The organism is Morganella psychrotolerans (genome assembly GCF_965118875.1).
Classification (GTDB): domain Bacteria; phylum Pseudomonadota; class Gammaproteobacteria; order Enterobacterales; family Enterobacteriaceae; genus Morganella; species Morganella psychrotolerans_C.
Genome location: NZ_CBCPJD010000011.1, coordinates 1 through 57671, shown reverse-complemented (window position 1 = coordinate 57671; position 57671 = coordinate 1). Strand labels below are relative to the sequence as shown.

At 49.8% G+C, this 57671-nt stretch carries 51 protein-coding genes and 3 tRNA genes (1 of these 54 running past the window's edge); 33 read left to right on the top strand and 21 right to left on the bottom strand.

What is annotated here, in order from left to right:
- The 3 genes in view from ptrA to recD are tightly spaced (at most 4 nt apart) and all read left to right on the top strand, a layout consistent with a single transcriptional unit that may run on beyond the window.
- On the top strand, positions 1 to 965 hold the 3' portion of the coding sequence (gene ptrA / locus ACMHKJ_RS12395; protein WP_413494305.1) for a pitrilysin. 1918 nt of this gene lie to the left of the window's left edge; 965 of the gene's 2883 nt are visible here — the last part of the coding sequence; its start codon lies beyond the left edge, outside the window; the stop codon is at positions 963 to 965.
- Between the two features lie 4 nt (positions 966 to 969).
- Positions 970 to 4584 carry an exodeoxyribonuclease V subunit beta gene (recB, locus tag ACMHKJ_RS12390; protein ID WP_413494303.1) on the top strand — a complete coding sequence of 1205 codons (3615 nt, stop codon included), beginning with the start codon at positions 970 to 972 and terminating at the stop codon, positions 4582 to 4584.
- Positions 4581 to 6416 (top strand): exodeoxyribonuclease V subunit alpha, encoded by a 1836-nt coding sequence (gene recD / locus ACMHKJ_RS12385; RefSeq protein ID WP_413494301.1) that lies wholly within the window; start codon positions 4581 to 4583, stop codon positions 6414 to 6416. The genes recB and recD overlap by 4 nt, the downstream gene beginning before the upstream one ends.
- 21 nt (positions 6417 to 6437) lie before the next feature.
- On the opposite strand, the gene argA is transcribed toward recD, so the two are convergent.
- Positions 6438 to 7766, bottom strand: coding sequence for an amino-acid N-acetyltransferase (gene argA, locus ACMHKJ_RS12380; RefSeq protein WP_413494300.1), 1329 nt, complete (start codon positions 7764 to 7766; stop codon positions 6438 to 6440).
- A gap of 280 nt (positions 7767 to 8046) precedes the next feature.
- Between argA and amiC the strand changes: the two genes are divergently transcribed.
- Positions 8047 to 9297: an N-acetylmuramoyl-L-alanine amidase AmiC gene (amiC, locus tag ACMHKJ_RS12375; RefSeq protein WP_413494298.1), complete on the top strand. Its 1251-nt coding sequence runs from the start codon at positions 8047 to 8049 to the stop codon at positions 9295 to 9297.
- Positions 9298 to 9442: 145 nt separating this feature from the next.
- Here the strand turns inward: amiC and ACMHKJ_RS12370 are convergent.
- From ACMHKJ_RS12370 to ACMHKJ_RS12360, 3 genes are all read right to left on the bottom strand, one after another.
- Positions 9443 to 9519 (bottom strand) — tRNA-Met (locus ACMHKJ_RS12370).
- Between the two features lie 26 nt (positions 9520 to 9545).
- Positions 9546 to 9622 (bottom strand) — tRNA-Met (locus ACMHKJ_RS12365).
- Positions 9623 to 9668: 46 nt separating this feature from the next.
- A tRNA-Met gene (locus ACMHKJ_RS12360) sits at positions 9669 to 9745 on the bottom strand.
- 351 nt (positions 9746 to 10096) lie between these two features.
- Between ACMHKJ_RS12360 and mltA the strand changes: the two genes are divergently transcribed.
- Together mltA and tcdA are read left to right on the top strand one after the other, a co-directional pair.
- Positions 10097 to 11194, top strand: a complete 1098-nt coding sequence (gene mltA / locus ACMHKJ_RS12355; protein ID WP_413494296.1) for a murein transglycosylase A — start codon at positions 10097 to 10099, stop codon at positions 11192 to 11194.
- An 88-nt stretch (positions 11195 to 11282) separates the two neighbouring features.
- Positions 11283 to 12098 carry a tRNA cyclic N6-threonylcarbamoyladenosine(37) synthase TcdA gene (gene tcdA, locus ACMHKJ_RS12350; protein WP_413494294.1) on the top strand — a complete coding sequence of 272 codons (816 nt, stop codon included), beginning with the start codon at positions 11283 to 11285 and terminating at the stop codon, positions 12096 to 12098.
- An 8-nt stretch (positions 12099 to 12106) separates the two neighbouring features.
- Here the strand turns inward: tcdA and csdE are convergent, their stop codons facing one another.
- Together csdE and csdA are read right to left on the bottom strand one after the other, a co-directional pair.
- Complete coding sequence (gene csdE / locus ACMHKJ_RS12345; RefSeq protein ID WP_413494495.1) at positions 12107 to 12553, bottom strand: cysteine desulfurase sulfur acceptor subunit CsdE; 447 nt, start codon at positions 12551 to 12553, stop codon at positions 12107 to 12109.
- A 25-nt stretch (positions 12554 to 12578) separates the two neighbouring features.
- Positions 12579 to 13787 (bottom strand): cysteine desulfurase CsdA, encoded by a 1209-nt coding sequence (gene csdA / locus ACMHKJ_RS12340; RefSeq protein ID WP_413494292.1) that lies wholly within the window; start codon positions 13785 to 13787, stop codon positions 12579 to 12581.
- Positions 13788 to 14379: 592 nt separating this feature from the next.
- Here csdA and ACMHKJ_RS12335 point away from each other — a divergent pair.
- The 3 genes from ACMHKJ_RS12335 to rlmM are packed head-to-tail and all read left to right on the top strand — an operon-like array spanning position 14380 to position 16819.
- Positions 14380 to 15306, top strand: coding sequence for a transcriptional regulator GcvA (locus ACMHKJ_RS12335; protein WP_413494290.1), 927 nt, complete (start codon positions 14380 to 14382; stop codon positions 15304 to 15306).
- Positions 15307 to 15333: 27 nt separating this feature from the next.
- Entirely contained in the window at positions 15334 to 15729 is a 396-nt protein-coding gene (locus ACMHKJ_RS12330; RefSeq protein WP_067365583.1) for a DUF423 domain-containing protein, read from the top strand.
- The gene (rlmM, locus tag ACMHKJ_RS12325) at positions 15722 to 16819 is read left to right on the top strand and encodes a 23S rRNA (cytidine(2498)-2'-O)-methyltransferase RlmM (protein ID WP_413494289.1); all 1098 of its coding nucleotides are present in this window, start codon (positions 15722 to 15724) and stop codon (positions 16817 to 16819) included. Before ACMHKJ_RS12330 ends, rlmM begins: the two co-directional genes overlap by 8 nt.
- 62 nt (positions 16820 to 16881) lie before the next feature.
- On the opposite strand, the gene ACMHKJ_RS12320 is transcribed toward rlmM, so the two are convergent.
- From ACMHKJ_RS12320 to queF, 4 genes are all read right to left on the bottom strand, one after another.
- Positions 16882 to 17577 carry a DUF3592 domain-containing protein gene (locus ACMHKJ_RS12320; RefSeq protein WP_413494288.1) on the bottom strand — a complete coding sequence of 232 codons (696 nt, stop codon included), beginning with the start codon at positions 17575 to 17577 and terminating at the stop codon, positions 16882 to 16884.
- A 68-nt stretch (positions 17578 to 17645) separates the two neighbouring features.
- Positions 17646 to 18407 (bottom strand): flap endonuclease Xni, encoded by a 762-nt coding sequence (xni, locus tag ACMHKJ_RS12315; protein WP_413494494.1) that lies wholly within the window; start codon positions 18405 to 18407, stop codon positions 17646 to 17648.
- Between the two features lie 61 nt (positions 18408 to 18468).
- Positions 18469 to 19836, bottom strand: a complete 1368-nt coding sequence (ppnN, locus tag ACMHKJ_RS12310; protein WP_067365588.1) for a nucleotide 5'-monophosphate nucleosidase PpnN — start codon at positions 19834 to 19836, stop codon at positions 18469 to 18471.
- Positions 19837 to 19899: 63 nt separating this feature from the next.
- Positions 19900 to 20751 carry an NADPH-dependent 7-cyano-7-deazaguanine reductase QueF gene (gene queF / locus ACMHKJ_RS12305; RefSeq protein WP_413494287.1) on the bottom strand — a complete coding sequence of 284 codons (852 nt, stop codon included), beginning with the start codon at positions 20749 to 20751 and terminating at the stop codon, positions 19900 to 19902.
- Between the two features lie 108 nt (positions 20752 to 20859).
- Here queF and syd point away from each other — a divergent pair, with 108 nt between their 5' ends.
- The 4 genes from syd to ACMHKJ_RS12285 all read left to right on the top strand — a co-directional run bounded on the left by syd (position 20860) and on the right by ACMHKJ_RS12285 (position 23387).
- Positions 20860 to 21411, top strand: a complete 552-nt coding sequence (syd, locus tag ACMHKJ_RS12300; RefSeq protein WP_413494285.1) for a SecY-interacting protein — start codon at positions 20860 to 20862, stop codon at positions 21409 to 21411.
- Between the two features lie 428 nt (positions 21412 to 21839).
- Entirely contained in the window at positions 21840 to 22163 is a 324-nt protein-coding gene (locus tag ACMHKJ_RS12295) for a YqcC family protein (protein ID WP_413494283.1), read from the top strand.
- A complete protein-coding gene (gene truC, locus ACMHKJ_RS12290) occupies positions 22160 to 22885 on the top strand; it encodes a tRNA pseudouridine(65) synthase TruC (RefSeq protein WP_413494281.1) in 726 nt (241 codons plus the stop codon). Before ACMHKJ_RS12295 ends, truC begins: the two co-directional genes overlap by 4 nt.
- Before the next feature lie 52 nt (positions 22886 to 22937).
- On the top strand, positions 22938 to 23387 hold the full coding sequence (locus tag ACMHKJ_RS12285; protein WP_413494279.1) for a flavodoxin: 450 nt from the start codon (positions 22938 to 22940) through the stop codon (positions 23385 to 23387).
- A 117-nt stretch (positions 23388 to 23504) separates the two neighbouring features.
- Here the strand turns inward: ACMHKJ_RS12285 and ACMHKJ_RS12280 are convergent, their stop codons facing one another.
- From ACMHKJ_RS12280 to map, 4 genes are all read right to left on the bottom strand, one after another.
- Positions 23505 to 23891 (bottom strand): DUF3461 family protein, encoded by a 387-nt coding sequence (locus tag ACMHKJ_RS12280; RefSeq protein WP_067365604.1) that lies wholly within the window; start codon positions 23889 to 23891, stop codon positions 23505 to 23507.
- A 107-nt stretch (positions 23892 to 23998) separates the two neighbouring features.
- Complete coding sequence (gene dapD, locus ACMHKJ_RS12275; RefSeq protein WP_067365607.1) at positions 23999 to 24823, bottom strand: 2,3,4,5-tetrahydropyridine-2,6-dicarboxylate N-succinyltransferase; 825 nt, start codon at positions 24821 to 24823, stop codon at positions 23999 to 24001.
- A 37-nt stretch (positions 24824 to 24860) separates the two neighbouring features.
- Positions 24861 to 27515, bottom strand: coding sequence for a bifunctional uridylyltransferase/uridylyl-removing protein GlnD (gene glnD, locus ACMHKJ_RS12270; protein ID WP_413494277.1), 2655 nt, complete (start codon positions 27513 to 27515; stop codon positions 24861 to 24863).
- A 156-nt stretch (positions 27516 to 27671) separates the two neighbouring features.
- Positions 27672 to 28469: a type I methionyl aminopeptidase gene (map, locus tag ACMHKJ_RS12265; RefSeq protein ID WP_413494275.1), complete on the bottom strand. Its 798-nt coding sequence runs from the start codon at positions 28467 to 28469 to the stop codon at positions 27672 to 27674.
- A gap of 361 nt (positions 28470 to 28830) precedes the next feature.
- Between map and rpsB the strand changes: the two genes are divergently transcribed.
- From rpsB to tilS, 18 genes are all read left to right on the top strand, one after another.
- Positions 28831 to 29550, top strand: a complete 720-nt coding sequence (gene rpsB / locus ACMHKJ_RS12260) for a 30S ribosomal protein S2 (protein ID WP_413494273.1) — start codon at positions 28831 to 28833, stop codon at positions 29548 to 29550.
- Positions 29551 to 29694: 144 nt separating this feature from the next.
- Positions 29695 to 30549 carry a translation elongation factor Ts gene (gene tsf, locus ACMHKJ_RS12255; RefSeq protein ID WP_413494271.1) on the top strand — a complete coding sequence of 285 codons (855 nt, stop codon included), beginning with the start codon at positions 29695 to 29697 and terminating at the stop codon, positions 30547 to 30549.
- 125 nt (positions 30550 to 30674) lie between these two features.
- A complete protein-coding gene (pyrH, locus tag ACMHKJ_RS12250; protein ID WP_067365621.1) occupies positions 30675 to 31403 on the top strand; it encodes a UMP kinase in 729 nt (242 codons plus the stop codon).
- Between the two features lie 115 nt (positions 31404 to 31518).
- A complete protein-coding gene (gene frr / locus ACMHKJ_RS12245) occupies positions 31519 to 32076 on the top strand; it encodes a ribosome recycling factor (RefSeq protein ID WP_067401631.1) in 558 nt (185 codons plus the stop codon).
- A gap of 285 nt (positions 32077 to 32361) precedes the next feature.
- The gene (ispC, locus tag ACMHKJ_RS12240; RefSeq protein WP_413494270.1) at positions 32362 to 33558 is read left to right on the top strand and encodes a 1-deoxy-D-xylulose-5-phosphate reductoisomerase; all 1197 of its coding nucleotides are present in this window, start codon (positions 32362 to 32364) and stop codon (positions 33556 to 33558) included.
- Positions 33559 to 33824: 266 nt separating this feature from the next.
- Complete coding sequence (gene uppS, locus ACMHKJ_RS12235) at positions 33825 to 34538, top strand: polyprenyl diphosphate synthase (RefSeq protein ID WP_413494492.1); 714 nt, start codon at positions 33825 to 33827, stop codon at positions 34536 to 34538.
- Complete coding sequence (cdsA, locus tag ACMHKJ_RS12230; protein ID WP_413494268.1) at positions 34531 to 35388, top strand: phosphatidate cytidylyltransferase; 858 nt, start codon at positions 34531 to 34533, stop codon at positions 35386 to 35388. The genes uppS and cdsA overlap by 8 nt, the downstream gene beginning before the upstream one ends.
- A 27-nt stretch (positions 35389 to 35415) precedes the next feature.
- On the top strand, positions 35416 to 36771 hold the full coding sequence (rseP, locus tag ACMHKJ_RS12225) for a sigma E protease regulator RseP (RefSeq protein ID WP_413494266.1): 1356 nt from the start codon (positions 35416 to 35418) through the stop codon (positions 36769 to 36771).
- Between the two features lie 37 nt (positions 36772 to 36808).
- Positions 36809 to 39202 carry an outer membrane protein assembly factor BamA gene (gene bamA, locus ACMHKJ_RS12220; protein WP_413494265.1) on the top strand — a complete coding sequence of 798 codons (2394 nt, stop codon included), beginning with the start codon at positions 36809 to 36811 and terminating at the stop codon, positions 39200 to 39202.
- Positions 39203 to 39370: 168 nt separating this feature from the next.
- Complete coding sequence (locus ACMHKJ_RS12215; protein ID WP_067401644.1) at positions 39371 to 39871, top strand: OmpH family outer membrane protein; 501 nt, start codon at positions 39371 to 39373, stop codon at positions 39869 to 39871.
- A gap of 3 nt (positions 39872 to 39874) precedes the next feature.
- Positions 39875 to 40903 (top strand): UDP-3-O-(3-hydroxymyristoyl)glucosamine N-acyltransferase, encoded by a 1029-nt coding sequence (gene lpxD, locus ACMHKJ_RS12210; protein WP_413494263.1) that lies wholly within the window; start codon positions 39875 to 39877, stop codon positions 40901 to 40903.
- A 226-nt stretch (positions 40904 to 41129) separates the two neighbouring features.
- The gene (fabZ, locus tag ACMHKJ_RS12205) at positions 41130 to 41582 is read left to right on the top strand and encodes a 3-hydroxyacyl-ACP dehydratase FabZ (RefSeq protein WP_067401649.1); all 453 of its coding nucleotides are present in this window, start codon (positions 41130 to 41132) and stop codon (positions 41580 to 41582) included.
- A 3-nt stretch (positions 41583 to 41585) separates the two neighbouring features.
- Positions 41586 to 42377, top strand: coding sequence for an acyl-ACP--UDP-N-acetylglucosamine O-acyltransferase (gene lpxA, locus ACMHKJ_RS12200; RefSeq protein WP_413494261.1), 792 nt, complete (start codon positions 41586 to 41588; stop codon positions 42375 to 42377).
- A 14-nt stretch (positions 42378 to 42391) separates the two neighbouring features.
- Complete coding sequence (gene lpxB, locus ACMHKJ_RS12195; protein WP_413494259.1) at positions 42392 to 43546, top strand: lipid-A-disaccharide synthase; 1155 nt, start codon at positions 42392 to 42394, stop codon at positions 43544 to 43546.
- Positions 43546 to 44142 carry a ribonuclease HII gene (gene rnhB, locus ACMHKJ_RS12190; RefSeq protein ID WP_413494257.1) on the top strand — a complete coding sequence of 199 codons (597 nt, stop codon included), beginning with the start codon at positions 43546 to 43548 and terminating at the stop codon, positions 44140 to 44142. Before lpxB ends, rnhB begins: the two co-directional genes overlap by 1 nt.
- 10 nt (positions 44143 to 44152) lie before the next feature.
- On the top strand, positions 44153 to 47632 hold the full coding sequence (dnaE, locus tag ACMHKJ_RS12185; RefSeq protein ID WP_413494256.1) for a DNA polymerase III subunit alpha: 3480 nt from the start codon (positions 44153 to 44155) through the stop codon (positions 47630 to 47632).
- A gap of 12 nt (positions 47633 to 47644) precedes the next feature.
- The gene (gene accA / locus ACMHKJ_RS12180; RefSeq protein ID WP_067365653.1) at positions 47645 to 48604 is read left to right on the top strand and encodes an acetyl-CoA carboxylase carboxyl transferase subunit alpha; all 960 of its coding nucleotides are present in this window, start codon (positions 47645 to 47647) and stop codon (positions 48602 to 48604) included.
- 9 nt (positions 48605 to 48613) lie between these two features.
- Positions 48614 to 49996 carry a tRNA lysidine(34) synthetase TilS gene (tilS, locus tag ACMHKJ_RS12175; protein WP_413494253.1) on the top strand — a complete coding sequence of 461 codons (1383 nt, stop codon included), beginning with the start codon at positions 48614 to 48616 and terminating at the stop codon, positions 49994 to 49996.
- Here tilS and rof read toward each other — a convergent pair.
- Positions 49974 to 50240, bottom strand: coding sequence for a Rho-binding antiterminator (gene rof, locus ACMHKJ_RS12170; protein WP_413494252.1), 267 nt, complete (start codon positions 50238 to 50240; stop codon positions 49974 to 49976). The genes tilS and rof overlap by 23 nt on opposite strands.
- Positions 50241 to 50507: 267 nt before the next feature.
- Between rof and nlpE the strand changes: the two genes are divergently transcribed.
- Positions 50508 to 51167: an envelope stress response activation lipoprotein NlpE gene (gene nlpE, locus ACMHKJ_RS12165; RefSeq protein WP_413494250.1), complete on the top strand. Its 660-nt coding sequence runs from the start codon at positions 50508 to 50510 to the stop codon at positions 51165 to 51167.
- 73 nt (positions 51168 to 51240) lie between these two features.
- Here nlpE and proS read toward each other — a convergent pair whose 3' ends face one another.
- The 6 genes from proS to metN all read right to left on the bottom strand — a co-directional run bounded on the left by proS (position 51241) and on the right by metN (position 56920).
- Positions 51241 to 52962 carry a proline--tRNA ligase gene (gene proS, locus ACMHKJ_RS12160; RefSeq protein WP_413494248.1) on the bottom strand — a complete coding sequence of 574 codons (1722 nt, stop codon included), beginning with the start codon at positions 52960 to 52962 and terminating at the stop codon, positions 51241 to 51243.
- 121 nt (positions 52963 to 53083) lie between these two features.
- Positions 53084 to 53791 (bottom strand): tRNA (N6-threonylcarbamoyladenosine(37)-N6)-methyltransferase TrmO, encoded by a 708-nt coding sequence (gene tsaA, locus ACMHKJ_RS12155; RefSeq protein WP_413494246.1) that lies wholly within the window; start codon positions 53789 to 53791, stop codon positions 53084 to 53086.
- Positions 53784 to 54194 carry an Rcs stress response system protein RcsF gene (gene rcsF / locus ACMHKJ_RS12150; RefSeq protein ID WP_413494244.1) on the bottom strand — a complete coding sequence of 137 codons (411 nt, stop codon included), beginning with the start codon at positions 54192 to 54194 and terminating at the stop codon, positions 53784 to 53786. The genes tsaA and rcsF overlap by 8 nt, the downstream gene beginning before the upstream one ends.
- Before the next feature lie 171 nt (positions 54195 to 54365).
- Entirely contained in the window at positions 54366 to 55181 is an 816-nt protein-coding gene (locus ACMHKJ_RS12145) for a MetQ/NlpA family lipoprotein (RefSeq protein ID WP_067365668.1), read from the bottom strand.
- A gap of 58 nt (positions 55182 to 55239) precedes the next feature.
- Complete coding sequence (locus ACMHKJ_RS12140) at positions 55240 to 55893, bottom strand: methionine ABC transporter permease MetI (RefSeq protein ID WP_150385062.1); 654 nt, start codon at positions 55891 to 55893, stop codon at positions 55240 to 55242.
- The gene (metN, locus tag ACMHKJ_RS12135) at positions 55886 to 56920 is read right to left on the bottom strand and encodes a methionine ABC transporter ATP-binding protein MetN (RefSeq protein ID WP_413494242.1); all 1035 of its coding nucleotides are present in this window, start codon (positions 56918 to 56920) and stop codon (positions 55886 to 55888) included. Before metN ends, ACMHKJ_RS12140 begins: the two co-directional genes overlap by 8 nt.
- A gap of 169 nt (positions 56921 to 57089) precedes the next feature.
- Here metN and gmhB point away from each other — a divergent pair, with 169 nt between their 5' ends.
- Positions 57090 to 57644 (top strand): D-glycero-beta-D-manno-heptose 1,7-bisphosphate 7-phosphatase, encoded by a 555-nt coding sequence (gmhB, locus tag ACMHKJ_RS12130; protein WP_413494240.1) that lies wholly within the window; start codon positions 57090 to 57092, stop codon positions 57642 to 57644.
- Positions 57645 to 57671 lie beyond the last annotated feature (27 nt).

Sequence of the window (57671 nt, the reverse complement as noted above, 5' to 3'; positions counted from 1 at the left end):
ATCGTGAGCAGGTTGCCGTCTCAAATAACGGCAAAGCGTATGAAATGGCAATGCGCCCGTTCAGCCGCCTGAAATATGTGCCATATTTTGAGGAAAAAGATCGTCTCGCCGCACTTGAAACGATTACAGAAAAAGATGTGACTGAATTCCGTGATCGCCTGATCCGTGAAGGTGCGTTACAGATGTTTATTTTTGGTAACGTTACGGCACAGCAGGCAGAACAGATTGCTGCAAAAGCACAGGCACAGCTTGGCTCGCAGGGAACACAATGGTGGGTGGGTGATTACTACGTTATCGACAAAACCCTGAAACCGAATTTTGATGAGAAAGCGAACAGTACAGACAATGCACTGGCGAATATTTTTATCCCGACAGGATATTCACGCACTGAGGGCGCGGCATTCTCTTCTGTATTATCAAAAATTCTGCATCCGTGGTTCTACGATCAATTGCGGACACAGGAACAACTGGGTTATGCCCTGTTTGCCTTTAATCCGGGCTTTGGTCGTCAGTGGGGGATAGGTTTTCTGATACAGAGCAATGAAAAAAATCCGGCATATCTGTCACAGCGTTTTAATGATTTCTATGTGAAAACGGAAAAACGGTTACAGGCGCTGGATAATGCGGAGTTTGATAAATACCGCGGAGCACTGCTGACTGAACTGACTCAGCCGCCGGAAACCTTTGCAGAAGAAGCATCCCGTTATTCATTTGATTTCAAAAATAACTATTTTGATTTTAATACCCGTGCACAGACTATTGATGCGGTGAAAAAAATGACAAAACAGGATGTGGTGACATTCTATGAGAAAGCGGTTATGTCGAAAAACGGACTGGCACTTTATTCTCAGGTAACAGGAACCGGCGGTAAAGCGGATGATTATGCGAAGCCGGAAGGCTGGACAACCTATCCGTCAGTGACAGAGTTTCAGTCGCTGTTGCCTGTGAAAGAGGAAATCCGGTAAGTCTATGGCGGCTGAATCTTTAAACCCGGTCACAATACCGCTGCTGGGGCAGCGGTTAATTGAAGCGTCTGCGGGTACGGGAAAAACGTACACTATCGCCAGGCTCTATTTGCGTCTGTTACTGGGGCTGGGGGAAGGTGCGTTCAGCCGTCCGTTGTCAGCAGAAGAGATCCTGGTGGTGACGTTCACGGAAGCGGCAACCAATGAGCTGCGCGGGCGTATCCGTGAAAACATTCATTTACTGCGTATTGCCTGTCTGCGCGATGAGCAGGAGCCGAATCATGCATTTGCTCCTTTGCTTGCCCTTATCCCGGATAAGCAAATGGCGGCTCAGCGGCTGTTACTTGCTGAGCGCCAGATGGATGAAGCCGCCATTTTTACCATTCACGGATTCTGTCAGCGGATGCTGGCACATAATGCATTTGAGTCCGGCGTATTATTTGAGCAAACACTGATTCAGGATGAACATCCTATCCGCAGACAAGCGTGTGCGGACTTCTGGCGGCGTCATTGTTATCCGCTGCCGGTTGAGCTGGCAAGAGCCGTTACTCAGCTCTGGTCAGGTCCTGATGCATTGTTACGGGATATCTATCCCTGGTTGCAGGGAGAAGCGCCCCGGATCACTGATGCACCGGAGTCAGATGAAACATTACTTTCCCGCCATCAGAAAATCATTACCGCCATTGATGAAGTTAAGCTGCAATGGCGGGAAAGTGATGTTGATTTTGTCAGTCTGATTCAGGATTCAGATCTGAACAAAAGCAGTTACCGCGCCAATCTGGTGCCGGGATGGATTGCCGGTATCAATGACTGGGCAGAAGAGCGGGTAACCACTCACTATGCATTGCCGAAAAATCTTGAACGTTTCAGTCAGACTGTTTTGTGTGAGAAAACCAAAAAAGGTGGTACATCACCGTCTCACCCGGTTTTTTCTGCCATAGAAACCCTGGCGGAGCAGGCACTGACGCTTGAGGATGTGCTTTTCACCCGCGCGGTGTATGAAATCCGTCAGACAATTGCGCAGGAAAAACAGATACATGGTGAAATGGGGTTTGATGATCTGCTGACCCGGCTTGATGAGGCATTGCGCCGTGAGAATGGTGCATTATTGGCGCAAACGCTGAGAAAACGTTTTCCGGTCGCCATGATTGATGAATTCCAGGATACCGACCCGCAGCAGTACCGGATCTTCCGGACAATTTATCAGGATGATGCCGCACACCGTGATGAGGATATGCAGGCAGAACCCGGCGGACTGTTGTTTATCGGGGATCCGAAACAGGCCATTTATGCGTTCCGTGGCGCTGATATTTTTACCTATATCAAAGCCCGGCATGATGTCAGTGCGCATTACACGCTGGGAACAAATTACCGCTCTGCAAAAACGATGGTGGACGGGGTAAATAAACTGTTTTTACAGGCAGATGAACCCTTCTGTTTTAAACAGATCCCGTTTCAGCCGGTGATGCCTGCCCCCGGGAGTGATGAACTGGCTTTTGTTATTGGCGGAAAAACACAACCGGCGATGCAATTCTGGTGGCAGAGCGCAGAAGGTGTCAGCAGTGGTGACTATGAGCGGACAATGGCAGCTGTATGCGCCGGGCAGATCCGGGACTGGTTACAACAGGGGCAGAGCGGTACTGCATTACTCGGGCGTGGTGGTAAGCAGCGTCCGGTGAGTGCCGCAGATATCACTGTTCTTGTGCGCAGCCGCCGCGAAGCACAACTGATAAAAGATGCGCTGAATCAGCTTGCTATCCCGTCGGTCTTCCTCTCAAACCGGGACAGTGTTTTTGATACACCGGAAGCACGTGAATTGCTGTGGCTGTTACAGGCGGTGCTGAGTCCGGAAAAAGAACGCTTGCTGCGCAGTTCACTGGCATCGGGATTATTCGGTCTTAATGCCCCTGATATGGATGAGCTGAATCACGATGAAACAGCATGGGATGCGCTGGTGGACGAGTTTGCCGGTTATGGACAAGTCTGGCAGCAGCAGGGCGTGCTGCCGATGCTGCGCACGGTATTCAGTCAGCGGAAGGTTGCTGAAAATCTGCTTGCCGGTCAGGAGGGCGAGCGGCGGCTGACTGATATTATGCATATCGGTGAATTGCTTCAGGAAACATCACAGACGCTGGAAAATGAACACGCGCTGGTGCGCTGGCTGGCACAACAGGTATTGCGTCCGGATGCGCAATCCGAAAGTCAGCAGATGCGTCTGGAAAGCGACCAGAATCTGGTGCAGATCTGTACTATTCATAAATCAAAAGGGCTGGAATATCCGCTGGTCTGGCTGCCGTTCATCTGTAATTTTCAGGCAGGCGGGCAGCGCCTTTATCATGATGAAACCACTTTTGAACCATGCCTGACCCTTTCACCTGATGACAATCAACTGGCGCTGGCAGATAAAGAGCGCCTGGCGGAAGATCTGCGACTGCTTTATGTCGCGGTTACACGGGCGGTTTATCATTGCAGCCTTGGTGTCGCGCCCATCATGAAAGGGAACCGCAAGAAAGCAGGGAATACCGATTTACACCTCTGCGGGCTGGGGTATCTGATACAAAATGGTCAGGCGTGTGACAGTGAAACTCTGTTCGGGCGGCTGACCGCGTTTTGTCAGGGAGATGACTCCCTGGAACTGACTCCGGTGCAAGGGCAGACGCTCACGCCGTGGGAGCCGCAAGCCCGTCCGCCGGTATCTCTGGCAGTGAAAGCCTTTACCCGTGAAATCCGCGGACAGTGGCGGGTAACCAGCTACAGCGGTCTGAGTTACGGCGCTGCATCCGGCGGCAATGCGTATACACAGGACAGGCAGGAAGAGATGATGTCGATGATCCGCGCACTCAGTCCGGACATGGATACAGAAACAGCCGGTGAAATACAGGCGGAAGCCGGATCTGAACTGACCGCCTATACGTTTCCACGTGGCGCACAGGCGGGAACATTTCTTCATAGCCTGTTTGAAGCACTTGAATTTGATAGTGAGCCCTCACTTGAGTGGCTGAATGACCAGTTATTATCGTTCGGTTTTTCCGTTCACTGGGCGCCGTTCCTGCAATCCTGGTTTACTGAACTGCTGAATACCCCGCTTTGTGAGGGTGGATCGGCGCTGAGACAAATTCCGGCACAACTGAAGCAGGATGAAATGCAATTTTTCCTGCCGATTGAAAGTGAGCTGAGCGCGCCCGGGCTGGATGCACTGATGAGAGCCTTTGATCCGCTGTCAGAACGGGCGCGTCCGTTGGATTTCACTACGGTGACCGGGATGCTGAAAGGCTTTATTGACCTGGTATTCTGCCATGACGGCAAATATTACATAGCGGACTATAAATCAAACTATCTCGGTGACAGTGCTGCTGATTATCAACAGGCAGCACTGGCGGACGCGATGATTGAGCACCGTTATGATTTGCAGTATCAGCTTTATACCCTGGCATTGCACCGCTATTTACGCCACAGATTGCCGGATTATAACTATGATGTGCATTTCGGCGGCGTTTATTATTTATTTCTGCGCGGAATGACACCCGCGCATCCCGGGCAGGGAATTTATTTTTACCGGCCGGAACAGGCATTTACAGAACAGCTGGATGCGATGTTTAAAGGGGAGACAAGTAAATGAATGCTCACTTACAAACATTATGTGCTGAGCAGATCCTGCGCCCTTTAGATTGTCAGTTCGCTGCTATGCTGGCAGCGGATGATGCACCACTGCTGCAATTAATTTTTGCACTGCTCAGTGCGCAGACCGGATCGGGACATGTCTGTCTGCCGTTATCCCGCGTTGCTCCGCTGATGGAGCCGGGTGGGCGGCACGCCGAACTATTACAATCAGTCTGGCAGGTGCTGGGTGAGCCGTCAGTTGCAGAGATTGGATCTGTACTCAGTGTATCTGATGCAGTTAGTGATGGCTCACTTCCCACACCCGTTGTGTTATCCGGCACTAATTTGTATCTGCACCGTATGTGGCAGTATGAATGTCAGGTCGCAGCGTATTTTTCACAGCCACAGCCGGTCACGCAGGACCCGGAAAGTATCCGCCCGTTGCTGGATGCGCTGTTTAGTCAGTCAATGCCGGAAACTGACTGGCAAAAAGTGGCGGCAGCGGTGGCGGTCAGCAGTCAGACTGCTGTTATCTCCGGAGGACCGGGAACCGGGAAAACCACAACGGTTGCCCGTATTCTGGCAGCATTGGTGCAATCAGCACCCCGTCAGTTACTGATTGAACTGGCTGCCCCGACCGGTAAAGCGGCGGCTCGCCTGACTGAATCACTTGGTTCGGCGATTGAACAACTGATACTGACGGATGAGCAGCGCGCGATGATGCCGGAGCAGGCAAAAACCCTGCACCGTTTGCTGGGCGCACAGCCGGACAGTCGCCAGATGCGCCATCATCAGAAAAACCCGCTGCCGCTGGATATTCTGATTGTTGATGAAGCATCCATGGTTGATTTACCGATGATGGCGGCACTGATCGACGCGTTGCCGCCGCAGGCAAGGCTTATTCTGCTTGGCGATAAAGATCAGCTCGCCTCAGTTGAAGCGGGGGCGGTTCTGGGGGATATCTGCCGTTTTGCCAAAGAGGGATATACACCGGAAAGACGTCAGGCGCTGGAAGCCATGACGGGCTGTACCCTGCCGGAAACGGCACCGGCTCATTCTGTAAATGTGCAGGATCACCTTTGTCTGCTGCGTAAAAGTTTCCGTTTTGATGAAAATTCCGGGATTGGTCAGCTGGCAACTGCCGTCAACCAGGGCGATGCGCGGGAAACCATGGCTATTCTTAACGGGCAGCGCACTGATGTCCGCTATGTACCGCTGGAGGATGAAAATGGTTATCCGCAGGTACTGACCGATACTATGACCGGGTATCTGCCGTTTCTTGCGCTGGTAAAAAAACAGGCAGAGCCGGCGGTTGTTCTGAATGCCTTTAATCAGTTCCGGTTATTGTGTGCCCTGCGCGAAGGTCCGTTCGGTGTGGAAGGGCTGAATGAGCGTATTGAACGTCTGTTGCATCAGCAGGGGCATATCCGGCGTCCTCTTATTCACCGGCTGCGCGGTTATCACGGAAAACCGGTGATGATCAACCGCAATGACAGCCCGCTGGGGCTGTTTAACGGGGATATAGGCATTATGCTGCGGGATGATAAGAATGAGCTTCGTGTACATTTTCAGTTGCCGGACGGCACGATAAAAAGTATTCAGCCGAGCCGGTTACCGGCTCATGAAACGGCGTATGTGATGACAGTGCATAAATCCCAGGGATCTGAGTTTACTCATACCGCGCTGGTGCTACCGGTACAAATATCACCGCTGGTCAGCCGCGAGTTACTGTACACCGCTCTGACGCGGGCAAAGCAATTCCTGACTGTTTACAGCCGGGAAGAGTGCCTGCGCCGCGCAGTTAAAACCCCTACTCAACGTTACAGCGGGCTGAGTGAGAGGTTACGCTGAACAGTGATAACCGGCAGTCGGTTATTTAAAATCCAGAATAAGAATTTTTGAGCGCCGCTGATAGTTGTACATTTCCTGTTTTTTGACCGGCAGGTTTTCAATTTCTGCCGGTACAAACCCGCGCTCCTGAAACCAGTGAATACTGCGGGTAGTGAGAACAAACAGTTTTTCCAGCCCTGCCAGTTTTGCCTGTTGCGTTATCCGGTTGAGTAATTCTTCGCCCCGCGCAGAACTGCGGTAGTCAGGATGTACTGCCACACACGCCATTTCGCCGATTTTTTCTTCCGGATACGGATAGAGTGCGGCACAGGCGATCGTGGTGTTATCGCGCTCAACAATTGTAAATTTATCGATTTCCATTTCCAGTTGTTCGCGTGAGCGGCGTACCAGAATACCCTGCTGCTCCAGCGGGCGGATAAGCTCGAGTATCCCGCCGATATCATTGATATTTGCTCTGCGGGTTTGCTCCGCACTTTCCATCACGACCTGGGTTCCGATTCCGTCACGGGAGAACAGCTCCTGAATAAGTGATCCGTCATCCTGATAACTCAGAAGATGGCTGCGTTTTACACCACGGCGGCAGGCTTTGATTGCCCCGCGCAAAAAACGGACAGTCCCGGAATAGTAATCACCGCTGCTTTCCATTTCCTGCACATAGTGCTCGGCGTCATTTGGGTGCATTTCGGAGATAATCGCGCCGTTATCGGCAACCACACCTTGTGCAGAGCAAAAGCCAATCAGTTTTTCGGCTTTAAGTTTGACGGCAATTTGTGTGGCAATTTCTTCGGAGGTCAGATTAAAACTTTCGCCGGTGACAGAAACGGCGACAGGGCCAATCAGTATAATGCCGCCATTATTCAGTTGCCGGTTGATCGCATCTTCATCAATCCGCCGGATGCGCCCGCTGTGACAGTAATCAACACCGTCGTCAATGCCAAGCGGCTGGGCAATAACAAAATTACCGCTGACCACATTAATATGCGCGCCCTGCAGCGGCGTATTATTCAGGCACATTGACAGGCGGGCGGTGATATCCAGCTGTAATTGCCCTGCGGCTTGTTTGACAAGCTCAAGTGTACGAGCATCTGTTACGCGGGTATTCTTGTGATAAACCGGCTCACACTGATGAGCCAGCAGATTTTTTTCAATTTGCGGGCGGGCACCATAAACGACAATCAGGCGGATACCTAAGCTGTGCAGCAGGCCGATATCATTAACAATGTTAGGAAAATTTTCATGCTCGATGGCTTCGCCGCCCAGCATAACCACAAATGTTTTGCCATGATGGGCATTGATATAGGGAACTGACTGACGGAAACCGTCCACCAGTTCGATACTGCGCTCTTTCATAACACCCTCACAAATGAATTTTTATTCGTAATTTATGTATTTTTATTCTTTTTGTGAGGGAATAGCAAGCCCAAATTTTTGGCGGCAGAAAAGAATTGATCTGAGTTTGTCTGAATTATCGCCATATAAGCTAAAAATCCATAATGACAGGGCGCAAATGATTAGATAAAGTGCCGCTTAAATTATTTAAGAATAAATAGTTCTGTTTTCTTAATTTCGTTGGTTTTCCGGATATACCTTTCGGCAATATTGATGTGATTTACGCTATGGATATCTTTTCATGAGTCATTCTGAACACGATGCGTCACGCCGTCTGTTGCTCAAAGGTGCAGCGGCATTTTGTCTGCTGAGTATCAGCCCGTTCGGGTTTGCGGCTTCATCGCAAATCGTGGCGGTGCGTATCTGGCCGGCATCCAGTTATACCCGTGTGACTATTGAGTCTGATAGTCCGCTGAAATATAAACAATTTACCCTGCAAAACCCTGAACGTGTTGTTATCGATCTGAAAAATGTGCATCTCAACAGCGTGCTGAAAGGGCTGGATAAGCAGGTACAAAACCGGGATCCACACCTGAAACTTGTCCGCATCGGACAAAATGATCCGCAGACTGTCCGCCTCGTGTTTGAAGTGAAACAGGCAATGAGTCCGCAGGTGCTGGAACTGACCCCTGTGGCTGAATTTAAAAATCGCCTTGTGCTTGATTTTTATCCGAAAAATGGCAGCAGAGAAGAAGACGATCCGCTGCTTGCATTGCTGGAAGATTACAACCGGGGTGACCTGGAAGAGAGCCTCCCGCGTGAAACGCCGAAACCGGGCAAAGCGGGTAAAGACAGACCGATTGTGATTATGATTGATCCCGGCCATGGCGGGGAAGACCCCGGGGCTATCGGTAAGTACAAAACGCGGGAAAAAGATGTGGTGCTGCAAATGGCACGCCGCTTAAAGTCCCTGATTGATCGCGAGCCGGGTATGCGGGCCTATATGACGCGCAACGAGGATGTGTTTATTCCGCTGTCAGTGCGTGTGGCGAAAGCGCGCAAGATGCGGGCGGATCTCTTTGTCTCTGTCCATGCGGATGCGTTTACTGATCGTTCAGCCAGAGGTTCGTCCGTTTTTGCGCTGTCGACACGCGGAGCAACCAGTAATACCGCAAAATTTCTGGCACAAACCCAGAATGATGCCGACAGAATTGGCGGCGTAAGCAAAAGCGGTGATAAATATCTCGATCAGACCATGTTTGATATGGTGCAGAGCGCGAGTATTAAAGATAGCCTTAAATTTGGCTCGGAAGTTCTCAAGCGGATGAACACAGTTAATAAACTGCATAAAAAAACAGTCGACCAGGCTGGGTTTGCAGTATTGAAAGCACCGGATATTCCATCCATTCTGGTGGAAACCGCCTTTATCAGTAATATTGAGGAAGAGCGTTTACTGAAAACGGCGAAATTCCAGCAGGAGATGGCGAATTCTGTTTTCCAGGGTATCAAAGCGTATTTTGCAAATGGTGGCGCTGTCGCCCGCAGGGATTAAAAATAGTGTGTGTCACAAGGATGTGGCACTGAAACGGTTTACAGTGAGGTGTAATTAGAATTGAAATGCAGATTTTAGTAAATCAGGATAACGTCAGAATGGAATAGTATTCAGGGAATTTTGACAAATAATGTCGGTATAAGATTGGTTGCGGGGGCCGGATTTGAACCGACGACCTTCGGGTTATGAGCCCGACGAGCTACCAGACTGCTCCACCCCGCGTCCGAAAAGTTAATGATGATAAGTGTTGGTTGCGGGAGCCGGATTTGAACCGACGACCTTCGGGTTATGAGCCCGACGAGCTACCAGACTGCTCCATCCCGCGTCCGAATATCATTAACTTGGTACTGATTACATCTCACAGAAGCTATTGGTTGCGGGAGCCGGATTTGAACCGACGACCTTCGGGTTATGAGCCCGACGAGCTACCAGACTGCTCCATCCCGCGTCTGTGAGGCGCTTACTATACTCAGGAAATACACGGTTGCAAGTTATTTATTGATAAAAAGCTATCTCTTTCCCTGTTTTGGTTGATTATCCCTCTCATTGTATGTTTTGAATACAATTATACCCTTATTCATTCAAACTGCATGTTCGTTGTCGGAACGACGCCCGCCGGGGCACATAGTTGTTTATCTATGCTCTCCGACGGTCTTCCCTTACCGCCTGCCTGCATCCTGAAGCCTGATTATTGTTTATTAACGGTTCCGTAAATCGGTTGCATAATAAAAGTGATTTGCTATCGTTTGCACTTAAATTAAGTTAATTCACATTATTTATTATTCATTGGCGGATAAGTATGAACAAAACCGGCAGGTTTTTGTTGTGCGGCGTGATGTTCTCTCTGTTAGTCGGCTGTCAGTCGCATCCGACAGATAAAGGTCAGCAATATAAAGATGGTCGTCTGACGCAGAATTTACAGGAAGTGGCGGGTATTAACAGTCCCGGGAACCCGGTGAATGGTGCTGATTTCCTTAAACAGGTTGATGCAGTTAAAACGGCGTCGCCGCGTTTGTACAATGCGAATAATGAAAACTTCCGCGCGGTCGAAAACTGGCTGCGCTCAGGTGCCGATCCCGCGCAGTTACGTCAGTTCAATCTCCACAGCTATCAGATGGAAGGAAAGGACAACTACGGAAACGTCCAGTTTACCGGCTATTACACCCCGGTTGTGCAGGCGCGTCATACCCGTCAGGGCGAATTTCAGTATCCTATCTATCGTATGCCGCCGAAAAAAGGCAGCCGCCTGCCGAGCCGTGCTCAAATCTATGCAGGCGCACTAAGTGACAATTATGTGCTGGCATACAGTAACTCGCTGATGGATAACTTCCTGATGGATGTACAGGGCAGTGCTTACATTGATTTCGGTGATGGTTCTGAGCTGAATTTTTTTGCCTATGCAGGGAAGAACGGACACGGTTATACCAGTATCGGACGGGTACTGATTGAGCGTGGTGAGGTCGAAAAGAAAGACATGTCGATGCTGGCTATCCGTCAGTGGGCAGATAATCACTCCCCGCAGGAAGTACAGGAACTGCTGGAGCAAAACGCGTCTTTTGTCTTTTTCTCACCAAAACAGTTTGCGCCGGTGAAAGGGGCGAGTGCCGTTCCTTTGATTGCAAAAGCCTCTGTGGCATCAGACAAAAACCTGATCCCGCCGGGAACAACTTTGCTGGCAGAAATTCCGGTGCTGGATAATCAGGGTAACTTTACCGGGCGTTATGATATGCGCCTGATGATTGCGCTGGATGTCGGCGGCGCCATAAAAGGACACCATTTCGATATTTACCATGGTATCGGGCATGATGCGGGGATGATGGCCGGATTTTATAACCATTACGGGCGCGTATGGGTATTGAAGAAAGGCACACCGCCGATCTTAAATCCGGTTCTGTAGTCTTTTTTCTGTCCGGTGTATACTGACAGGGTATACACCGACAGCCTTTCTCTGTTGTTTCCGTGACTTTTACCGCAGGTTCCCGATTATGCAAAATCTTTTATCTGACGCTTACCTGCAACGCTTTGCGGGTATTGGCCGCCTTTATGGTCAGCAGGCGCTTCATTTATTTGCCCGTTCTCATTTCTGTGTTATCGGCATCGGCGGTGTAGGATCCTGGGCGGCGGAAGCACTGGCACGTACCGGGATCGGAGCGATCACTCTGATTGATATGGATGATGTTTGCGTGACAAATATTAACCGGCAGATCCACGCGATGCAGGGAACAATCGGGCAGCCTAAGATTGAGGTAATGCGTGAGCGGATCCTCGCGATCAATCCTGAATGTCAGGTGCATTGTGTGGATGATTTTGTGACGGCGGATAATGTACCGGAAATGATGCAGCCCGGGTTTGATTATGTGATTGATGCGATTGACAGCATTCGCCCGAAAGCCGCGCTGCTGGCGCATTGCCGTCGCAATAAAATTCCGCTGGTCACAACCGGCGGGGCAGGCGGACAGATTGATCCGACACAGATTCAGGTCGCTGATCTGGCGAAAACACTTCAGGACCCGCTGGCCGCAAAACTGCGTGAGCGCCTGAAATCAGAGTATGGCGTGCTTAAAAACAGCAAAGGGCGGTTGGGGATTGAATGTGTTTTCTCAACAGAAGCATTGCGTTATCCGCAGGCAGACGGCAGTGCAGTCTGTGGCATGAAGAATACGGCAGAAGGCAGTATGCGGATGGATTGTGCCGCGGGTTTTGGCGCCGCCACCGTTGTGACGGCCTCATTCGGGTTTGTTGCGGTATCTCACGCCCTGAAAAAACTCATGGCAAAAGCTGCGCGTGCTGCGGCTGAATAAAGTGCCGGTCAGGCGCTGAATTTTTGTGCAATAATATGTGCGGCATTAATCAGTGCCGCAATACCATTGCGCCGTGACTGACTAAGCTGATCGCTTAGTTTGTATTGTTCAAAAATAACCGGCAGATCAAGAGATAGCAGCTCTGCGGGCGTCAATCCTTCAATCTCTGTCAGCAGAACCGCGAGTAGCCCTTTGACAATCCGCCCGTCACTGTCACCCCAAAAATGCAGTGTGCCGTTACTGTTCAGTGCGCCAGCCAGCCAGACCCGGTTTTCACAGCCTTTAATTTCGGTATCCCCGGTTCTGTTTTCCGGCGGCAGTGTCGGTAACTGACGGGAAAGTATGACTAACTGACGATACTTTTCTTCCCATGAGTGACAGGCGGAAAATGTTTCTGCGAGTTGTTCACGACGAATGTTGTGACCAAAAGGATGTGCCGGAAATACATGTGTCATCTGTGTCTCTTGTGTCATCGGCTGGTCATTCAGCCAGGATATCGAGAGCAAACCGGATTGCCTGTACCAGCTTATCTATATCATTCGATTGATTGTACGGCATAAATGAAACACGCAGGCAGCCGCCTGTATGCAGTGCCTGACAAAGCGGTTGTGCGCAGTGTTGCCCGTGGCGCAACGCAATGCCTTTTTCCGCCAGTAGAGTGGCGATATCACTGTGATGAATATTGTCAAAATTGAATGCCAGCAGCGGACTGCCGGGAGCGCGGTAGCTGCGAAAACCGGGCAGTGCGGCAAGTTGTTGTTCTGCACTGTCACATAAGGCAATGGTATGATGGTGCGCGGCACTCAGGTCACAGGTTTCAAGCCAGCGGAGTGTTGCACCGAAAGCGATAACGCCCGCGACGTTCGGCGTACCGGCTTCAAACCGTGCGGGAACCGGTGCCGGGGTAAAACTGAAAAAATCAGTGTCTGTCAGCATTTTTCCGCCGCCCTGCCAGGGTTGCATGGCATCAAGTAATTCACCGCGTCCGTACAGTACACCCAGCCCGTTCGGGCCGTATATCTTGTGTGCTGAGAAGGCGTAAAAATCGATATTACTTTGCGTGACATCAGACGGATGATGAACGACACCTTGTGCGCCGTCGACAACAATCAGCGCACCATGCTGGTGTACCAGCCGGGCTGTGCGGTCAATATCCGGTTGAAAACCGGTGATATTCGACATTTGAGTGACCGCCACCACGCGGGTCTGCGGCGTAAGCAGTGTTTGCAGCTGAGCGTAACAGAGTGTGTGCTCTTCGGTCAGCGGCCATTTCACCAGTGTTGCGCCGGTTTGCTGCGCCAGAATTATCCACGGGATCAGATTAGAGTGATGTTCCAGTTCGCTGACAATGATTTCATCACCCGGTTGCAGGCGCGGGCGGAAATAGCCCTGTGTGACCAGATTGATGGATTCCGTGGTGCCTTTTGTCCAGATACAGTGGCGGGCATCGTCAGCATTAATCAGCCGGCGGACGGCATCACGCGCCTGTTCAAACTGCTGTGTTACTGTCTGCGCCTGCTGATGGTGGCTGCGGTGAACTGTTGCACCGCTGTTATGCTGATAATAATAGTGCGTTGCCTGCGACATCACGTCTGGTTTGAGGGCGGTGGCGGCACTGTCGAGAAAAACGGTGTCACTTACTATACCGGGAAAGCAGGTGCGGAATGTGTCGGGAGAGAAGGTTTTCATCGGTTTAATTAATCAGGGTCTGAGATAAACAGAGCTTATGCAAAATGTGCGGTGTCCGGTACATCTGCGGCATAAATCAGCCGGTGACCGGTCTGAGTGCTTCGGGTAGCACCGTCAGCAACAGTTTACTATAATCAAGATTGCGCTGTCTTTCCAGATTTCCGGCATAGTTCCGGTAGAAGTTTTGGCAGAGTTTAGTGAGAAAAGAATAAAAAAAAGCACCGCAATCGGCGGTGCATACAAAAAAAATCACTATGGACAGACAGGGTAAATGTACAGGAAGTGAAAAAAACAGTAGCTTAAGCTACTATGTCCGGAATTTCCGGACAACTTGCAAACACAACATCACAACCACATAGCCAAAAGTTTTGCAGTATCGCTACTGCCCGACTTTTCGTTCCGGCTCAGGAAGTGGGCATACTATAGGTATTTACTGGTGTATCATCAAGGGACAAATTATAATGCTTCGGATTAAAAAAACTAATCCTATTCTATACCCAATGCCATTCACGCCGTCAACGAACCTGCAGTTTGAATGAATAAGGGTATAAACCATGTTACCGGTATCCGGTCCTGATAAATAAGCCTGAAAATGTCCAAACGATTGCCTCCGCTCAATGCTTTGCGTGTTTTTGATGCTGCCGCCCGCCATTTAAGTTTTACTAAAGCGGCAGAAGAGTTATTTGTCACACAAGCCGCCGTGAGCCACCAGATGAAAAGCCTGGAAGATTTCCTCGGGCTGAAGTTATTTCGCCGCCGGAATCGTTCGTTGTTGCTGACGGAAGAGGGGCAGAGTTATTATCTCGACATCAAAGAGATTTTCTCCTCTATTAATGATGCAACCCGCAAGCTTCTGGCGCGTAGTGCAAAAGGGGCATTGACTGTCAGTTTATCGCCGAGTTTTGCCATTCAGTGGCTGGTTCCGCGTTTATCGGGTTTTCACCAGGCGTATCCGGCCATTGATGTCCGGATACAGGCCGTTGACCGGGAAGAAGATAAACTGGCTGATGATGTGGATGTGGCAATTTTTTACGGGCGGGGTAACTGGCCGGGTCTGCGGACAGACCGGCTGTATGCGGAATATCTGATACCGGTGTGTGCGCCGTCACTGATGACCGGTGAACGACCACTGAAAATACTGACCGATTTATCGTATCATACACTGTTGCATGATTCGTCCCGCCGCGACTGGCAGGCGTATATCCGCCAGGCAGATTTGCAACAGCAGGTAAACGTGCAGCATGGCCCGATATTCAGCCACAGCGCAATGGTTATCCAGGCTGCGGTACACGGGCAGGGAGTGGCGCTGGTCAATAATGTGATGGCTAAAAATGAGCTGGATGGCGGCAGACTGGTGTGCCCGTTTAAAGATATCTTAGTCAGTAAAAATGCGTTTTATCTGGTGTGCCAGGACAGTCAGGCAGATTCAGGAAAAATCGCGGCGTTCCGTCAGTGGATTATGGCGCAGGCAGCGAGTGAGCAGGAAAAATTAGGATGGATGACAAGTGAGCAGGATTAACCTGATCATCACAAAAGGTAATGGCAAATGAATAGTCGGTTGATGTTAATTTTTGCCGGTTTCAGCGGCTTTTTTTATGTTGCATTTGGCGCGATAGGCTCCCATCTCTTGACGCCTTTGTTGGCAAAGCACCAGATGGACTGGATTAATTTAGGTCTGCAATACCAAATCTCCCACACGCTGGCAATGATGGGGCTTGCCGCATTGCTGATGCGCAAAGTGGTATTGTGGTTCTACTGGAGTGGATTATTTTTTGGGATCGGTATTTTACTGTTCAGCGGCAGCCTGTATTGTATGGCGCTTTTACAGATGAAATACTTTGCCTATTTCACGCCGGTTGGCGGGGTAAGTTTCCTGTTAGGCTGGGTTTGTGTATTAATCGGCGCAGTGCGTCTAAGGAAAGTGGCTTCCGGCCATGAATAAAATTGCATTATATTGCCGTCCGGGCTTTGAAAAAGAGTGTGCAGCCGAGATCACGGATAAAGCCGGACGCCTTGAGATTTTCGGATTCCCGCGTGTCAAAGAGAATAGCGGGTATGTTATTTTTGAATGTTATCAGCCGGATGATGCTGATCGCATTGCAAAAGAGATCCCGTTTAAAGAATTGATTTTTGCCCGCCAGATGATTGTGATCGGTGAATTACTGAAACATTTACCGGAAAACGATCGCATTACACCGATTATCGGAATGTTGACCGGGATTGTGGATCGCGCGGGTGAGCTGCGTGTTGAAGTGCCGGATAATGACGAAGCGAAAGAGCTGATGAAGTTCTGCCGTAAGTTTACCGTTCCGCTGCGTTCAGCACTGCGTCAGGAGAAATTACTGCTGGCAAAAGAGAACCGTGGTCGTCCGGTTATTCACATCCTCTTTATTGCGCCGGGTTGTTGCTATGCGGGTTATTCATATTCTAATAATAACTCTTCATTCTATATGGGCATCCCGCGCCTGAAATTCCCGTCAGATGCACCGAGCCGTTCCACACTGAAGCTGGAAGAGGCTTTCCACATGTTTATTCCTTACGAAGAGTGGGAAGAGCGTCTGGAAGGCGGGCTGCATGCGGTGGATCTGGGCGCTTGCCCCGGCGGCTGGACGTATCAGCTGGTGAAACACAGTATGCGCGTGCAGGCTGTGGATAACGGCACGATGGCAGAAAGCCTGATGGATACCGGACAGGTACGCCATCTTCGCGAGGACGGATTTAAGTTTGAACCGTCGTCGAAAAATATCACCTGGCTGGTTTGTGATATGGTTGAAAAACCGGCAAAAGTTGCGGCGTTAATGACAACCTGGATGGCGAACGGCTGGTGTCGCGAATCTATTTTCAACTTAAAACTGCCGATGAAAAAGCGCTATGAAGAAGTGTCACATATCCTGGAAAAGATGGCTACAGAGCTGAAAGCACAGGATATTAATGTGCTTATTCATGCCAAGCAGCTATATCATGACCGCGAAGAGATAACGGTTCATATTCAGCGCGTCTGGGGTGCTTACAACCCGGATCGGGTTTTCTAATCCGTTTGATTACTTCGCGATATAAATAATCCCGGCTAATACTGCCGGGATTATTTTTTGTATTATTTCACTTTTGGCAGAAACGAAATATCCATGTGATATTTTTCCGGGTTTTTCTTATCCAGGAAAACAGTAACGAATTCCTGATCAATATAAGGTTCCGGGTTAAAAGCCAGATTTTCACTGTAATAGAGTGAGACGCTGTTCTGAATAGTATCATGGACTTGTGCGACAATACGGTATGGGCTGCGTCCGTTAATACTGATCATAGAATTAAGGACCACTTCAGTAATTTTAGCTTTTACCGGCATACCTTCCTGTAATAAGCGGCGTCCGGATTTCCCTTTCATATACATCACAACCAGCGGGATAGCACCGACCAGGGTGAATATTCCCCCCATGCCGAGTAAAATAATTGCACCGCCATACATTCCGGAGAAGGAGTGGATCACCGCACCGCTCGGATTCCCCGGCTGATAAATGACATCAATGGCATCACCGGCCGAATTCCCGTATTCACTGCTGCAAAATGAGGATGAAAATACAAAATCGTCCTGTCCGTCAGTAAACCGGACAACGGGGCAATAAGTCGTCCCGTTATCAGAACGGCTGATTTCAAGATCGATGATTTGTCCGGTTGCCACAATACCGTTTTTTTCGTGTGCCTGACCGGAAAGATAAAAATAACCCCCGGCAGACAGCATGAGGAATCCAATGACAGCAAAAATGCCTAATACAAGGCGCAGTTTAGTAAACATAGACTATCCGATTCTGGTTAATATATTAATGAAATAGACTATTCTACAAGCATTAATATAGCTAACATTTATTCCCTTAAGTGCAATCTCAACTGATTTAAATTTCCCTGCAATTCAAGATCCCGTTTCAGAGTGGCAATATCGCGGCAGCAGTAAGCGATATCTTTTCCGTCGATAATTTTTTTACGCCACTTTTCCGGTACCTGTTCTGTGTTGTTATAGAGGGTATCCAAATCCGTAAAGGTACTGAGCAGGGTGGCTGCAGTTTTCGGACCGATCCCCGCAATTCCCGGTATTTTACTGCTGCTGATACCACTTAATCCCCAAAAATCAGGTAGTTGTTGTGATGTAACACCAAACTCTGCGGCGATAAACGGCATATCAAGCCAGCGTTTCTGGAAATAATCGCGGATCTGAATATGCGGAGAGAGCAACTGACAGTAACCTTTGTCTGTGGAGACAATGGTTGCCTGATGTCCTGCCTGACCGACTTTATGCGCCAGCGTTGCCGCCAGGTCATCGGCTTCATCGCCCTCGGAGTGCCATGCATTGATGCCGTGGCGGGCAAACATCTCCCGTAGCAGTGGCAACTCCTGCCTGACGATATCCGGCATCTCGCTGCGTCCGGCCTTATAACCGGGCAGCAACTGATGCCGCCAGCTGTGGCTGCGGTCATCCTCATCAAAGACAGCGACAGCATGGGTGGGCTGTGCATGCCCCAGAATCTGCATCAGCGCCTGCTCACAGATAATCAGACCGGACTGGCTTTGTACCGCGTAGATCCGGCGGATCAGATTCATTGCATCGATAATCAGTAAATGGATCATAATCGCTTTATATATAGAATTTCCCCGCCGGAGGCGGGGAAGTCAGTTCAGAGAAAGGTAATCATCAGCGAACGATTTCGTAGCACGGCTCGTAAGCGGAGCTGCCCGGCAGCTTCATCCGGTGCTGGTCGACGAATCCGCGCAGCATGACATCCATGCGCTGCATAATGCTTTCTTCACCATGGATTTTAAATGGTCCGTGCTGTGCAATCGCCTGCAGGCCATTCTCTTTTACATTACCGGCGACAATGCCGGAGAAGGCACGGCGCAGGTCAGCTGCCAGTTTTTCCGGTGCCTGGTTACGGTAAAGATTCAGCGCCGCCATATTTTCATGGGTCGGATCAAACGGGTGCTGTAAATCATCGGCAATTTTAATCGACCAGTTGAAGCTGTAAGCATCGCCGGTGCTGCGGCGGTTATCTTTCACCATCGGCATGGCGTGCTTCATGACACGGGCGACTTCAACCGGATCGTCAATGATAATCTGATAATGACGTGTGGCGTCTTCGCCCAGGGTATTTATCACGAAATCATTGAGGACACGGAAGTAGTCCGCGCTCTCTTTCGGCCCGGTTAAGACCAGCGGCAGTACCTGCTCTTTATTATCAGGATGCATCAGTATTCCCAGCAGATAAAGCAGCTCTTCTGCCGTACCGACGCCACCCGGGAAGATAATTATCCCGTGTGCGAGGCGGACAAAACTCTCAAGGCGTTTTTCGATATCCGGCATGATGATCAGTTCATTGACCAGCGGATTAGGTGGCTCAGCGGCGATAATTGACGGCTCTGTCAGACCGATAAAACGGCTATTTTTGTAGCCTTGTTGCGCGTGACCGACAGCAGCACCTTTCATCGGCGCTTCCATTGCACCCGGTCCGCAGCCGGTACAGATATTCAGTTCGCGCAGTCCCAGTTCGTTACCGACTTTGCGCCCGTACAGGTATTCTGTTTCATTGATGGAGTGACCGCCCCAGCAGACAATCATATTCGGATCTTCATCAATATGCAGGGCGCGGGCGTTGCGTAAAATAAAGAAGATCAGGTTGGTCAGATGCGCACCGTCATCAAGATTCAGACCGCGGCAGCGCTGGGCGTCCGTAATTTGTGTCTGAACAAACAGAATGTCACGTAATACAGCAAACAGGTTTGCCTGGAGTGAACGGATAATTTTTCCGTCCACAAAGGCATTTTGCGGCGGATTGACCAGTTCGAGTTTCACACCGCGCTCGCGGCGCAGCACATTGATATCAAAATCCTGAAATTTAGACAGCAAAGCGTGACTGTTGTCTGTCTGGCTGCCGGAGTTCAGTACCGCCAGCGAGCAATTGCGGTAAAGCCGGTAAAGGTGGCTGCTCGCAGTTCGTTTTAAAACATCAACTTCGAACTGAGAGAGCAGGTCCATCGAACCTAACGGGCTGATATGTGTGATCAAGCAGAACTCCTTGTTATCCCGTGGATAAAATATATTCATTCTACACGTTCCGCGACGTCTGCCTTATTGGCGCGCCAGACGGGCTGCGGACGGTGTAAAGTCCGTATTTGTACGCCACGGATTGATATCCAGCCCGCCACGGCGGGTGTAACGGGCGTAGACGGTCAGGGTTGCCGGGCGACAGTGTGTATTGATATCAGTAAAAATACGCTCAACACACTGTTCATGAAATTCGTTATGGTTGCGGAATGACACCAGATAGCGCAGCAGTTTGGCGCGATCGATCCGCGGACCGCGGTATTGGATTGAGACAGATCCCCAATCAGGCTGCTGTGTAATCAGGCAGTTTGATTTTAACAGGTGACTGACTAACGTTTCTTCAACGAAATCGTCGTTGTCATTGACCGCATCAATAAGATACTCACTGGAAAACTGATAATCCGCAATAGTAATATCCTGATAATCAAGACATTCACCGGTAAAATCAATGATTTTTTGTTCGGTGAACTGTTCCGGGCGCAGAAGCTCTACTGTTACCTCACCCTGCGCGCAGGCGCTCAGATCCTGCTCCAGTGTTTTTTGTACATCATCAGCAGAGGCAAAAACAGTCTGATTAAAGCTGTTGAGATAGAGCTTAAAGCTTTTGGATTCAATCAGATTCAGGCCGCGGGCATCGAGTGAGACATAACCCAGCGCGATACACGGGATCCCGTTGGGTTGCAGCCAGGAGAGCTCATACAGTGTCCAGAGGTCGGCACCGTGAAAAGGCAGGTTATCTGCATGCAGATGCAGTGCATCCCGGTTCAGGCTGCGCGGTACGCCCTGCAATAATGCGGGATTGTAGTGCTGCTCGTAGCCGGTTTTTTTACCCAGCGTCAGAGACGCTAACTCAGCCTTTCCATCATACAGAGACATATTTAACCTTTTAACATCAGATGACAAAATTGTACGCCTGTCGCCAATATAGCCTGTCATACGTTACTATAGCGATATGGCACACTTATTTTTATCAGGTTTTGCGAAATGACCCGAACGGTTTCTCAGGCGTTACATCAGTTTACCCAACATTATGTCGGTTTATGTCAGGAAAAAACAGGCTTAGCGCCGGTCAGTCATGAACTTTACAGTATTCCGTCTCCGTGTATTATTCGTACAGGTGATGAGTGCGTGTACTGGATGCCGGCAGCATTCACGGCTGACCTGCATTTACAGCCGGTTGAAAATGCGCTGGGAATTGAAGTGCATCCGGATGTGACGGAATATTATACACAGCAGTTCGCCGGGGATATGCAGGCGAACTTTGAGGGACTGCCGCTTAGCCTGGTACAGGTCTGGAGTGAAGACGATTTTATCCGTCTTCAGGAAAACCTGATAGGTCACCTGGTGACACAGCGGCGTCTCAAGCTGCCGCCTACCCTGTTTATCGCCACGCTGGAGTCAGAGTTTGACATAATTTCTGTCTGCAATCTGACCGGGGAAGTTCTCCTGGAAACATTCGGTACTAAAAAACGCCGGGTGCTGGCTGCGGATATTGCGACATTTCTTTCTCTGCTGACCGTTGAGTTTACAGCATAACGATGACTGACATCCGTGTGGGACTCTGTCGCTTTATCCGGTTACCGCTGTCCGGGAACCATGACGGTTTATTAAAAATAACCAGTTAATTCATCAGGTTATGTTTTACCATGCGTTGGTGCTACAGATAGTTGCGGGTGGTTGTGTTGTTTGGACCTGCGGGTTCCGGCATCCTGTCGGTGTTCATAAGGAAATGGACGAAAATAAACGGACGTATTTTCTTCAGGGACAGGATGTTATTTCATTAAAAATGAGGGGGGATTTTTCCCCCTCTTTTTTAATGCGTTTTTTTTGTATCCGGATCGCGGGAATTGATTTTTACTTATCTGACACCAATGTTACGCTGTACCCAACGTCATTCAGGATGCAGGCAGCAAGCTCCGCCTTCCTGAGATGAACTTATTGTGCAGAGTGAACAGGTTTCAGTTATGAAAAAACATCAGCAAATTGTTGATATTCTTACCGGTATTGAAGAAGAAATGCGCGCAGTTGATCTGTGGCAGGGGCAGCCGCCTGTGGCGGATGCGTTTGAGAGCAAACTGCCGTTTGCTGTGGATACCATGAATGCCCACGAATGGTTGCAGTGGATCCTTATCCCGCGCCTGTATGCTGTGATTGAGCAGGGTTCAGCATTACCGTCCGCCTTTCAGATAACCCCGTATTTTGAAGAGCATTATCGCAATGATGCAGAATCGGCGCGCTATCTTGTATTATTAAATCATCTGCGGACACTGGACGGGCTTTTCGCGTGAGTCAGTTATTGGAAATCTGTTATCAGGATGAATATCTCATCGCAATAAATAAGCCTGCCGGATGGTTAGTTCACCGCAGCTGGCTTGACCGCCATGAGACCGTTTTTGTGATGCAGACATTGCGCGACCAGATTGGTCAGCATGTCTTTCCTGTCCACCGCCTGGATCGCCCGACCTCGGGTGTGCTGCTGATGGCGCTCTCTTCCGATGTTGCAAGGCTGCTGTCTCAGCAGCTTGAGCGTCACGAAATGCAGAAAACCTATCATGCTGTTGTGCGCGGCTGGATAGAAGAAACCGCCACGCTGGATTATGCGCTGACGGAAGAGCTGGATAAAATTGCGGATAAATTCTCCACGGAAAAACCGGCACAACCGGCGGTGACTCACTACTGCCCGCTGGCGCGGATTGAATGTCCGGTCGCTGTCGGACGTTATCCGACCTCCCGCTATACCCTGATGGAGCTGAAACCGGAAACCGGGAGAAAACATCAGCTGCGCCGCCACATGACCCATTTGCGTCACCCGATTATCGGCGACAGCGCACACGGCGATCTACGCCAAAACCGGGGGTTCACTGAGCATTTCGGCAGCCGCAGATTAATGCTGCACGCCTCTGAACTGTCTCTGATGCATCCGGTTACCGGCGCACCATTAGTGTTCCGGGCACCGTTTGATGAGCAGTGGCAGCAGGTTGCGGCACAGTTTGGCTGGACGTTGCCCTGAATAGTATAACAATATGATCGTTTTGATTAAATCTGACTGAAAAGGACAAATTATGGCGCGTATCGGTATTTTTGTCGGCACAGTGTATGGCAATTCGCTGGCTGTGGGTGAAGAGGCACAGGCTGTTCTGACGGACGCCGGTCATGATGTGACATTATTTGATGAACCGGAACTTGCACAGTGGAAAGCCTATCTTACGGATGTGGCGCTTGTGATTACCTCCACAACCGGGCAGGGCGATTTGCCGGATAATATCCGTGCGTTGTTTACCGGGCTGCGCGATGAGGTTGGTTATCAGCCATCCCTGCGTTACGGCGTTATCGCGCTGGGTGACAGCAGTTATGATAACTTTGCCGGCGGTGGTCAGCAGTTTGATGAATTATTGCAAGAGCAACAGGCGCAGCGCATTGGTGAGATGCTGGTAATTGACGGCGCAGACGTTGCAGTGCCTGAAGAGCATGCATTGGCGTGGATAACAGACTGGGCCGCGAAGGTTAAGTAACAGTAAAAACAGCGCCGTTATAAGCCTGACCCGGCACAACGGCGCAGTATACCCTTATTCATTCAGGCTGCAGGTGCGTTGGCTGCATCCTGAATGATGTCAGGTACCGGCTGAGGATTATTTGCGGGTCAGTTTTTCAAGATCACTTTCAATTTCAGCGATTTTGTTTGACACAACATGCTCCAGATGGCGCAGATCGTCGAGGATCTTGCGTTTAAGATCAACTTCCGGCAACGCGCTTTCATCCTGTTTGCAGATTTTATCCAGCTCTTCAATAACATAACGAAGGTTGCTGTTGATTTCGTTGACTTCTTTAAAGCCCTGCGCGTCCTGAATTGTTTTGCGCTGGCGCGGGTATTTAAACTTCACGCTTTTGGCAAAAAACTCACCTTTATCTTTGCGAAAATAAATTTTCAGAATGTCATTGTTCGCTTCCTGACGAAGGGTATAGCGATCAATATCTTCAGGATGCGTAATTCCCAGACTTTTTAAATTGTCATACATGTGCGCCACCTATTTAGAGTATATTCTGTCCTGTTTCCGCCGGATGCGGCGAAAGATAAACTGCACGTATAATAAAATAGCGGAGTTATTATCCGCTATTTCTGAGATTAGTCTATGGTGCGTAACAATTCATTAATCCCGACTTTACCCCTGGTTTTTTCATCCACTTTTTTGACAATGACCGCACAATAGAGACTGTAGCTGCCATCTTTTGACGGCAGATTGCCGGAGACAACCACTGAGCCTGCCGGTACGCGTCCGTAGTGAATTTCGCCGGTTTCGCGATCGTAAATTTTGGTACTCTGCCCGATGAAAACACCCATTGAAATGACCGAGCCGGTTTCCACGATCACGCCTTCAACCACTTCTGAACGTGCGCCGACAAAGCAGTTATCTTCAATAATGGTCGGGTTTGCCTGTAACGGTTCTAACACGCCGCCAATGCCGACGCCGCCGGAGAGATGCACGTTTTTCCCGATTTGCGCACAAGAGCCGACTGTCGCCCAGGTATCAACCATTGTGCCTTCATCGACATAAGCCCCGATATTGACATAAGACGGCATCAGTACGGTGTTGCGGGCAATATAAGCACCACGGCGGGCTGCCGCCGGTGGCACGACACGAAAGCCTTCGCGCTCAAAACGTGCCTGGTCGTATCCGGCGAATTTCATCGGGACTTTATCGAAATAGCGGGATTCCGCGCCATCCATGACCTGATTATCACTGATGCGGAAAGAGAGCAGCACTGCTTTTTTCAGCCACTGATGGGTTACCCAGGTGCCGCCGATTTTTTCTGCGACCCGCAGTTTCCCGCAATCCAGTAACTCAATCACCTGATTGACTGCTTCGCGCAGTGCCGGTGTGGTGGTTGCCGGTGTGATGGCGGCGCGGTCTTCAAAGGCGGATTCAATAATGGCCTGTAATTGCTGCATTGACGTCGTTTTCCTTTTATCGGGTGATTTGACAAATTTACTCTGTTTTATCCTTTGAATTGAGGGCTTTTGTCAACCTTTTAGCCAGTTCTTCCTGAATGTTTTTATTCAGCGCTTTATTATCCTTATCCGTCAGAATGAAGATATCCTCCACTTTTTCGCCGGTTGTGGTGATCCGCGCACCATGTAGTTGCAAACCCAGCCCGGCAAAAATTTGTCCGACCTGCGACAGCAATCCGGGCTTGTCTAATGCGTACAGTTCCATATAGCTGCGCAATCCCCGTTTGTTGTGGATAAATCTGATGCGGGTCGGTACATCGAAATGGCGCAGTTTTGCCGGTGCGGTGCGGGTGCGGTGATTGGGAATAAAATCGGTGGTCACCGCGGCGGCGAGTGCGTGACGGATGCTTTCGTGGCGATCGGCGGCAAGCTGCCTGCCGTCCGGCTCCAGTACAACAAAGGAGTCCATCGCCATATTGTCCCGGTTAGTAAAAATCTGCGCATTCTGAACACTCAGATTGCGGCGATCCAACTCACTCACCACAGAGGCAAACAGCGAAGGCCGGTCGTGGCACCAGATAAAAATTTCGCTGCCGCCGTGGCTGCGCTGGTTGCTGATAAGGATCAGCGGTGAGTCCGTATCGTGGCTTATCAGGGCTTTTGCATGCCAGGCAAGCTGTTCCGGGGTGTGGCGCAGAAAATAGTCTGCATGGCAGCGTGACCAGAGCACCCGGAGGCGCTGTTCATCCGTACCATACTGGCGCAGCAGTGCCAGTGCGCGGTCGCGGTGATGACGGATACGCTGGCGCAGATTGGGTTTGTTATGTACCCCGCGCAGCAGCTGATTTTCAGTACTGATAAACAGCTCCTGAAGCAGACTGCGCCGCCAGCTGTTCCACAGCGAGGCATTAGTCGCCCAGATATCTGCGACTGTCAGACAAATAAGATAGCGCAGGCGATCAACTGTCCGGACCTCGTCGGCAAAGGTGCGGATCACTTCCGGGTCCTGAATATCGCGGCGCTGCGCTGTGACTGACATCAGAAGGTGTTGTTCAACCAGCCAACTGACAAGACAGGTATCTTCTTCACTCAGCGAGTGATATTCACAGAACTGACGGGCATCGGCTGCGCCGACGACAGCATGGTCACCCTGTCTGCCCTTGGCGATATCATGGAACAGAGCGGCAAGTCGCAGCAACTCCGGCTGCGCAAGTGTCGGATAAACATCCACACAAACAGGGTGGTTTACACGTTCAGATTCCTGCTTAAACGTGTCGATTTTTCCAAGCACGCGGAGCGTGTGTTCATCGACCGTATAGGCATGGAATAAATCGAACTGCATTTGTCCGACAATATTACTCCACAGCGGCATATAGGCGCTCAGTACGCCGTGGCGGTGCATCGGAACAAACGCCGCACTTACCCCGCGCGGATGGCGGAGGATAGCAATAAACAGTTTCCGCGCCTGCGGGTATTCCATCAGCGGGCGGGCGAGGTGGCGGCGGGCATGGCGCAACCGGCGCAATGTCGCGGAATCAATCCCGGTAATACGTTCGTCGCAGGCCATCAGGTAAAACATCCGCATTATTGCAGAGGGGTCATTGCTGAATGTGTCACTATTAATTAAGCCGATTCGGTGTCCGTATAACTGAAATTCGTTATCGAGCGGGCAGGGGGCTTCGTGATGACCGGAGTGTAAAATCGCTTCATCAAACAGTTGTAACAGCATCTCATTGAGTTCAGATACACGGCGAGTAACGCGGTAATAGGCTTTCATCATCCGTTCAACGGGCTGATTGCGTTCCCCGTCATAACCAAGCTGCTCTGCCACACTGAGCTGGCGGTCAAACAGCAGGCGGTTGTCGTAGCGGGTCAGGGACAGATGCAGGGCGAAACGGATCCTCCAGAGTGTATCCAGGCATTCATTCAGCTCTTCCCGCTCTGCATTTGTCAGAAAACCGGAGCCGGCCATTTCACTGAGTGAGGTTGCGCCGAAATGACGGCGGGCGACCCAGAGCAGCGTATGGATATCCCGCAGACCGCCGGGACTGCTTTTGATATCCGGCTCCAGGTTATAACTGGTGCTGTGATAACGGGCATGGCGTGCGGCCTGCTCTTCCAGCTTGGCAGCAAAAAAACGCGGCGACGGCCAGAAATCATCATTGAATACCCGCTTTTGCAGTTGCAGAAACAGCGGCAGTGAGCCGCAGATAAGGCGTGATTCAATCAGATTGGTCGCGATAGTCAGGTCGTTCAGTCCCTCACGGATGCACTCGTCAAGGTCGCGGACACTGTGCCCGACCACCAGTTTCAGATCCCACAGCAGCGCGATAAACTCACCGATTTTCGGTGTGAGTGTTTCCGGCAGCGGCGCTTCGCTGAGCAGCAGAATATCCACATCAGATAACGGATGCAGCTCCCGTCGCCCGTAACCGCCGACAGCAATCAGTGAAAATCCGGCAATATCCTCAAACCCGGTAAACTGCCACAGGCGGGTAAGCAACTGATCAATATAATCACTGCGGGTCAGCAGCAGGGAATGCACGGGCTGCCCTTCACGGAAAGCTTCTGCCTGCCAGCGGTGGTAGTGTTCAAGGTGTTCCCGCAACACAGAAAGCTGTAAATCATCATCAGTAAATGACAGCGGCGAGGCGGGTTTGAGGGCAGGTGCCGCAGACCGGGCAATATCCATGAGGGATCCTTATCGGGGATGCTAATTTTAATAAGGTTACTGCGTCAGCGGGTAAATAACCAGCGTTCAGGGGCGATTATCGCCAGGGAACGGAGCGGGTAAGAGGACGGGGGGGAGCCCGCCCGGCGACAGCACCGGACGGAACAGCAGAGATACTTATTGCGCGATAAGAATACGCGAAAGTGCGCCTTCTTCATCGTTACGCAGTGTCATTATCTCACAACCGTCGTCGGTAACGACCAGGGTGTGTTCATACTGCGCGGACAGACCGTGATCTTTGGTTTTCACCGTCCAGCCATCTTTCATTGTCCGGATGCGGTAATCGCCTGTGTTAACCATCGGCTCGATAGTGAACGCCATGCCTTTTTTCAGTACCACGCCGCCATCATCACCGTCATAGTGCAGAACCTGCGGCTCTTCGTGGAAACCTTCGCCGATCCCGTGCCCGCAGTAATCACGGACAACCGAGTAATCATGCCCTTCCACAAATTTCTGGATAGCCGCACCCAGGGTGCGCAGGCGAATTCCGGGTCTGACCATACGTAGTGCGAGATACAGGCTTTCCTGTGTTACTTTGCACAGACGTTCAGCCTGAATTGACGGGGTTCCTGCAATAAACATCGCAGAAGTATCACCGTGAAAACCGTCTTTTATTACGGTCACGTCGATATTAACGATATCGCCGTTTTTTAAGATTTTGTCATTGTCCGGTATTCCGTGGCAGACCACATCATTCACGGAGATACAGACTGATTTCGGGAAGCCGTGATAGCCGAGACAGGCAGAAATCGCGTCTTGTTTAACGGTAATATGCTCGTGGCAGAGTCTGTCCAGTTCACCGGTGCTGACGCCCGGCACAACATGCGGTTTGATCATCTCGAGAACGTCGGCTGCGAGACGACCGGCGACACGCATTTTCCGGATGTCGTCTTCTGTTTTGATTGTGATTGCCATAATTGTAGGTATCCGAACCGGGATTATCCCGTCACTTAGGAAAATGGGAATTGAGTCGGCGGTATGTTAACAGCCGGAGAAAAGGATGCCAATCATTGTGCGCCGGGAGTTGAGTAATGCGCCGTCGTTTTTCAGGTGAAAAATTAAGAAAAAGTGGTATCGCCGGGGTATTTATGGTATAAAGCGCGCCGGTATTCCGTGTATTTTTGCCCGGAAGCCAAACTTTTAATAACTCAACTGTGTATAACACACACGGATCGGCACATGCGCCGGGGTGCTCCGAAGCGTTCAGCTGACAGGGAGTCGGTAGCATGGGATCCGTGGAGGCATAACCCCAACTAACTATTTACAGAGGTTTAAAATGGCAACTGTTTCCATGCGCGATATGCTCCAGGCGGGCGTTCACTTCGGTCACCAGACACGTTACTGGAACCCGAAAATGAAACCATTCATCTTTGGTGCCCGTAACAAAGTGCATATCATCAACCTGGAAAAAACTGTTCCTATGTTCAACCACGCGCTGGCTGAACTGAACAAAATCGCTTCACGTAAAGGCAAAATTCTGTTTGTCGGTACTAAGCGTGCTGCTGTGGAAGCAATTCAGGAATCAGCAATCAGCTGTGACCAGTACTTTGTTAACCATCGCTGGTTAGGCGGTATGCTGACTAACTGGAAAACAGTGCGTCAGTCAATCAAACGCCTGAAAGATTTAGAAGCACAGTCTCAGGACGGTACTTTTGAAAAACTGACCAAGAAAGAAGCGCTGATGCGTACCCGTGAACTTGGTAAGTTAGAAAACAGCCTGGGTGGTATCAAAGACATGGGCGGTTTACCTGACGCTCTGTTTGTTATCGATGCAGAGCACGAGCACATTGCAATCAAAGAAGCAAACAACCTGGGTATCCCGGTATTTGCTATCGTTGATACTAACTCTGATCCTGACGGTGTTGATTTCATCGTTCCGGGTAACGACGATGCAATCCGTGCAATCAAGCTGTACCTGGGCGCAGTAGCGACAACTGTTCGCGAAGGCCGTTCACAGGATCTGGTTGTTCAGGCTGAAGAAACAGTTACTGAATAATAGAGATCCGCTCTCAGAGCGCTCTTATTAACCAGGTATTGCTGCAAATGGTTAGGGAGCCTTCATGGCTCCCTATACGCATCTGATATACGAACAAACTCCCCGCAGAAACAGTTTCTGCGAGCTCATCGAGGAAATAAACACATGTCTGGAATTACCGCTGCATTGGTAAAAGAACTGCGTGAGCGTACAGCCGCAGGTATGATGGAATGTAAAAAAGCACTGGTTGAAGCAAACGGTGATATCGAATTAGCTATCGATAACATGCGTAAATCCGGCCAGGCAAAAGCAGCGAAAAAAGCAGGCCGCGTTGCTGCTGAAGGTATTATCTTATCTGCGGTCAGCGCAGATGCAAAATTTGGCGCACTGATTGAAGTTAACTGTGAAACAGACTTCGTTGCCAAAGATGCAAGTTTCATTGCGTTTGCCAACGAAATTCTGAACTTCGTTATGGCAGAAAGAACAACTGATGTTGAACAAATCGCTGCAAAATTTGAAGATCAGCGTGTAACACTGGTTACTAAAATCGGTGAAAACATTGGTTTTCGTCGTGTAGCTGTTTTAGAAAGCGACATGGTCGGTACTTATATGCACGGCGCACGTATTGGTGTTCTGGTTGCAGGTACCAACGCTAATGAAGATCTGCTCAAGCACATTGCAATGCACGTTGCTGCAAGCAAGCCAGAATACGTGAAACCGGATGATGTTCCTGCTGATGTTGTTGCTCACGAGAAACAAATTCAGCTGGATATTGCTATGCAATCCGGTAAACCACAAGAAATCGCAGAGAAAATGGTTCTCGGCCGTATGAATAAATTCACCGGCGAAATCTCTCTGACCGGTCAGCCGTTCGTCATGGAGCCAGGCAAGTCTGTTGGTGAGCTGTTAAAAGAAAACGGCGCTGACGTGACTGCATTTATCCGCTTTGAAGTGGGTGAAGGTATCGAAAAAGCTGAAGCTGACTTCGCTGCTGAAGTTGCGGCAATGAGCGGTAAATAATCATTGCACCAGAGCCGCCGGAAGGCGGTTCTGTTTTATCTGTATCTGTAATAGTACCTCTGTTTATTATCCGGCAATCGTCCGGGTATCTCTGGCAATAAATCATCTGTTTAGGACAGAACACCATGGCTACCAATGCAAAACCTGTATATCAACGTATTCTGCTGAAGCTCAGTGGCGAAGCTTTACAAGGGAATGAAGGTTTCGGGATTGATGCGACTGTACTTGACCGTATGGCACAGGAAATCAAGGAGCTTGTTGAGCTGCAAATTCAGGTCGGTGTCGTTATTGGCGGGGGCAATCTGTTTCGTGGCGCAGGACTTGCCGAGGCCGGTATGAACCGTGTCGTCGGTGACCACATGGGGATGCTGGCAACCGTTATGAACGGGCTGGCAATGCGTGACGCGCTTCATCGTGCTTATGTTAACGTGCGACTGATGTCCGCTATCCCGCTGAACGGTGTTTGTGACAATTACAGCTGGGCTGAAGCAATCAGCCTCTTACGTCATGGCCGTGTGGTTATTTTCTCAGCCGGAACAGGCAACCCATTCTTTACTACGGATTCTGCGGCCTGTCTGCGCGGAATCGAAATTGAAGCCGATGTTGTGCTGAAAGCCACAAAAGTGGACGGCGTTTACTCGGCGGATCCGGCGAAAGATCCGGATGCCGTACTGTATGAAAAACTCAACTATCAGGATGTGCTGGAGCGCGAACTGAAGGTGATGGATTTAGCGGCTTTTACGCTGGCGCGCGATCACAACCTGCCAATCCGTGTTTTCAACATGAACAAACCCGGTGCATTACGCCGTGTTGTGATGGGTGAGAAAGAAGGTACCTTGATTGCGCGTGACTAAACGCCGGGACACCGGCGGCATTTGACGGTATCATTTATATAGATTCGCCAAACTAATAACGCGGGCTGCGCGACCAGTGCGGTCTGAAAATTACCCGTTTCCAAGGACTCATAACGTGATTAATGATATCCAGAAAGACGCGCAGGAACGCATGGACAAATGCGTTGAGTCGCTGAGAACCCAAATCAGTAAAATCCGTACCGGCCGCGCATCTCCGAGCCTGCTTGACGGCATTATTGTTGAATATTACGGCACACCGACACCACTGCGTCAGTTAGCAAACGTCGTTGTTGAAGATTCGCGTACATTAGCGCTGACTGTATTTGATCGTTCACTGTCTCCGGCAGTTGAAAAAGCCATTATGGCATCAGATCTCGGTCTGAACCCGTCTTCTGCCGGTACCGTTATCCGTGTTCCGCTTCCTGCACTGACTGAAGAGCGTCGTAAAGACCTGATCAAAGTGGTCCGTAATGAGGCAGAACAGGGACGCATTGCTGTTCGTAACGTTCGCCGTGACGCAAACGACAAAGTCAAAGCGTTACTGAAAGACAAAGAAATCAGTGAAGATGAAGATCGTCGTTCACAGGATGACATTCAGAAAATGACTGATATGTTTATCAAAAAAATCGATGAGTCACTGGCAGCAAAAGAAAAAGAGCTGATGGATTTTTAATCCGGACGTGATTTTGAACAGAACATATAAAAAAAATAGTGCCTCATGGCACTATTTTTTTACCTATTAGTCAGAGAAATGACTACTCACTGTCTGTTCACCAAAGTGCTATACTTTCGCGATTCGAAATAACGATATACCCAACGTCATTCAAGATACAGGCAGGCGGCAAGGGAAGACAGACGGGGAGCATAGATCAACTATGTGACGCGGCTGGGTGACTGCAGCCAACGAACCTGCAGTTTGAATGAATAAGGGTATAAAGCAACATTGAGTAACTTATCCATGAAAGGTTTGGCAATCCTCGGCTCTACGGGATCTATCGGTAAAAGCACACTCTCCCTTGTTCGCCAGCATCCTGATCTGTTCCGTGTCGTTGTTCTGGCGGCCGGGAAAAACGTTCAGATAATGTTTGAACAGTGTCTGGAATTTAAACCCCGCTACGCGGTGTTATCTGACGAAGTGGCTGCCGGTGAATTACGGATACAGCTGAAACTTCATGGCAGTGCAACAGAAGTGCTGAGCGGAAGCCATGCAATTTGCGAGCTGGTTCAGCTGGATGAAATAGATCAGGTGATGGCGGCAATAACCGGCGTGGCGGGTCTGCTCCCGACATTAGCCGCGATCCGTGCGGACAAGCGTATTCTGTTAGCTAACAAAGAAGCGCTTATTACCAGCGGACGACTCTTTTTTGCTGCAATGAGTGCCAGCCGTGCTGAGCTATTTCCCATCGACAGCGAGCACAATGCTATTTTTCAGTCTCTGCCGACGAACGTTCAGCTATCGCTGGGTCATGCTGATTTACAGGCTGCGGGTATTGATTCCATTATTCTGACGGGCTCCGGCGGGCCTTTTCGCGAAACGGCACTTGCTGATTTGGTCAATATGACACCGGATCAGGCCTGTGCACATCCGAACTGGTCGATGGGGCGCAAAATCTCCGTTGATTCCGCAACTATGATGAATAAAGGTCTTGAATACATTGAGGCACGTTATTTCTTCAATGCATCTCCCGCGCAGATGGAAGTGATTATCCACCCGCAGTCCGTTATTCATTCCATGGTGCGCTACACTGACGGCAGTATTATTGCGCAACTGGGCACCCCCGATATGCGCACACCGATCAGTTACTCGATGAGTTACCCAACACGCATGACTGCCGGTGCTGAACGACTGGATTTTACCCGCATGGGCGGGCTGACATTTGAAACGCCGGATTATGAGCGCTACCCTTGCCTGAAGCTGGCTATTGAGGCCTGTGATGACGGACAGGCGGCGACAACGGCGATGAATGCGGCCAATGAAGAAACCGTTCAGGCATTTTTGCAAAACAGAATCCGCTTCACAGATATTGCACAGATAAACCGGATGGTAGTAGAAAATCACCGGTTTACGGAACCTCAGTCGATTGACGATGTCCTTATTATTGATAAAGAAGCGCGTGAGATGACCCGGAAATCAATCAGAAATATCGCGAAGTAATTAATTTATATTAACGGGTTGCGTTTGTGGGTGAATAGCGCAAGTGGTATAGTTCAGCGTTACGATTTCTATAAATTTGAATTTTAATGACCGGTTAATAACCGCATGATGTCATCATTGACTGACAGATATCCGCACCGTGATCTCACACGGTGTTTTTGTGTCAGACGCCATGCATTAGCCGATATCTCAAAGGATTAACTTGCGTGACAGTATCCAGTGAAAATGCCTCAGATAAGCCGGGACCACAGCATGTCGCCATTATTATGGACGGCAACGGCCGCTGGGCAAAAAAACGCGGAAAACTGCGTGTTTCAGGTCACCGCGCAGGGATCAAATCAGTCCGCAGCTCTGTCAGTTTTGCCATCAAAAATCAGATAAAATCGCTGACACTTTATGCTTTCAGCAGTGAAAACTGGAACCGTCCCGAACAGGAAGTCCATTCACTGATGGAATTGTTTGTCTTTGCGCTGGATAATGAAGTAAAAAGTCTGCATAAACACAATGTCAGACTGTCCGTTATTGGTGATGTCAGCCGCTTCAGTCCGCGTTTGCAGGAACGGATCCGCCGCGGGCAGGTTCTGACTGCCGGCAATACCGGATTACAACTTAATATTGCCGCCAACTATGGCGGGCGCTGGGATATTGCCAACAGTATGAAGCAGGTCATCGCAGAAGTTCAGCGCGGTGAACTGGCTCTTGAAGATGTCAGCGAGCTGGACATCAATCGTTATATTTCTCTCCATGAACAGCCTGCTATCGATTTAGTTATCCGGACCGGTGGCGAGCATCGTATCAGTAACTTCCTGCTTTGGCAGGTGGCGTACGCGGAGTTTTATTTTACTGAGGTTCTGTGGCCGGATTTTAATGAAACAGCGTTTGGTAATGCTGTGACGGCCTTTACTCAGCGTGAGCGTCGCTTCGGCGGAACCACGCCGGACGAACATTCTGAGCAAACACCGGGAGGATACGTTGCTTAAATACCGTCTTATTACTGCCATTATTTTAATTCCGCTGGTCATTCTGGCGCTGTTTATGTTACCTCCGGCAGCCTTTGGTTTTGTCGTGATTGCCGTGTGTGGTCTGGGTGGCTGGGAATGGGCGCAATTCGCCGGTTTATTTGGTGCGGGACAACGGATTGTAACCGGGTTAGTGTTTGCAGCAGGTCTGGCTGCGTGGCAGCTGACGCTGGATATGAACTATCTGACGGAGGTTCCTGCCGTAACAGGCAGCTTGTGGGTGGCGCTGGCCTGGTGGATTTGTGCCGTGCTGTTAGTGGTTACTTTCCCGAAATCAGCCGCATTGTGGAAGAATTCGGTGGTTATCCGTCTGCTCTTCGGCGTCGTGACTATTGTGCCGTTTTACAGCGGAATGATGGTATTGCGCACGCAAGGTTATGCGGGTGGAGATATCTATCAGGGCTCCTGGTGGCTGCTGTATGTCATGTTGCTGGTCTGGGCGGCAGATTCCGGTGCTTATGCATTCGGGCGCCTGACGGGTAAACACAAAATGGCACCCCGTGTTTCACCGGGTAAAACCCTGGAAGGCCTTGCGGGCGGCTTGATTACCGCCGGGCTGGTGTCCTGGTTATTCAGCCACTATTCGCCGTTACAAAATTTACCGGAGCACCTGATTCCGGTCTCTGTCATTGTGGTTCTGATCTCCGTATTCGGCGACCTGACAGAGAGCATGTTTAAGCGCCAGTCCGGCGTGAAAGACAGCAGTCAGCTTATTCCCGGACACGGCGGTGTAATGGATCGCATTGACAGCCTGACGGCAGCAGTACCGGTATTTGCCGGTCTGATTTTGTTAGTATTCTCCGGTTTTTAATAACAAGCCGGAGCAGACAAAAGGCGCATGATGACTTTTATTTGGAACTTAGCGGCATTTATTGTTGCGCTGGGGATCTTAGTTACCGTACATGAGTTCGGGCACTTTTGGGTGGCGCGGCGCTGCGGCATTTTCGTTGAGCGGTTTTCAGTCGGTTTCGGCAAAGCACTCTGGCGGCGGACAGACAAACACGGTACTGAGTTTGTTCTCGCATTAATTCCGCTGGGTGGTTATGTCAAAATGCTGGATGAACGCGTGGCACCGGTTGCACCGGAGCTGCGCCATCTGGCGTTTAATAATAAAACGATCGGGCAACGGGCCGCCGTTGTCAGCGCGGGACCCATTGCTAATTTCCTGTTAGCCATTGTGGCTTACTGGATTGTGTTCATGATTGGTGTCCCGGCAGTCCGCCCGGTTGTGGCAGATATCCGGCCCGGTTCGGTTGCAGAACAGGCAAATATTTTACCGGGAATGGAACTAAATTCCGTTGATGGTATCGAAACGCCTGACTGGAATAGTGTGCGTATGGCGATGGTCAGTAAAATCGGTGATGATTTCACTGTTTGGAATGTGACCCCGGAGCCGGGGTCTGCTCCGGCTGAGAAACGACTGGATCTCACCCGCTGGAAATTTGATCCTGAAAAACAAGACCCTATCCTGGCGCTGGGTATTATGCCGGTAACAGCAAAGGCAGAAAATCTGATTAAAGCACTGACGCCCGGAGCACCGGCTGAAAAAGCAGGTTTACAACCGGGGGACAGGATAGTTAAAGTGAGCGGTGAGCCGGTTACTACGTGGCAACCGTTTACATTATTTGTGCGTAATAGCCCCGGTAAAACGCTCGATTTACTGATTGAGCGTGGTGGTGAGCATATTATTGTGCCGCTGACACCGGATGTAAAAAGTGGCACAGGCAGTAAACAAATTGGTTTTGCCGGTGTCGAATTAAATGTCATTCCGTTGGACCCGCAATATATTACCGAGCATCAGTACGGGCCGGTAGAGGCGATTGCGGAGGCAACCGGAAAGACCTGGCAGTTAATGCAGCTGACGGTGAAAATGACCGGCAAACTGATTACCGGTGATGTGAAGCTCAATAATTTGAGCGGCCCGGTATCAATTGCGAAAGGCGCCGGTATTTCCGCCGATTCCGGCTTAGTGTATTATCTGATGTTTCTGGCGCTGATTAGCGTCAATTTAGGGATCATTAACCTGTTCCCGCTGCCCGTTTTAGATGGTGGACACCTGTTATTCCTGCTTATCGAGAAGATAAAAGGCGGGCCGGTGTCCGAGCGTGTACAAGACTTCAGTTATCGTATTGGTGTAATTGCACTGATATTGTTGATGGGGCTTGCACTTTTTAATGATTTCTCCCGCTTCTGAAGAAGCAGGGGACCGGTAAGGAAAACGCATAACAACGATGGCGATGAAAAAGTTGCTCATAGCGTCGCTGCTGCTTGGCAGCTTCACTGCATACGGTTCAGACGGATTCGTGGTTCAGGACATTCAGTTTGAAGGTCTTCAGCGCGTCGCCGTTGGTGCTGCATTACTGAACATGCCTGTTCGTGTCGGAGACACGGCCAGTGACGAAGATATCGGTCGTACCATTCGCGCACTCTTCGCGACAGGTAACTTTGAAGATGTCCGCGTCCTGCGTGATGGTAATGCATTGCTGGTTCAGGTAAAAGAACGTCCGACCATTGCAAATATTACTTTCTCGGGCAATAAATCCGTGAAGGATGACATGCTCAAACAGAATCTGGAAGCCTCCAACATTCGTGTTGGTGAAGCGCTTGACCGGACGATGTTGGCAAACATTGAAAAGGGGCTGGAAGATTTCTATCACAGTGTCGGTAAATACAATGCGACAGTTAAAGCTGTTGTAACACCGCTTCCGCGTAACCGTATTGATGTTAAATTTGTTTTTGCTGAAGGGGTTTCTGCCACTATTCAGCAAATCAATATCGTGGGTAACGACACGTTTACTACCGCAGAACTGGTGAACCGTTTCCAGCTGCGTGATGATGTACCGTGGTGGAACCTGGCGGCTGACCAGAAATACCAGAAACAGAAACTGGCTGGTGACCTTGAAACGTTACGCAGCTTTTATCTGGATCGCGGTTACGCCAAATTTAATATTGATTCGACTCAGGTCAGTCTGACGCCGGATAAAAAAGGCATTTATATCACGGTTAACGTGACCGAAGGCGAGCAGTATCAGATTGCCGGCGTTCAGGTTGCCGGTGAAACAGCCGGACATTCTGCTGAAATCACTGAACTGACAATGATCGAGCCGGGTTCACTCTATAATGGTACGCAAGTCACCAAAATGGAGAATGATGTCAAAAATATGCTTGGTCGTTATGGCTATGCTTATCCGCGCGTCATGACTCAGCCGGAAATTAATGAAGCAGATAAAACCGTTACGCTACATGTCAATGTGGATGCCGGTAACCGTTTCTATGTCCGTCAGATCCGTTTTGCCGGTAATGACGTGAGTAAAGACTCTGTTCTGCGCCGTGAAATGCGTCAGATGGAAGGTGCATGGTTAGGTAATGACCTGGTGGAAACCGGGAAAGAGCGCCTGAACCGCACCGGTTTCTTTGAAACCGTCGAAGTGGAAACTCAGCGTGTACCGGGCGTGCCGGATCAGGTCGATGTTGTCTATAAAGTCAAAGAGCGTAACACCGGTTCCCTGAACTTTGGTGTGGGCTTCGGGACAGAAAGCGGCGTCAGCTTCCAGGTCGGTGTGACTCAGGATAACTGGTTAGGTACGGGTTATCAGGTTGCGGCTAACGCCAGCAAGAATGACTACTCCACTTATGCGGAACTGTCACTGACAGACCCGTACTTCACGGTGGATGGTGTGAGCCTGGGTGGTCGTATTTTCTATAACGACTTCCGTGCTGATGATGCAGACCTGTCCGGCTATACCAACAAAACCTATGGTGTGGACGGAACACTCGGCTTCCCTATCAACGAAAATAACTCATTCCGTTTAGGTCTGGGCTACGTGCATAATACCCTGTCCCGTATGGAGCCACAGGTTGCTATGTGGCGCTACCTGGAATCAATGGGTGAGACTCCGGGCTTTAAAGATCGTGAAGAATTCCGTGCGGATGACTTCACCTTTACCACTGCATGGGTGTACAACAACCTTGACCGCGGGTTCTTCCCGACGTCCGGGGTGAAATCCACCGTCAGTGCGAAAGTGACAGTGCCCGGCTCTGATAACGAATACTACAAGCTGATCGCCGATACCACCGGTTATTATCCGATTGATGATAATAACAGCTGGGTTGTGATGGGACGTGGTCGTTTAGGCTTTGGTGACGGACTCAGCGGCAAAGAACTGCCGTTCTATGAGAACTTCTATGCAGGTGGCTCCGGTACTGTTCGTGGCTTCCGCTCCAATACTATTGGTCCGAAAGCGATTTATCTGGACAGTAACGGTAAACCTAAATCAGACAGTCCGTCGCGTGATGCTATCGGTGGTAACGCAATGGCAGTGGCCAGCCTTGAGCTGATTACGCCAACGCCGTTTATCGACGAGAAATACACAAACTCTGTCCGGACATCTCTGTTTGTGGATGCCGGTACAGTGTGGGATACCAACTGGGATAATACGGCAGAAATGCAAAAACTCGGTATTCCGGATTACAGCAAAGCAGGAAATATCCGTGTCTCTTCCGGTGTCGCGCTTCAGTGGATTTCTCCGCTCGGGCCGTTGGTCTTCTCTTATGCGAGACCAATCAAAGACTACGAGGGTGACCGGACCGAACAGTTCCAGTTTAATATCGGTAAGACCTGGTAATTACGATACCCGACGTCATTCGGGATGCAGGCAACGAACCTGCAGTTTGAATGAATAAGGGTATATGCGTAATTATCATGCGTAATAGCCAGTACGCTCAGTGTGCAAAGAGAATCTTTACCATTGGGTTTAATATCCAACCAATGAATGGGTTTAAGGGGTTTTATTGTGAAAAAGTTATTAACTGCTGCCAGCGTGGGAATGGTGTTAGCGATGTCTGCCGGTGCTGCTCAGGCTGCTGATAAAATCGCGGTTGTGAATATCGGTGAAGTTGTTCAGAAGATGCCGGGCCGTGAAGCGGCAGCTAAACAGCTGGAAAGTGAATTCAAAAGCCGTGGTACTGATCTGCAGAGTTTAGAAAAAGATCTGCAAACCCGTGCTCAGAAACTGCAGAAAGACGGCGCAACCATGAAAGACAGCGAGCGTCAGAAACTGGCTGGTGAATTCGACGCCAAACGTGCTGATTTCGCTAAAAAAGCACAGACATTTGACCAGGATTTCCAGAAACGTCAGATGGAAGAGCGCGGCAAAGTCATGAAACGTGTTGAAGATGCAGTGAAATCTGTTGCAGCGAAAGGCGGATATGACGTTGTTATCGATGCAAATGCAGTAGCGTATTCTGTATCCGGTATTGATATCACTGCTGATGTTCTGAAACAGGTTAAATAATTAATGTCTTCCATTCGATTAGCTGACCTCGCTCAGCAGTTGAATGCAACGTTACACGGTGATGGCGATATTGCTATCACCGGTATCGCACCCATGCATTCAGCAAACAGCGGGCAAATTACTTTCCTGTCTGATGCCCGTTACCGTGAAAAACTGACCGATTGTCAGGCTGGCGCGGTAGTATTGCGTGAAGGTGATTTACCGTTTTGTCAGGTCGCTGCATTGGTTGTCAAAGACCCGTACCTGGCGTATGCATACATGGCACAGATTATGGACACCACGCCGGCTCCGGCGGTGGATATTCATCTTTCTGCGGTGATTGACCCGTCAGCATCCCTCGGGAACAATGTCTGCGTTGGTGCAAATGCAGTGATTGAATCCGGCGTTGTGCTGGGTGACAATGTTATTATCGGTGCCGGTTCATTTGTCGGTAAAAATACACAAATCGGTGCCAAAACCCGTATCTGGGCGAATGTCACTGTTTACCATGAGATTGTGATTGGCGAAGCTTGTCTTGTTCATTCGAATACCGTTATTGGTGCGGACGGATTTGGCTATGCAAATGATCGCGGTCAGTGGGTTAAAATTCCTCAGCTGGGTTCCGTTATTATCGGCGACCGGGTTGAAATCGGCTCCTGTACCACGATTGACCGGGGTGCATTAGAAAATACAGTGATCGGTAATGGTGTTATCATTGATAACCAGTGCCAGATTGCGCATAACGTTATAATCGGTGACAACACGGCGGTTGCCGGTGGTGTGATTATGGCGGGGAGTCTGAAAATCGGTCGTAACTGTATGATTGGCGGGGCAAGCGTCATTAATGGTCATATGGAAATTTGCGATCGCGTCGTTGTGACAGGCATGGGAATGGTCATGCGTCCTATCACTGAACCGGGTGTGTACTCCTCTGGTATTCCGTTACAGCCAAATAAAACCTGGCGTAAAACTGCTGCGTTGGTAATGAATATCAACGAAATCAACAAGCGTCTCAAGGCGGTTGAACGGCAGATGGATAACGACGAAAAGTAACCGCGTATTCAGCGATTTTTGCGGCCTGCTGACCATATTACGGGTATCTGCCCAACGTCATTCAAGTTGCAGGAAGGCGGTAAGCTCCGCCCGCTGGGGAGCATAGGTAAACTATGTGACCCGGCGGGCGGAGTGCCGCCAACGAACCTGCAGTTTGAATGAATAAGGGTATAGCAGGCCGTGTTATTTATAATAAATATGACAAAGAGACAGGAAGAGTATTCTGATGAGTGATAACCATACTCTCAATATTGATGAAATTTTAGAGCTCCTTCCGCACCGTTACCCATTTTTATTAGTGGATCGCGTGCTGAATTTTGAAGAAGGTCGTTTTTTACGTGCGGTTAAAAACGTATCGTTTAATGAGCCGTTCTTCCAGGGGCATTTCCCGGGTAAACCGATTTTTCCGGGCGTCCTGATTCTGGAAGCTATGGCACAGGCCACAGGTATTCTGGCATTCAAAAGTCTCGGTAAATTAGAACCCGGCGAGCTTTATTATTTTGCAGCGATTGATGATTGCCGCTTCAAGCGTCCGGTACTGCCGGGAGATCAAATGATCCTTGAAGTGACTTTCCTGAAAGAACGACGCGGAGTCGCCCGTTTCACGGGTGTCGCGAAAGTTGACGGAGAAGTTGCCTGCGAAGCCACGATGATGTGCGCACGCCGCCGTGAGGGCTGATAAATGATTGATAAAACCGCCGTGATCCATCCGTCTTCAATCATTGAAGATGGTGCTGTTATTGGTGCTAACGTTCGCATCGGTCCTTTTTGCTGTATCGGGGCAGATGTTGAAATCGGCGAAGGGACTGATATCAAATCCCACGTTGTTATCAATGGTCACACTAAAATTGGCCGCGATAATCAGATCTTCCAGTTTGCTTCCATTGGTGAAGTAAACCAGGATCTGAAATACAACGGTGAGCCGACCCGTGTTGAGATTGGTGATCGTAACCGCATCCGTGAAAGTGTCACTATTCACCGGGGTACGGCGCAGGATACGGGTGTTACCCGCATCGGTAACGATAACCTGCTGATGATCAATGCGCACGTTGCCCACGACTGTGTTGTCGGCAACCACTGTATCATTGCCAACAACGGTACGCTGGCAGGACACGTTACGCTGGATGACTACGTCATTCTCGGCGGTTTATCAGCTGTTCATCAGTTTTGCCGTATTGGTGCCCATGCCATGATCGGTGGCTGTTCCGGTGTGGCACAGGATGTCCCGCCGTTCCTGATTGCACAGGGAAATCATGTTACCGCGTATGGCCTGAATGCTATAGGCCTGAAACGCCGTGGTTTTACCAAAGAAGATATCAGTGCGTTACAGAATGCCTATAAAGTACTGTACCGCAACAATCTGACGCTGGCAGAAGCCAAAGAGCAGTTGGCTGAACTGGCGAAAGAAAACGTTCACGTTAAAACCTTCGCTGATTTCCTGGATTCCGCAGAACGCGGCATCATCCGTCCGTAATTGCGGGGGCTGCCATGTCGGTATCACCTCGTCCGCTCACGATAGGTATAGTTGCCGGAGAAACCTCCGGTGACATTCTTGGCGCAGGCTTAATGCGCGCACTCAGAGAAAAATGTCCTGATGTCCGCTTTGTCGGCGTTGCCGGCCCGCTGATGCAGGCCGAAGGCTGCGAAACCTGGTATGAAATGGAAGAGCTGGCAGTCATGGGGATTGTGGAAGTGCTGGGGCGTTTGCCACGGCTGCTTTCTGTCCGCCGTGACCTTACCCGGCGTTTCCGCGCACTGAAACCGGATGTTTTTGTCGGCATTGATGCGCCTGATTTCAATATCACGCTGGAAGGCCGTTTAAAATCATCAGGCATTAAAACAATCCATTATGTCAGTCCGTCCGTCTGGGCGTGGCGGCAGAAACGGGTCTTTAAAATCGGCAAATCAACCAACCTGGTGCTGGCATTTTTGCCGTTTGAAAAAGCGTTTTATGATAAATATAATGTGCCATGCCGTTTTATAGGTCACACCATGGCGGACTCTCTGCCGCTGCAACCCGATAAAACTGCTGCCCGTGATGCGCTGGGACTCTCTCTCACCGCGCCTTGTCTGGCGATGTTGCCGGGCAGCCGTCACGCTGAAGTCTCTATGCTCAGCGGTGATTTCCTTAAAACAGCACAGCAGCTGCGCGAAACACTGCCGGACTTACAGATTGTGGTTCCGTTGGTAAATGCAAAGCGCCGCGCAGAATTTGAAGCCATAAAACAGGAGGTTGCACCTGATCTTACTGTTCATCTGCTGGATGGTCGCGCCCGCGATGCCATGATCGCATCCGATGCCGCTTTGCTTGCATCCGGAACGGCTGCACTGGAATGCATGCTGGCAAAATGTCCGATGGTCGTGGGCTACCGTATGAAGCCCTTTACTTTCTGGCTGGCGAAGCGTCTGGTAAAAACCCCCTATGTATCACTGCCGAACCTGTTAGCCGGTAGGGAAATTGTGCCGGAACTGTTACAGGATGAGTGCCGCAGTGATCTGCTGGCTACTGCCCTGCTGCCTTTGTTACAGGGCGGTGAAGCGGTAGACGGACTCAGAGAGACATTCCTGGAATTACATCAGAAAATCCGTCTGGATGCAGACAATCAGGCTGCACAGGCCGTACTGGATATAGCGAGTCAATAATGGATTTTATTTATCCGAAAGCCACATTCATTGCGGGTGTGGATGAAGTCGGACGCGGACCGTTAGTCGGTGCCGTGGTTACCGCAGCCGTGATCCTGGATCCGGCAAATCCGATTGACGGATTAATGGATTCCAAAAAGCTCAGCGAAAAAAAACGTGAGCGCTTGTTTATTGAGATTCAGGAAAAAGCACTGTACTGGAGCCTGGGTCGCGCAGAAGCGGCAGAAATTGATCAGATAAATATTTTGCAGGCGACATTTGTTGCCATGCAGCGCGCGGTTGCCGGGTTAGCTATTCGTCCGGGATTTGTGCTGGTCGATGGTAATAAAGCCCCGGACTTTGGTGTCCCGGCGCTGGCGGTGATTAAAGGTGACGGACTTGTTCCTGAAATCAGTGCGGCATCAATACTGGCAAAAGTGACGCGTGACCGCGAAATGGCAGAGCTGGACAAACTGTATCCGCAGTATGGCTTTGCAAAACACAAGGGGTACCCGACCGCGCTGCATTTTGCCATGCTGGAAAAATATGGCGCGACAGAGCATCACCGCACCAGTTTTGCACCGGTTCGCCGTGTGCTGACCGGGGTAAGTAAGTGAGGATTGTGTAATGGCGGATCCGCGTTTTGTTCACCTGAATATCCACAGTGATTATTCCATGATTGACGGACTGGCAAAAACCGGTACGTTGGTCAAAAAAGTTGCGTCCATGAATATGCCTGCTTTGGCTATCACTGACTTCACCAACCTGTGCGGGCTGGTGAAATTCTATGGCAGTGCCCATGGTGCAGGGGTCAAACCGATTGTCGGGGCTGATTTCCTGATGGAAAGTGAGCTGCTTGGTGATGAACTTGCATCATTGACTATTCTTGCCCGTAATAATATCGGCTACCAGAATCTGACATTACTTATCTCTGAAGCGTACCAGAAAGGGTACGGCGCACAGGGACCAACTATTTTGCGTGAATGGCTGGTCAATCACAAAGAGGGATTGCTCATTCTCTCCGGTGGTCGTATGGGCGATGTGGGTAAATTCCTGCTGCGCGGCAATAATGTGCTGGCAGAGCAGGCACTGGAATTCTGGCAGACACATTTCCCCGACAGTTATTATCTGGAGCTTATCCGCACAGGCCGCCCGGATGAAGAGAGTTATCTGCATGCTGCCGTTGAACTTGCGACAGCAAAATCGCTGCCGGTCGTGGCGACAAATGATGTCCGCTTTATTAAGAGTGACGATTTTGATGCCCATGAGATCCGCGTGGCTATCCATGACGGCTTTACATTAGTCGATCCGAAACGCCCGAAAAACTACAGCCCTCAGCAATACCTGCGCAGTGAAGAAGAGATGTGTGAGTTATTCGCAGACATCCCGGAAGCTCTGCAAAACAGCGTTGAGATTGCTAAGCGTTGTAACGTCACCATTCTTCTCGGTGAGTATTTCCTGCCGCAATTCCCGACCGGGGATATGAGCACGGAAGATTTCCTGGTCAAATGCTCACTGGAAGGCCTGGAAGAGCGTCTGGCGTCCTTGTTCCCGGACCCGGATGAGCGCGTAAAGCGGCGTCCGGAGTATGACGAGCGTCTGGAAATTGAACTTAAAGTTATCAACCAGATGGGGTTCCCCGGTTACTTCCTGATCGTGATGGAATTTATCCAGTGGTCAAAAGATAATGATGTTCCGGTTGGTCCCGGGCGTGGTTCCGGTGCCGGTTCGCTGGTGGCGTATTCCCTGAAAATTACCGATCTGGATCCGCTGGAGTTTGATCTTCTGTTTGAGCGGTTCTTAAACCCGGAACGTGTTTCCATGCCTGACTTTGACGTCGACTTCTGTATGGAAAAACGTGACATGGTTATTGATCATGTCGCCGACATGTACGGGCGGGATGCGGTTTCACAGATCATTACTTTTGGTACTATGGCGGCAAAAGCGGTTATCCGCGATGTCGGCCGTGTGCTGGGTCATCCGTACGGCTTTGTTGATCGTATTTCAAAACTGGTACCGCCGGATCCCGGTATGACACTGGAAAAAGCGTTTGCCGCAGAACCTCAGCTCGGTGAAGTTTATGAAGCCGATGAGGAAGTCAGATCGCTGATTGATATGGCGCGGATCCTTGAAGGTGTCACGCGTAACGCCGGTAAACACGCCGGTGGTGTGGTTATTGCCCCCACAAAAATTACCGATTTCGCCCCGCTTTACTGCGATGCGGAAGGGGAAAATCCGGTTACGCAGTTTGATAAAAATGATGTGGAATACGCCGGTCTGGTGAAGTTTGACTTCCTCGGGCTGCGGACACTGACCATTATCGACTGGGCGCTGGGAATGATTAACCCGCACAACCTGAAGAACGGTAAGCCGCTGGTTGATATTGCGACGATCCCGCTGCATGACCAGAAAAGTTTTGACATGCTGCAACGCTCGGAAACAACGGCTGTTTTCCAGCTTGAATCCCGCGGGATGAAAGATCTGATCAAACGCCTGCGTCCGGACAGCTTTGAAGATATGATAGCCCTGGTCGCGTTGTTCCGCCCGGGACCGCTGCAATCGGGCATGGTAGATAACTTTATCGACCGCAAACACGGACGGGAAGCGATTTCGTATCCGGATGTGGAATGGCAGCATGAATCTCTGCAACCCGTGCTTGAACCAACCTACGGCATCATCCTCTATCAGGAGCAGGTGATGCAGATTGCTCAGGTGCTGGCGGGTTATACTCTGGGCGGCGCGGATATGCTGCGCCGTGCAATGGGTAAGAAAAAACCGGAAGAGATGGCGAAGCAGCGCTCGGTATTCCGGGACGGCGCGATAAAAAATGGCGTTGATGCAGAGCTATCGATGAAAATCTTTGACCTGGTGGAAAAATTCGCCGGGTACGGATTTAACAAATCTCACTCCGCAGCTTATGCACTGGTGTCTTATCAGACTCTGTGGCTCAAGGCACACTATCCGGCGGAATTTATGGCAGCGGTAATGACTGCTGATATGGATAACACGGAAAAAGTCGTCGGGCTGGTGGATGAATGCTGGCGAATGGGGCTCAAAGTATTACCGCCGGATATCAATAGCGGACTGTATCACTTCCATGTGAATGATGAAGGTGAGATAGTTTATGGTATCGGGGCGATTAAAGGTGTTGGTGAAGGGCCTATAGAAGCCATTCTGGAAGCCCGCGAAGAGGGACATTTCAAAGATATCTTTGATTTATGCGCCCGCACGGAAACCAAAAAACTGAACCGACGCATGATGGAAAAACTCATTATGTCCGGGGCATTTGACCGGCTGGGACCGCATCGCGCAGCACTGATGTCAGCGCTGGAAGATGCGCTGAAAGCGGCGGATCAGCATGCCAAAGCGGAAGCCATTGGTCAGGCGGACATGTTCGGGGTATTAGCCGAAGCGCCGGAGCAGGTGGAACGCTCTTATGCCAATATCCCGAAATGGCAGGAAGAAATTATTCTGGAAGGTGAGCGGGAAACGCTGGGTCTCTATCTGACCGGGCATCCGATAAACCGCTACCTTAAAGAGATTGAACGCTATACTAATGGTCTGCGTCTGAAAGATGTGAACCCGACACCGCGCGGGCAAATGACAACCGTCGTCGGGCTGGTGCTGGCGTCAAAAGTGATCACCACGAAACGGGGTAACCGGATCGGCGTGTGTACACTGGATGATCGTTCCGGCCGGCTGGATATTATGTTATTTTCTGATGCACTGGAACGCTACCAGCACCTGCTTGAACAAGATCGCATTCTGATTGCCTCCGGACAGGTCAGCTTTGATGATTTCAGCGGCGGGCTTAAAATGGTGGTCAGGGAACTGCTGGATATCAGCGAAGCGCGTGAAAAATATGCGCGGGGGCTTGCTATCTCGCTCACGGACGGGCAAATTGACGAACAACTGCTGCACCGGTTGCGCGGTGCGCTTGAACCGCACCGTTCCGGGACAATACCGGTTCATCTTTATTATCAGAAGGAAGATGCCAGAGCGCGGATGCGATTCGGCGCAACATGGCGGGTAACACCAACCGATACCCTTCTGACTGATCTGCGAACTCTGCTGGGTAATGAGCAGGTAGAATTAGAATTTGACTAAAATAGGAACATTATGAGTCTTAATTTTCTGGATTTTGAACAGCCGATTGCCGAGTTAGAGGCGAAAATTGATTCGCTTACCGCGGTTAGCCGCCAGGATGAATCACTCGATATTAACCTGGATGAAGAAGTTGAACGCTTACGGGCGAAGAGTCTGGAACTGACGCGTAAAATTTTTGCAGATTTAGGCGCATGGCAGATTGCACAACTGGCACGCCATCCGCGTCGTCCGTATACACTGGATTATGTCAGACTGATCTTTACCGATTTTCAGGAGTTGGCAGGTGATCGCGCGTATGCGGATGATAAAGCCATTGTCGGTGGAATCGCCCGTCTTGAAGGTCGTCCGGTCATGATTATCGGGCACCAGAAAGGGCGCGAAACCAAAGAGAAAATCCGCCGTAACTTTGGTATGCCGGCACCGGAAGGGTATCGCAAAGCGCTGCGTCTGATGGAACTGGCTGAGCGCTTTAAGCTGCCGATTATCACCTTTATCGATACACCGGGCGCATATCCTGGTGTGGGTGCGGAAGAGCGTGGTCAGTCAGAAGCGATTGCCCGTAACCTGCGTGAAATGTCCCGCCTGAAAGTCCCGACTATCTGTACGGTTGTGGGAGAGGGGGGTTCTGGTGGTGCACTGGCGATTGCGGTTGGTGATAAAGTAAACATGCTGCAATACAGCACCTATTCTGTTATTTCTCCGGAAGGCTGTGCTTCTATTTTGTGGAAAAGTGCCGATAAAGCACCGATTGCCGCAGAAGCAATGGGCATTACAGCACCGCGTCTGAAAGAGCTGAAACTGATCGACAGCGTGATCCCTGAGCCACTGGGCGGCGCGCACCGGAACTATGATGCGGTGGCAGCATCACTGAAAGCGCAAATTCTGGCGGATTTGGCTGATCTTGATAAACTGGACAGTGAGTCTCTGGCAAATCGTCGCTATGAGCGCCTGATGAGCTACGGCTACTGCTGATAATTTGTTGTGAATACAGCCTTTGACGATCAGCTTTTTGCCACGTTCCGCTGTGTGTTCAGCACACAGCGGGCATTGCTGGCGGGTCTGAGCGGCGGGCTGGATTCGACTGTCCTGCTGCATGCTCTGCGGCAGTGGCAGATAACAGAGCGTCCGGATCTCCGGCTGCGTGCGGTGTATATTCACCACGGATTAAATCCGCTGGCAGATAGCTGGGCTGCGCATTGCCGTGCATTTTGTGAGGAATATTCCGTTCCTTTTCTTATGTGTCCGGTACAGGTTGATCCCCGTCAGAAAGGGATTGAAGCAGCAGCCCGCGAGGCGCGTTATCAGGCCTTCCGCGATATTATTGCACCGGATGAAGCTCTGGTAACGGCACAGCATCTTGATGACCAGTGTGAGACATTTTTTCTGGCATTAAAGCGCGGCAGCGGTCCTGCCGGGCTTTCTGCAATGGCAGAAAATATGGACTTCGGCGGGCATTCACTTATCCGCCCGTTACTCTCTTTCAGTCGTGTACAGCTTGAGCATTATGCTGAAATCAATCACCTGACCTGGGTTGAGGATGACAGCAACGGCGATGTTCGCTATGACCGCAATTTTCTCCGCCATTCCGTTCTGCCGCATCTCAATACCCGCTGGCCACACTTTGCTCATGCCGTTTCCCGTAGTGCCTCACTTTGTGCGGAGCAGGAAGCGCTGCTTGATGAACTGCTCTTACCTGAACTGGCTCAGCTGACAGACAGTAACCACGGATTATCTGTCAGTCCGTTGCTGGCAATGTCTGCGATAAAACGAAATGCAATATTACGTCGCTGGCTGGATCAATGTGGCGCTCTGATGCCGTCACAGCATCAGCTCGCGCTAATCTGGCAGGAAGTTGCGCTGGCAAAACCGGATGCTGAACCGGGGTACTTTGTGAAGCCCCGGACTATTTGCCGCTATCAGGGAAGATTGTTTGCTGTTGATAAAATCACGGGATTATCAACGCATTGCCTGCGATGGAATATGGTATCTGTTTTGATCTTACCGGATGATGCCGGATATTTGTACACAACAGAGGCACCTGATCTGACTGATCTGTTTTCAGTCGTGCGGCCACCAAAAGCAGATGAGCAGGTTACCGTTCGTTTCGGATTGCAGGGGAATCTTCATATTTCGGGGCGTGATCGCAGACGATCAGCGAAAAAACTGTGGCAGGAGCTTCATGTTGCCCCCTGGCTGCGCGATCGCACACCGCTGCTCTGGTATAACGACACATTGATTGCAGCTCCGGGAATATTTGTGACGCGGGAAGGGGAAGCGAATGAGGCAAAATTATATATTGTGCGGACAAAAGACAACCCCGCTGGCGGGGTTGTGGATAGATTCAGGACGGTGAGTGATCAATAACCACTGTTCCCAGGTCGGGATGATTGTAACTGATAATCGCGTCCAGACGAAGCTCACGCAATTCGCTGTCAATACTGACAACGAGGTACTCCACTTTTTTTCTGAGTACCAGATCGGTTGCTTTTCCTGTCAGAACATCCCCTCCCTGTAAGGTCACTTCCAGTACCATATGGTTCTGGCAGGCCAGTTCGAGGTTATCATAATCATCGCAATTAATTGGTTGATACTCATTTTCTGTAGACATATTCCCTCACCATACTTCTGATCGCGGTATCATCCGCTGATGGTTATTCAAATAGCCTCATCGCTTCCGGCAGATTATATCATAGTTAGCATATTGGCTATTAATGATTATATTTTATTATGAGCAAACGTATTGTTTATCACTGTTTTCTTCTAAATCGCTGATAAGCTGAACAAGAAATGCGTAATAGTCTGAAAAATCTGGAATATACAAAAACTGACAATCAATTTGTTAACATTAACTCAATTGATGTTCAGGAGGATAAATATGAAAAATCTGACAAAATTCTTGCTGGCAGTGGGTATTTTCAGCATAACTGCCTGTAGCTCTACAGTATCGGTAACACCGACGGCAGAAGTACACGTACTTGATCGTGCCTATTCGGGTGTTGTTCCGTGCGCCGATTGCAGCGGAATGGGTGTGACTGTGCTGCTGGAAACTGATGGCACTTATGTGATGCAGCGGACCTATCTGGAAACCCGTGACGGGAACAAGACATTTTTCGAAACCGGTACCTGGGCGAAAGACGGAGATAAATTCCGTTTCACCGATACCACGGGGCAGAGATCTTATTACGATCCACAGGATAAATCCCTGGTGATGCTGGATACCGAAGGGAATACGATCGAGTCTGATCTGAACTACACCCTGAGAATGGTAAAACCCGTGCAGCTGAAAGGGGAATACCGTTATCTTGCTGATGCTGCAACCTTTAAAGATTGTGAAACCGGCGTTGTTTATGCTGTGGCAGATAATCTTGGGTTAGAGCGCGGTTACAGTAAACTGGGCGTCGAAGGCGGTACACCGGTTTATATGGAAGTGGAAGGGTATTACAGTATCCGCCCATCCATGGAAGATGGTCAGTTTGATCAGGCTCTTATCCAGACCGGCAAATCTGTTTTAGATAAATCACGCGGCTGTAAATAAGTCATCCGTTGTGTGACCGGTACAAAAAAGGCTGAGCATCCGCTCAGCCTTTTGACATTTAGCACCTTAACAATCAGACGTTAATGATTTTTTCTTTCAGAATACTGACTGCATCATCCAGTGCGATCAGTGATTTGTCTTCGCTGCGGCGATATTTGTATTCGATAACACCGCTGTCGAGATTGCGATCACCGATAACAATGGTATGCGGTATGCCGAGCAGTTCCATATCAGCAAACATCACACCCGGACGCTCTTTACGATCATCAAAGAGCACTTCAATGCCTTGCGCGGTGAGGTCTGCATAGAGTTTTTCCGCAACTTCTTTCACGCGGTATGACTTGTGCATATTCATCGGCAGTAACGCAACCTGGAATGGTGCGATAGCATCCGGCCAGATTATTCCGCGATCATCAAAGTTTTGTTCAATCGCCGCCGCAACAATACGGGTGACCCCGATGCCGTAACAACCCATAAAGACCACTTCGTTATGACCGGCTTCGTTTTGAACAGTCGCTTTCAGTGCTTCGGAATATTTTTTACCGAGCTGGAAGATATGACCGACTTCAATTCCGCGTTTGATCATCAGCGTGCCTTTGCCATCCGGGCTCGGGTCACCCGCAACAACATTACGGATATCAGCCACATCCGGGAGTGCAACATCGCGCTCCCAGTTGATACCGAAATAATGTTTTCCGTCGATGTTAGCCCCGGCGCCGAAATCACTCATCATGGCAACTGTGCGGTCAGCAACAACCGGCAGCGGCAGATTTACCGGTCCTAATGAACCCGGACCCGCGTTCAGCTCTGCGCGAATCTCTTCTTCTGTTGCAAACTCAAACGGAGAAGCAACTAACGGATGTTTTTCTGCTTTAACTTCATTGAGTTCATGGTCACCACGAACCAGCAGAGCAACCAGTTTATGACCACTTTCTTCGCTGGCACGGACAATCAGTGTTTTCACTGTTTTTTCGATTGGCAGACTGAATTGCTCAACCAGTTCTGCAATTGTTTTTGCATCCGGTGTATCAATCAGTTCCATTGCTTTTTGTGCAGCAGGACGTTCAGTGATATTGCAGACTGCTTCTGCCAGCTCGATATTTGCCGCATAGTCTGATTCAGAGGAGAAGATCACATCATCTTCACCACTTTGTGCCAGAACCTGGAATTCGTGAGAGGCGCTGCCGCCGATAGAGCCTGTGTCTGCCATAACAGCACGGAAATCCAGCCCGATGCGGGTGAAAATTTTGCTGTACGCCTGATACATCAGGTCATAGGTTTCCTGAAGTGAATCCTGTGTCAGATGGAAGGAATACGCATCTTTCATGATAAATTCACGCGAGCGCATCACACCAAAACGCGGGCGGACTTCATCACGGAACTTAGTCTGGATCTGGAACACATTCAGTGGCAGTTGTTTATAAGAGGTGACTTCGTTACGGATGATATCCGTCACCACTTCTTCGTGTGTCGGCCCCAGTACGAACTGACGATCACCGCGATCGGTAATACGCAGCAGTTCCGGACCATATTGTTCCCAGCGCCCGCTCTCCAGCCATAAATCCGCAGGCTGAACAACCGGCATGGAAATCTCCAGGGAACCGGCATTTTCCATCTCTTCGCGCACGATCTTTTCAACTTTGCGTAATACGCGCACGCCTGTCGGCATCCAGTTGTACAGACCTGAAGCAAGTTTACGGATCATCCCGGCGCGCAGCATCAGCTGGTGGCTGATCACTTCGGCGTCAGCAGGGGTCTCTTTCAGAGTAGAGAGCAGATATTGGGTAGTACGCATTATTTAGGTTCCATTAGAACGACAATACATGTCTTATCGCAGAGTTATTCTGCGCAGAAGTGAGATTAAGCCTGACAGTTTACCAGTGACTGACACGCCCCAAAAGAGGGAGGAAATATTTTTAACGGTTTTCCAGACTAATGACTTCTGTTACGCCGTTACGGATCTGCCAGCGGACATCAAAATCCAGCAAATGGACAGCATAAATTTTGTCATCAGTCTGCTGCTTTTTATATGCCGGACGCGGATCCTGCGCCAGTACCTGAGTAATAAAGCGGGCTAAATCAGGATAACGGGCGGACTGAGCTATCATGAAGTGCTGTGCGGCAGAACTGAATATCACCGGCATATCAGCGGCCGGTTCTTCCTGCGCAAACCCGGCCTGAGCGTCGGGTACTGACTCAGCATAAGGCAGATACGGTTTGATATCCAGCACTGGTGTGCCGTTCAGGAGATCGAGGCTGCCAAGTGACAGGTAGGCGGTTTCACCTTCGTAACGAATTTCGTTGAGCCTGACCAGTGACATACCAACCGGATTAGGGCGGTAAGTGGAACGGGTGGCGAATACGCCGAGTTTTGCATTGCCGCCCAGGCGCGGGGGACGAACTAACGGACGCCAACTGCCGGCGGGGATTTCATGAAAAACAAAGATAATCCACACATGGCTGAACTGTTCCAGTCCGCGGACGCAATCGGCATGATTATAAGGTGCAATAAAATGCAGTTCGCCGGTTCCGTCTTCAACCAGACCGGGCTGGCGCGGGATCGCAAATTTCTCCTGCCAGGGTGACCGGATAAAACCAATGGGTGAAAACGAAAACTCAGACATCATCAACCTTAATTGCAGTACCTTCACAAACCGCCAGTTGTTCACAATCCTTGCTGGTGATTATTTCACACTGATGGAGTAACACGGCATCGGCTTTCATTTTTCCGGCGTGACGTAACATTTGTTTACGGGCAGCCGGAATACTGGCAGGCACTGATTTCGCCGTTTCCCGGCAATTCTGGCCTAAAACAACGCCCAGGTCACGGAAAGGTTTGCCAAGCAGATCTTCCGTTTGAGTATAGAGCCTGACACGGGATGACGAGGATGTTGTTTTGGTTTTTTTACTTACCGGCTTTTTCAGTCGCAGGTCAGCATATTTGGGTTGCTCCGGTTCACGGGGTGTTTCACGGACAGAACACCCCACCATAAAAAAAGTGAGCAGGCTTACGATAAGCACACGCATGGAAATAGGATCCTCTGGCTATACAAAACAGGTAATTAAAACAAAATAAGTATTATTATTTATATGACAAGCATTTGATGATCATTATTGAAATAAAAAGGGCGAACTATTGTTCGCCCTTAGTGTAATATTCTTCAATTAAAGATGGAAGAACTTGCCGGTTATTCTTAATTACCAGCCTTTTACCGCACCGCCATTAAAGACTTTATCAGCAGCCTGAAACACTTCATCTGATTGATATGCCTTAACAAACTGCTTCACATTCTCACTGTCTTTATTGTCTTCGCGTGAGACAATAATGTTTACGTAAGGCGAGTTTTTGTCTTCAACAAACAGGCCGTCTTTAGCGGGTGTTAAGTTGATTTGACTGGCGTAGGTCGTGTTGATGATGGCCAGGTCGATTTTATTATCATCCAGAGAGCGTGGTAACTGCGGGGCTTCCAGCTCAATCAGCTTCAGTCCTTTCGGGTTTTCAGCCACATCCAGCACAGTCGGCAGCAGACCTGTACCTTCTTTTAGTGTGATTAATCCCTGTTGCTGCAACAGCAGCAGAGAGCGGCCTAAGTTAGTCGGATCATTTGGTAGCGCAACCTGAGCGCCGTCCTGTAATTCATCCAGTGATTTGATCTTTTTTGAATATCCGGCAATCGGATAAACAAAGGTATTGCCCGCCGGCACTAATTTATAGTTGCGATCTTTAATCTGCTGATCAAGATACGGCTTATGCTGGAAAGCATTAAGGTCGATATCCCCGCGGCTGAGCGCTTCATTCGGCATGACGTAATCATTGAATGTGACTAACTCAACATTCAGACCATACTTATCTTTTGCGACTTTTTGTGCGACTTCAGCAACTTGCTGTTCAGCCCCGACAATAACGCCCACTTTAATACTCTTCGGGTCTTTTTCATTTTGTCCGCAGCCCGCCAGAACTAATGACCCCAGCAAAGCACCTGCAATGACAACCGATTTTAATTTAAAAGCCATTATTTTTTCCTCGTTCTGTTTAAGGTGCATCCGCAGTTTGTGCGGCGCAAAGAGACGCTTATTTGTGTGTAACAGCTTTAACTAAACGGTCACCACATACCTGAATAATAAAGACCAAAACAACTAATAATGCTAATACCGTATTCATTACTACTGCGTTATAACCGACATAACCGTACTGATACCCTATTTGCCCGAGCCCGCCTGCACCAACCGCTCCCCCCATTGCGGAGTAACCCACAAGTGTTATCAGAGTAATAGTTGCGGCGTTAATCAGTCCCGGTAATGCTTCCGGCAGCAGAATCTTTCTGACGATTTGCAACGGTGTGGCACCCATTGCGCGGGAAGCTTCAATCAGCCCTGACGGGATCTCTAATAATGCATTTTCTACCATGCGGGCAATAAACGGTGCCGCACCGACTGTCAGCGGGACAATTGCCGCTTCTAACCCGATAGACGTACCGATGATTATCCGGGTAAACGGGATCATCCACACCAGCAAAATAATGAACGGGATGGCCCGGAAAATATTCACCAGTGTTGACAGGGTATGATACAGACTCTTGTTGTCTGCAATCTGTCCGGAACGCGTGATATATAACAGTACACCGACCGGCAGGCCGATCAGAAACCCGAGAAAGCCCGATGAAAATGTCATCACCAGTGTTTCCCAGATGCCTTTAACTAACAGTAAAATCATTCCTTCAGACATAACCGAGAACCTCTGCTTTGACGTGGTGTTCTTTCAGGAAGGCGATTGCCGCCTGAACATCCTGCGGACTGTTGCCGTCAAGTTCAGCCAGCATGACACCAAACTTCACACCACCTGCGTAATCCATCTGCGAACTTAATATACTGATATCAATATTAAACCGGCGTGATGCAATTGAAATCAGCGGCGCATCAACAGATTGCCCGGTAAACTCAAGTTTCAGTAACGGTCCCAGACCTTCAGACGGCTCCGGCTGTAACCGGGCAAGATAATCTTCCGGAACATCCAGGTGCAGCGTGGATTCAATAAAGGCTTGCGCGACAGGTGTTTTCGGGTGAGAGAACACTTCGCTCACACTGTTTTGCTCAATCAGCTGCCCGCCACTGATAACCGCAACCTGATCACAAATCCGTTTGACCACGTCCATTTCATGAGTGATAAGCAGGATGGTAAGTCCCAGGCGGCGGTTGATATCTTTTAACAGCGCCAGAATCGAGCGGGTTGTCGCAGGATCAAGGGCGCTGGTGGCTTCATCACACAGTAAAACATCCGGCTCATTTGCCAGTGCGCGGGCAATGGCAACACGCTGTTTTTGCCCGCCGGACAGGTTTGCTGCGTAGGCATCCCGCTTATCAGACAAACCAACCAGGTCCAGTAATGTGGCAACCCGCTTTTCAATCTCTGCGGCAGGTACGCGGTCCAGCTCGAGCGGCAATGAAATGTTACCGAACACGGTGCGGGAAGAAAGCAGGTTGAAGTGCTGAAAAATCATCCCGATCCCGCGGCGGGCACGGGTTAATTCTTTATCGTTCATCTTTGTAAGGTCATGCTCCCCCACGAGCACCTGACCCGAGGTAGGACGTTCCAGCATATTCACGCAGCGGATAAGTGTACTTTTTCCGGCACCGGATGCCCCAATCACACCATAAATCTGCCCTTTCGGGACATGCAGGTTAATATCAGAAAGCGCCTGAATCTCGAGATGACCCTGCTGAAAAACCTTGTTTATATTTGTCAGCTTTATCATGTAATTATTATTACCTTGTTACGTGAAACTGGTTTTCACCAGATGATTTCCGGATGTTAAGATGTCTGGACGTCTAAGTCAACAGGATTTAGTTATCAGGCTGCATTCTCATTCGTTCTTAAATAAGCGATACTAAACGCATTACTGATGACGAAATAAGAGTGTAACCATGGGTATCCCCGCAGTATTTCTGGACAGAGACGGCACAATTAATATTGATACCGGCTATCTCCATGAGAGTGATGATTTTCAGTTTATTGATAACGCCATTGAAGCAATGCAGACCATCAAACAAATGGGCTACGCATTAATTATAGTCACAAACCAGTCAGGCATCGCACGCGGTATGTTTACCGAAGATCAATTCATGCACCTTACTGAGTGGATGGACTGGTCACTGGCGGACCGCGGCGTTGATTTGGATGGTATCTATTATTGTCCTCATCATCCTGAAGGCACCGTTGAAGAGTACCGCCAGGTATGTAATTGCCGCAAACCTGCGCCGGGCATGTTACTGGATGCACAGCAGCAACTTGATATAGATATGAGTAACTCTTATATGGTAGGCGATAAATTTGAAGACATGCAGGCTGGTCGTGCAGCGAAAGTGGGGAAAACGGTTCTGGTACGCACCGGTAAACCACTGACTGAAGAAGCCGAAGCAGCAGCTGACATAGTCATTAATAGTATTGCAGATCTACCGGCACTGCTTAAAGCTGTATAAAAAATCGCAAAATAATCTAAAAAACAT

Coding starts and splice junctions, on each gene's coding strand:
- recB (WP_413494303.1), top strand. CDS start 970: ATGGCGGCTGAATCTTTAAACCCGGTCACAATACCGCTGCTGGGGCAG.
- recD (WP_413494301.1), top strand. CDS start 4,581: ATGAATGCTCACTTACAAACATTATGTGCTGAGCAGATCCTGCGCCCT.
- argA (WP_413494300.1), bottom strand. CDS start 7,766: ATGAAAGAGCGCAGTATCGAACTGGTGGACGGTTTCCGTCAGTCAGTT.
- amiC (WP_413494298.1), top strand. CDS start 8,047: ATGAGTCATTCTGAACACGATGCGTCACGCCGTCTGTTGCTCAAAGGT.
- mltA (WP_413494296.1), top strand. CDS start 10,097: ATGAACAAAACCGGCAGGTTTTTGTTGTGCGGCGTGATGTTCTCTCTG.
- tcdA (WP_413494294.1), top strand. CDS start 11,283: ATGCAAAATCTTTTATCTGACGCTTACCTGCAACGCTTTGCGGGTATT.
- csdE (WP_413494495.1), bottom strand. CDS start 12,553: ATGACACATGTATTTCCGGCACATCCTTTTGGTCACAACATTCGTCGT.
- csdA (WP_413494292.1), bottom strand. CDS start 13,787: ATGAAAACCTTCTCTCCCGACACATTCCGCACCTGCTTTCCCGGTATA.
- ACMHKJ_RS12335 (WP_413494290.1), top strand. CDS start 14,380: ATGTCCAAACGATTGCCTCCGCTCAATGCTTTGCGTGTTTTTGATGCT.
- ACMHKJ_RS12330 (WP_067365583.1), top strand. CDS start 15,334: ATGAATAGTCGGTTGATGTTAATTTTTGCCGGTTTCAGCGGCTTTTTT.
- rlmM (WP_413494289.1), top strand. CDS start 15,722: ATGAATAAAATTGCATTATATTGCCGTCCGGGCTTTGAAAAAGAGTGT.
- ACMHKJ_RS12320 (WP_413494288.1), bottom strand. CDS start 17,577: ATGTTTACTAAACTGCGCCTTGTATTAGGCATTTTTGCTGTCATTGGA.
- queF (WP_413494287.1), bottom strand. CDS start 20,751: ATGTCTCTGTATGATGGAAAGGCTGAGTTAGCGTCTCTGACGCTGGGT.
- syd (WP_413494285.1), top strand. CDS start 20,860: ATGACCCGAACGGTTTCTCAGGCGTTACATCAGTTTACCCAACATTAT.
- ACMHKJ_RS12295 (WP_413494283.1), top strand. CDS start 21,840: ATGAAAAAACATCAGCAAATTGTTGATATTCTTACCGGTATTGAAGAA.
- ACMHKJ_RS12285 (WP_413494279.1), top strand. CDS start 22,938: ATGGCGCGTATCGGTATTTTTGTCGGCACAGTGTATGGCAATTCGCTG.
- ACMHKJ_RS12280 (WP_067365604.1), bottom strand. CDS start 23,891: ATGTATGACAATTTAAAAAGTCTGGGAATTACGCATCCTGAAGATATT.
- dapD (WP_067365607.1), bottom strand. CDS start 24,823: ATGCAGCAATTACAGGCCATTATTGAATCCGCCTTTGAAGACCGCGCC.
- glnD (WP_413494277.1), bottom strand. CDS start 27,515: ATGGATATTGCCCGGTCTGCGGCACCTGCCCTCAAACCCGCCTCGCCG.
- map (WP_413494275.1), bottom strand. CDS start 28,469: ATGGCAATCACAATCAAAACAGAAGACGACATCCGGAAAATGCGTGTC.
- rpsB (WP_413494273.1), top strand. CDS start 28,831: ATGGCAACTGTTTCCATGCGCGATATGCTCCAGGCGGGCGTTCACTTC.
- tsf (WP_413494271.1), top strand. CDS start 29,695: ATGTCTGGAATTACCGCTGCATTGGTAAAAGAACTGCGTGAGCGTACA.
- pyrH (WP_067365621.1), top strand. CDS start 30,675: ATGGCTACCAATGCAAAACCTGTATATCAACGTATTCTGCTGAAGCTC.
- ispC (WP_413494270.1), top strand. CDS start 32,362: ATGAAAGGTTTGGCAATCCTCGGCTCTACGGGATCTATCGGTAAAAGC.
- uppS (WP_413494492.1), top strand. CDS start 33,825: ATGGACGGCAACGGCCGCTGGGCAAAAAAACGCGGAAAACTGCGTGTT.
- rseP (WP_413494266.1), top strand. CDS start 35,416: ATGATGACTTTTATTTGGAACTTAGCGGCATTTATTGTTGCGCTGGGG.
- bamA (WP_413494265.1), top strand. CDS start 36,809: ATGGCGATGAAAAAGTTGCTCATAGCGTCGCTGCTGCTTGGCAGCTTC.
- lpxD (WP_413494263.1), top strand. CDS start 39,875: ATGTCTTCCATTCGATTAGCTGACCTCGCTCAGCAGTTGAATGCAACG.
- fabZ (WP_067401649.1), top strand. CDS start 41,130: ATGAGTGATAACCATACTCTCAATATTGATGAAATTTTAGAGCTCCTT.
- lpxA (WP_413494261.1), top strand. CDS start 41,586: ATGATTGATAAAACCGCCGTGATCCATCCGTCTTCAATCATTGAAGAT.
- lpxB (WP_413494259.1), top strand. CDS start 42,392: ATGTCGGTATCACCTCGTCCGCTCACGATAGGTATAGTTGCCGGAGAA.
- rnhB (WP_413494257.1), top strand. CDS start 43,546: ATGGATTTTATTTATCCGAAAGCCACATTCATTGCGGGTGTGGATGAA.
- dnaE (WP_413494256.1), top strand. CDS start 44,153: ATGGCGGATCCGCGTTTTGTTCACCTGAATATCCACAGTGATTATTCC.
- accA (WP_067365653.1), top strand. CDS start 47,645: ATGAGTCTTAATTTTCTGGATTTTGAACAGCCGATTGCCGAGTTAGAG.
- rof (WP_413494252.1), bottom strand. CDS start 50,240: ATGTCTACAGAAAATGAGTATCAACCAATTAATTGCGATGATTATGAT.
- nlpE (WP_413494250.1), top strand. CDS start 50,508: ATGAAAAATCTGACAAAATTCTTGCTGGCAGTGGGTATTTTCAGCATA.
- proS (WP_413494248.1), bottom strand. CDS start 52,962: ATGCGTACTACCCAATATCTGCTCTCTACTCTGAAAGAGACCCCTGCT.
- tsaA (WP_413494246.1), bottom strand. CDS start 53,791: ATGTCTGAGTTTTCGTTTTCACCCATTGGTTTTATCCGGTCACCCTGG.
- rcsF (WP_413494244.1), bottom strand. CDS start 54,194: ATGCGTGTGCTTATCGTAAGCCTGCTCACTTTTTTTATGGTGGGGTGT.
- ACMHKJ_RS12145 (WP_067365668.1), bottom strand. CDS start 55,181: ATGGCTTTTAAATTAAAATCGGTTGTCATTGCAGGTGCTTTGCTGGGG.
- ACMHKJ_RS12140 (WP_150385062.1), bottom strand. CDS start 55,893: ATGTCTGAAGGAATGATTTTACTGTTAGTTAAAGGCATCTGGGAAACA.
- metN (WP_413494242.1), bottom strand. CDS start 56,920: ATGATAAAGCTGACAAATATAAACAAGGTTTTTCAGCAGGGTCATCTC.
- gmhB (WP_413494240.1), top strand. CDS start 57,090: ATGGGTATCCCCGCAGTATTTCTGGACAGAGACGGCACAATTAATATT.